This window comes from Paenibacillus sp. FSL R7-0313 (assembly GCF_037969885.1).
GTDB lineage: Bacteria > Bacillota > Bacilli > Paenibacillales > Paenibacillaceae > Paenibacillus.
Genome location: NZ_CP150219.1, coordinates 1 through 57,671, shown reverse-complemented (window position 1 = coordinate 57,671; position 57,671 = coordinate 1). Strand labels below are relative to the sequence as shown.

At 47.6% G+C, this 57,671-nt stretch carries 41 protein-coding genes (1 of these 41 running past the window's edge); 30 read left to right on the top strand and 11 right to left on the bottom strand.

Annotation, left to right across the window (positions count from 1 at the left end):
- Positions 1-458: the 5' portion of a GNAT family protein gene (locus tag NSQ38_RS00205; protein WP_339786059.1), read on the bottom strand. The gene continues 118 nt to the left of window position 1, outside the view; 458 of the gene's 576 nt are visible here — the first part of the coding sequence; it begins with the start codon at positions 456-458; its stop codon lies off the left edge, out of view.
- Positions 459-713: 255 nt separating this feature from the next.
- Between NSQ38_RS00205 and NSQ38_RS00200 the strand changes: the two genes are divergently transcribed.
- From NSQ38_RS00200 to NSQ38_RS00185, 4 genes are all read left to right on the top strand, one after another.
- Positions 714-1,169, top strand: a complete 456-nt coding sequence (locus NSQ38_RS00200; RefSeq protein WP_338591164.1) for a GNAT family N-acetyltransferase — start codon at positions 714-716, stop codon at positions 1,167-1,169.
- A 166-nt stretch (positions 1,170-1,335) separates the two neighbouring features.
- Positions 1,336-1,617 carry a hypothetical protein gene (locus NSQ38_RS00195; RefSeq protein WP_339786056.1) on the top strand — a complete coding sequence of 94 codons (282 nt, stop codon included), beginning with the start codon at positions 1,336-1,338 and terminating at the stop codon, positions 1,615-1,617.
- Between the two features lie 137 nt (positions 1,618-1,754).
- The gene (locus tag NSQ38_RS00190) at positions 1,755-3,107 is read left to right on the top strand and encodes an amino acid permease (protein WP_339786054.1); all 1,353 of its coding nucleotides are present in this window, start codon (positions 1,755-1,757) and stop codon (positions 3,105-3,107) included.
- A 305-nt stretch (positions 3,108-3,412) separates the two neighbouring features.
- Entirely contained in the window at positions 3,413-5,167 is a 1,755-nt protein-coding gene (locus tag NSQ38_RS00185) for a HAMP domain-containing methyl-accepting chemotaxis protein (protein WP_339786051.1), read from the top strand.
- A gap of 114 nt (positions 5,168-5,281) precedes the next feature.
- Here NSQ38_RS00185 and NSQ38_RS00180 read toward each other — a convergent pair whose 3' ends face one another.
- Positions 5,282-6,235 carry a LysR family transcriptional regulator gene (locus NSQ38_RS00180; protein ID WP_339786048.1) on the bottom strand — a complete coding sequence of 318 codons (954 nt, stop codon included), beginning with the start codon at positions 6,233-6,235 and terminating at the stop codon, positions 5,282-5,284.
- Positions 6,236-6,525: 290 nt separating this feature from the next.
- On the opposite strand from NSQ38_RS00180, the gene NSQ38_RS00175 reads away from it, so the two are divergent.
- Positions 6,526-7,569, top strand: coding sequence for a 2,3-butanediol dehydrogenase (locus NSQ38_RS00175; protein ID WP_310337782.1), 1,044 nt, complete (start codon positions 6,526-6,528; stop codon positions 7,567-7,569).
- A 135-nt stretch (positions 7,570-7,704) separates the two neighbouring features.
- On the opposite strand, the gene NSQ38_RS00170 is transcribed toward NSQ38_RS00175, so the two are convergent.
- Both NSQ38_RS00170 and NSQ38_RS00165 read right to left on the bottom strand, forming a co-directional pair.
- Positions 7,705-8,217 carry a GNAT family N-acetyltransferase gene (locus tag NSQ38_RS00170; protein ID WP_339786045.1) on the bottom strand — a complete coding sequence of 171 codons (513 nt, stop codon included), beginning with the start codon at positions 8,215-8,217 and terminating at the stop codon, positions 7,705-7,707.
- A gap of 129 nt (positions 8,218-8,346) precedes the next feature.
- Positions 8,347-9,111 carry an AraC family transcriptional regulator gene (locus tag NSQ38_RS00165; protein WP_339786042.1) on the bottom strand — a complete coding sequence of 255 codons (765 nt, stop codon included), beginning with the start codon at positions 9,109-9,111 and terminating at the stop codon, positions 8,347-8,349.
- A gap of 370 nt (positions 9,112-9,481) precedes the next feature.
- Between NSQ38_RS00165 and NSQ38_RS00160 the strand changes: the two genes are divergently transcribed.
- The 4 genes from NSQ38_RS00160 to NSQ38_RS00145 all read left to right on the top strand — a co-directional run bounded on the left by NSQ38_RS00160 (position 9,482) and on the right by NSQ38_RS00145 (position 16,330).
- Positions 9,482-11,803 carry a beta-L-arabinofuranosidase domain-containing protein gene (locus NSQ38_RS00160; protein WP_339786039.1) on the top strand — a complete coding sequence of 774 codons (2,322 nt, stop codon included), beginning with the start codon at positions 9,482-9,484 and terminating at the stop codon, positions 11,801-11,803.
- A gap of 756 nt (positions 11,804-12,559) precedes the next feature.
- Positions 12,560-13,291, top strand: a complete 732-nt coding sequence (locus NSQ38_RS00155; protein WP_339790795.1) for a hypothetical protein — start codon at positions 12,560-12,562, stop codon at positions 13,289-13,291.
- A gap of 12 nt (positions 13,292-13,303) precedes the next feature.
- Positions 13,304-14,992, top strand: coding sequence for a VWA domain-containing protein (locus tag NSQ38_RS00150; protein ID WP_339786036.1), 1,689 nt, complete (start codon positions 13,304-13,306; stop codon positions 14,990-14,992).
- Between the two features lie 198 nt (positions 14,993-15,190).
- Complete coding sequence (locus NSQ38_RS00145; RefSeq protein ID WP_339786033.1) at positions 15,191-16,330, top strand: toxic anion resistance protein; 1,140 nt, start codon at positions 15,191-15,193, stop codon at positions 16,328-16,330.
- 115 nt (positions 16,331-16,445) lie between these two features.
- Here the strand turns inward: NSQ38_RS00145 and NSQ38_RS00140 are convergent, their stop codons facing one another.
- Positions 16,446-16,997: a hypothetical protein gene (locus NSQ38_RS00140; protein ID WP_339786030.1), complete on the bottom strand. Its 552-nt coding sequence runs from the start codon at positions 16,995-16,997 to the stop codon at positions 16,446-16,448.
- 146 nt (positions 16,998-17,143) lie between these two features.
- Positions 17,144-17,737: a TetR/AcrR family transcriptional regulator gene (locus NSQ38_RS00135; RefSeq protein ID WP_339786027.1), complete on the bottom strand. Its 594-nt coding sequence runs from the start codon at positions 17,735-17,737 to the stop codon at positions 17,144-17,146.
- A 192-nt stretch (positions 17,738-17,929) separates the two neighbouring features.
- On the opposite strand from NSQ38_RS00135, the gene NSQ38_RS00130 reads away from it, so the two are divergent.
- Complete coding sequence (locus tag NSQ38_RS00130; RefSeq protein ID WP_076319363.1) at positions 17,930-18,688, top strand: SDR family oxidoreductase; 759 nt, start codon at positions 17,930-17,932, stop codon at positions 18,686-18,688.
- Between the two features lie 173 nt (positions 18,689-18,861).
- On the opposite strand, the gene NSQ38_RS00125 is transcribed toward NSQ38_RS00130, so the two are convergent.
- The gene (locus tag NSQ38_RS00125; RefSeq protein WP_133386502.1) at positions 18,862-19,896 is read right to left on the bottom strand and encodes a LacI family DNA-binding transcriptional regulator; all 1,035 of its coding nucleotides are present in this window, start codon (positions 19,894-19,896) and stop codon (positions 18,862-18,864) included.
- A 445-nt stretch (positions 19,897-20,341) separates the two neighbouring features.
- Here NSQ38_RS00125 and NSQ38_RS00120 point away from each other — a divergent pair, with 445 nt between their 5' ends.
- The 4 genes from NSQ38_RS00120 (at position 20,342) to NSQ38_RS00105 (ending at position 25,549) form a co-directional block, all read left to right on the top strand.
- Complete coding sequence (locus NSQ38_RS00120) at positions 20,342-21,628, top strand: maltose ABC transporter substrate-binding protein (RefSeq protein WP_339786024.1); 1,287 nt, start codon at positions 20,342-20,344, stop codon at positions 21,626-21,628.
- Between the two features lie 246 nt (positions 21,629-21,874).
- Complete coding sequence (locus NSQ38_RS00115; RefSeq protein ID WP_339786021.1) at positions 21,875-23,230, top strand: ABC transporter permease subunit; 1,356 nt, start codon at positions 21,875-21,877, stop codon at positions 23,228-23,230.
- Entirely contained in the window at positions 23,227-24,063 is an 837-nt protein-coding gene (locus NSQ38_RS00110) for a sugar ABC transporter permease (protein WP_339786019.1), read from the top strand. Before NSQ38_RS00115 ends, NSQ38_RS00110 begins: the two co-directional genes overlap by 4 nt.
- A gap of 199 nt (positions 24,064-24,262) precedes the next feature.
- On the top strand, positions 24,263-25,549 hold the full coding sequence (locus NSQ38_RS00105; protein WP_339786017.1) for an MFS transporter: 1,287 nt from the start codon (positions 24,263-24,265) through the stop codon (positions 25,547-25,549).
- A 157-nt stretch (positions 25,550-25,706) separates the two neighbouring features.
- Here NSQ38_RS00105 and NSQ38_RS00100 read toward each other — a convergent pair whose 3' ends face one another.
- Positions 25,707-27,863 (bottom strand): alpha-amylase family glycosyl hydrolase, encoded by a 2,157-nt coding sequence (locus tag NSQ38_RS00100; RefSeq protein ID WP_339786014.1) that lies wholly within the window; start codon positions 27,861-27,863, stop codon positions 25,707-25,709.
- A 452-nt stretch (positions 27,864-28,315) separates the two neighbouring features.
- Between NSQ38_RS00100 and NSQ38_RS00095 the strand changes: the two genes are divergently transcribed.
- Genes NSQ38_RS00095 through NSQ38_RS00085 form a run of 3 tightly spaced genes read left to right on the top strand, consistent with a single transcriptional unit; the run spans position 28,316 to position 32,483 of the window.
- Positions 28,316-29,695 carry an alpha/beta hydrolase-fold protein gene (locus NSQ38_RS00095; protein WP_339786011.1) on the top strand — a complete coding sequence of 460 codons (1,380 nt, stop codon included), beginning with the start codon at positions 28,316-28,318 and terminating at the stop codon, positions 29,693-29,695.
- Positions 29,692-31,110: a hypothetical protein gene (locus tag NSQ38_RS00090; RefSeq protein WP_339786008.1), complete on the top strand. Its 1,419-nt coding sequence runs from the start codon at positions 29,692-29,694 to the stop codon at positions 31,108-31,110. The genes NSQ38_RS00095 and NSQ38_RS00090 overlap by 4 nt, the downstream gene beginning before the upstream one ends.
- Positions 31,104-32,483, top strand: coding sequence for a fatty acid--CoA ligase family protein (locus tag NSQ38_RS00085; protein WP_339786005.1), 1,380 nt, complete (start codon positions 31,104-31,106; stop codon positions 32,481-32,483). Before NSQ38_RS00090 ends, NSQ38_RS00085 begins: the two co-directional genes overlap by 7 nt.
- A 437-nt stretch (positions 32,484-32,920) precedes the next feature.
- Here NSQ38_RS00085 and NSQ38_RS00080 read toward each other — a convergent pair whose 3' ends face one another.
- The gene (locus NSQ38_RS00080) at positions 32,921-34,693 is read right to left on the bottom strand and encodes an alpha-glycosidase (protein WP_339786003.1); all 1,773 of its coding nucleotides are present in this window, start codon (positions 34,691-34,693) and stop codon (positions 32,921-32,923) included.
- Positions 34,694-34,911: 218 nt separating this feature from the next.
- Complete coding sequence (locus NSQ38_RS00075) at positions 34,912-35,493, bottom strand: hypothetical protein (protein ID WP_289391255.1); 582 nt, start codon at positions 35,491-35,493, stop codon at positions 34,912-34,914.
- 425 nt (positions 35,494-35,918) lie between these two features.
- On the opposite strand from NSQ38_RS00075, the gene NSQ38_RS00070 reads away from it, so the two are divergent.
- The 13 genes from NSQ38_RS00070 (at position 35,919) to NSQ38_RS00010 (ending at position 55,993) form a co-directional block, all read left to right on the top strand.
- On the top strand, positions 35,919-36,932 hold the full coding sequence (locus NSQ38_RS00070; RefSeq protein ID WP_339786001.1) for an iron-siderophore ABC transporter substrate-binding protein: 1,014 nt from the start codon (positions 35,919-35,921) through the stop codon (positions 36,930-36,932).
- Positions 36,933-37,029: 97 nt separating this feature from the next.
- Positions 37,030-38,043, top strand: a complete 1,014-nt coding sequence (locus NSQ38_RS00065) for an iron ABC transporter permease (protein WP_339785998.1) — start codon at positions 37,030-37,032, stop codon at positions 38,041-38,043.
- On the top strand, positions 38,040-39,083 hold the full coding sequence (locus NSQ38_RS00060; protein ID WP_339785996.1) for an iron ABC transporter permease: 1,044 nt from the start codon (positions 38,040-38,042) through the stop codon (positions 39,081-39,083). Before NSQ38_RS00065 ends, NSQ38_RS00060 begins: the two co-directional genes overlap by 4 nt.
- Before the next feature lie 13 nt (positions 39,084-39,096).
- Positions 39,097-39,918 carry an ABC transporter ATP-binding protein gene (locus tag NSQ38_RS00055; protein ID WP_339785993.1) on the top strand — a complete coding sequence of 274 codons (822 nt, stop codon included), beginning with the start codon at positions 39,097-39,099 and terminating at the stop codon, positions 39,916-39,918.
- A 553-nt stretch (positions 39,919-40,471) separates the two neighbouring features.
- Entirely contained in the window at positions 40,472-41,494 is a 1,023-nt protein-coding gene (locus NSQ38_RS00050; protein ID WP_339785990.1) for a hypothetical protein, read from the top strand.
- Positions 41,495-41,661: 167 nt separating this feature from the next.
- Positions 41,662-43,017, top strand: coding sequence for a diaminobutyrate--2-oxoglutarate transaminase (locus tag NSQ38_RS00045; protein ID WP_339785987.1), 1,356 nt, complete (start codon positions 41,662-41,664; stop codon positions 43,015-43,017).
- A complete protein-coding gene (locus tag NSQ38_RS00040) occupies positions 43,011-44,444 on the top strand; it encodes an MFS transporter (RefSeq protein ID WP_339785984.1) in 1,434 nt (477 codons plus the stop codon). The genes NSQ38_RS00045 and NSQ38_RS00040 overlap by 7 nt, the downstream gene beginning before the upstream one ends.
- The gene (locus NSQ38_RS00035) at positions 44,422-46,209 is read left to right on the top strand and encodes an IucA/IucC family protein (protein ID WP_339785981.1); all 1,788 of its coding nucleotides are present in this window, start codon (positions 44,422-44,424) and stop codon (positions 46,207-46,209) included. The genes NSQ38_RS00040 and NSQ38_RS00035 overlap by 23 nt, the downstream gene beginning before the upstream one ends.
- Entirely contained in the window at positions 46,184-48,196 is a 2,013-nt protein-coding gene (locus tag NSQ38_RS00030; protein WP_339785979.1) for an IucA/IucC family protein, read from the top strand. Before NSQ38_RS00035 ends, NSQ38_RS00030 begins: the two co-directional genes overlap by 26 nt.
- Positions 48,193-48,969, top strand: a complete 777-nt coding sequence (locus tag NSQ38_RS00025; RefSeq protein WP_339785976.1) for an aldolase/citrate lyase family protein — start codon at positions 48,193-48,195, stop codon at positions 48,967-48,969. Before NSQ38_RS00030 ends, NSQ38_RS00025 begins: the two co-directional genes overlap by 4 nt.
- Positions 48,966-50,387 carry a type III PLP-dependent enzyme gene (locus tag NSQ38_RS00020; RefSeq protein WP_339785973.1) on the top strand — a complete coding sequence of 474 codons (1,422 nt, stop codon included), beginning with the start codon at positions 48,966-48,968 and terminating at the stop codon, positions 50,385-50,387. Before NSQ38_RS00025 ends, NSQ38_RS00020 begins: the two co-directional genes overlap by 4 nt.
- Positions 50,347-52,194 carry an IucA/IucC family protein gene (locus NSQ38_RS00015; RefSeq protein ID WP_339785970.1) on the top strand — a complete coding sequence of 616 codons (1,848 nt, stop codon included), beginning with the start codon at positions 50,347-50,349 and terminating at the stop codon, positions 52,192-52,194. Before NSQ38_RS00020 ends, NSQ38_RS00015 begins: the two co-directional genes overlap by 41 nt.
- 316 nt (positions 52,195-52,510) lie before the next feature.
- Positions 52,511-55,993 (top strand): glycoside hydrolase family 2 TIM barrel-domain containing protein, encoded by a 3,483-nt coding sequence (locus NSQ38_RS00010; protein WP_339785966.1) that lies wholly within the window; start codon positions 52,511-52,513, stop codon positions 55,991-55,993.
- A gap of 179 nt (positions 55,994-56,172) precedes the next feature.
- On the opposite strand, the gene NSQ38_RS00005 is transcribed toward NSQ38_RS00010, so the two are convergent.
- Complete coding sequence (locus NSQ38_RS00005) at positions 56,173-57,669, bottom strand: stalk domain-containing protein (RefSeq protein ID WP_339785964.1); 1,497 nt, start codon at positions 57,667-57,669, stop codon at positions 56,173-56,175.
- Between the last annotated feature and the right edge of the window lie 2 nt (positions 57,670-57,671).

The following is a 57,671-nucleotide window of genomic DNA, read 5'->3' as shown; positions in this document are numbered from 1 at the left end:
CCTTCCAATTGAAAACCAACCTTCTCATAGGAACGGATTGCTTTGGCATTGTAGGCGATGACATCGAGACCAACTCGGTCCAGATTCATCTCATGGAATGCATATCGTAAAATAAGATTCAACGCTTCCGTGCCATATCCCTTGTTGCGATGCTTGGCAAGTCCGATGCCAATGGCAAGCTGTCCGCAACGGTTGTTCCATTCAATGCCATGAATGACGACAAAACCAATCAGCATATCCTCTTCACGCGTGCGAAGTCTGAAGTAAACTTCTTTGTTCTTCGTTTCGCCCTCATCTTCCAACTGTTTCTCTGAATAGGGAATGGCCAGATCAGTATCCACATTCCGAAGGTACTCCGGGTCTTCGTTCCATTGCAGCATGGTCTGTACGTCTTCAGAGCGTGGTGGCGTCATCTTTAATCGTTTGCTATAAAACAGGTTGTCCGTTGTTAGTGTCATAGGGGTCTCCTTTAAATTAAGTTAAGCTTGCTTCACCTTAGTTCCACGTTTAACTCTATGTATATTTCGCAATAGACCTCGCCCCTTTGGCATCTGATAGCCTCATCATACTGGAAATTACAGGTGAATCACAATAGCGTATTTTAGTGGATAAAAGTAAACTCTTGTCATAAAACCTGACACGGTAGTAAGATGAAATGATTGATATACATTCAGTGATAGAACCAATAAAAATGTCGGCGGGAGTGGTACGTTTTGGAGATTAAAGTGGATGATTTGAGTGGAGTACAGGTTAAGGCATTAATCGCTGAGCACTTGCAAGGGATGGCAGCCGATTCGCCTCCAGAGAGTATTCATGCGTTGAATCTGGATGGACTCAAGAAGCCCGAAATTACATTCTGGTGTGCTTGGGAAGGAGACGACTTGCTCGGCTGCGGGGCCATCAAAGAACTTGATCCAGAGCATGCAGAGTTGAAATCGATGCGTACCGCTTCGGCTCATCTGAGAAAAGGCGTAGCGAGAAAAATTTTGGCTCATATTATGGACGTTGCAGTAGATCGTGGTTATAAGCGAATCAGTCTGGAGACGGGCTCGATGGATTCGTTTATCCCGGCACGGAAGCTGTACGAAGACTTCGGATTCGAATATTGCGAACCATTCGCAGATTATATATTGGACCCGAACAGCACGTTTATGACAAAAACAATCTAAGTGGAATAGAATGAGAAACCAGAATTCTGTTTTTTTACAGGATGCTGGTTTTTTTATTTTGAAACATATCGTACATTTTAAAAGTTGGAAAAAGAGTAGAATAAACTCAATAATACAGCATTAAAGCAACGTGGCCTTGTGACGAAGAATGTGGAGGGAGTCGTGCATGATATATTGGTGGTTCGATCATATGAATCCGCTGTTTGCTGTCTTGGTGTTATGTCCAATAATTGCTGTGGTGCTTGGAGTATGCAGTTATTTTGCCAATTGGTTTAGACTCTTGGGAGCGCTGGTTATATCTTTTATGCTGCCTTTGTTGTATATCGCGAGTGATCTTTCAACAATGGGTAGTAACATAGGGGCTTGGTTTATCTATGGGGCAATGTACAGTTTGCTAACCTGGATTGTACACAGATTGCTCCGTGCCATTGTGGGGTATAAAACATAGGTTATGTTCATAAATGTTTGGGATGAATTGGCCATAAGGAACTTCTGGGCTGATTGATGGACAATAGGGTATACTGGACATTATGTCTATGAAACAAGACAGCATTACAGACGTTTTTTACATCAGGAGGACTTGAATTGGCTCAGACAGAAGGAACACTACAGAAGAAGCTTAAACCAAGACACATCAGTTTTATGGCTATGGGTGGTGTCATTGGAACAGGAATTTTCAAAGGCAGTGCAGAGACGATTGGACTCGCAGGTCCGGGCGTTATTGTCACGTACATTTTTGCCGGATTATTGCTGCTGGTTGTTATGGCCGCGATGGCGGAGATGGCTACGGTGTACAAGAACAAAAATATGAAAGACTTCGTGCAGGAAGCATTTGGTAGCCGAGTATCCTTTGTTATGGGATGGATGTATTGCTTTCTATGGTTATCGGTATGTGTCATTGAGGTGATTGCTGCCGGGAGCTTTTTGCAGTATTGGTTCACAGAAGTACCGCTGTGGATGCTGAGTCTGGCTTGTGCGGCGTTCATTATACTGGTTAATCTGCTCAGTGTAGGTGTGTTCGGGGAATTTGAGTTTTGGCTGGCCGGGATCAAAATTGCCATGATCATTATTTTTATCTTCCTGGGTGCAGGGTTGATCTTTGGCATTATCCCAAGTGACAACACGCCATATCTGCAAAATTACACGCAAGCGGGAGGGTTCTTCCCGAACGGTTGGTCATCGATCTTCTCGGCACTGCTTGTGGTCATGTTCTCTTATGGGGGATCGGAGCTGATTGGTCTGACCCTGACCGAGACGGAAAATGCAGAAAAAGTGATGCCCAAAATCGTGGGCAATTTCATGCTCAGAATTATTCTGTTCTTCACCTTGCCGATTCTCATCATCTGTGGTCTTATCCCGTGGAATGAGATTGGGCCGGAAAGCAGTCCGTTTGTACAAGTGCTTGCCTCCACGGGACTGCCGGGAGCAGCACACATAATGAACTTTATTTTGGTGACGGCAGTTCTGTCTGCTGCGAATTCAGGGATCTATGGTGCATCCCGGATGATGCACTCCATGGCAGTGGGCGGGGAAGCTCCGAAGGCATTGTCAAAGACAAATCGCAGCGGTAGCCCGGTTAATACCTTGCTGGTATGCGCGGTTGTATTGCTCGGAGGTTCCATGCTTGGCCTGTTCGCACAGGATCAACTGTTCCGTGTATTGCTTGCCGTTCCGGGGTTTGTCGTAATCCTTGTGTGGATCTGTATTGCCTCATCACAGTTGAAATTGCGGAAGAGATATCCGGTTCAACCGACCTTCAAAGTTTGGGGATTCCCTTACATAACCGGAGTCGTGGTACTATGTCTCAGTGTGATTGCGGTGATGTTTGTGTTTGATGAAGGTAATCGGTTCAGTATTAGCATCTGTCTTGCCGTGCTTGCGTTGCTGATAATCTGGTCCCTGATTCGATTCAGGAAGACAAATGGACGAACCGTTTAGTATGGGTGGGTAGTATGCAAGTGTAGAACAAACAACATGACATCTCGGCGCTTGCGCCGGGGTGTTTTTTTGTATCATTTTTCGCTACAGGAAACTGAAACGATTTTTCCGAAATCAAGGCTGAATGTAGTTCCATCCAACAAAGCTACCACGGCCATGATAGCGTTTTTATGTAAACCCAATATTTTCTTGCCTAATTCGACATATTCGTTTACTATTTTCCCATACATAGTGCTTCAAGCATGTGTTTTTTGGGTAGCGCCTAGTCAAAAAGGCTTGGGTTCACGGGAGAGGAAGAGGAGCGGATGATTGGTTTTTTTAGAAAACGTTTGGTTGTGCGCATTGTTGCAGTAGTCACACTGGTCATTACGATTATAGCCGTTGGAAGCATGCTGTTACAGGTGGCCAATATGAAACTAGCTGCGCAGGAGGCCATTTCGAGTTACAACATCCAGATTGCTCAGAGTTATGTGAATCAGCTGGATACAGCATCTTATGCCGAGTTTGCCAAGGACCCCAAGGAGAATGACGAATTCTTGAAGATTCGTGATGAACTGGATGACTTTCGCGTAAGCATTGGTGCAATGTATGTGTATTTCGTCAAAATAGATGACAAAGGTACGCCACTTATTATGGTGGATGGTATGAAGGATGCAGATAAAGCCTCACCGATTAATGAAGTTACGGATGTCCCTCAGGAGGCTGTGCAGAAGCTGTTGCAGGGGCAAACAGCCAGTTCTTCGATTATTAACAATGAGGAGTACGGCGACTATATTTCCTCTTACGCTCCCATGCTGGATAGTAATGGCGCTGTAACAGGTGTAATTGGTATCGATACGGCGGTATCGGTCATCGGAAGCATTGAATCGGATATTATGAAATCGAGTATTCCCTTCTATGCCTTATTGCTACTAATTACACTTATAGGCATTGCTGTTGTCATGTGGTTTATCGTAAGAGGACTGCGACCACTTCAACCGCTGAAGGCGAGTGTGGAAAAAATGGCACAGGGTGAGCTTGCAGAAGCGAATCAAATTTTGACGTCATATCGTTTGCGGAGTGAAGATGAGATTGGAACCACATATCAAGCGATGATACATATGTCCGGTAACTTGAATAAGATTGTGAGTAACATGGTTGAAGGCGTAGCAGTAACCACAGATATTTTATCGGAATCAACGAAGGAATTTAATCGCAGTACCGAAGAGATGCTTGAGATGGGAAAGACGGTTGATCAATCTGTCGAACAGATTAGGCAGGGTGCACATACGCAGAAGCAGGGTGCAAGCGATAGCGCGCATGCGATGGAAGAGATTGCAAAAGGCATAACGGATATTTCCGAATCCTCGATGGTTGTATCGGATGCGGCAACAAGTGCGCTTTCTACGGCGGAGTCTGGTAAACAGAGTATGACACTGATGAAAACACAGATGGAGAGCATCTCAAATGTCTCAAGTGAAGTTGTAGCGATGGTCCAGGTGCTAAACAATTACTCCCAGGAAATTGGTGGTGCCCTGCACACAGTTCGTGATTTTGCGAGTCAGACCAAGCTGCTTGCGCTTAATGCATCCATAGAGGCAGCACATGCAGGAGAACACGGCAAAGGTTTTGCGGTTGTGGCGGATGAAGTTCGGAAGCTTGCTGAGGCCTCAAGCACATCCATGGAACGGATCTCCGACTTGTTGCTTCGTATTCAACAAGAATCACAGCAGATTGGCTCACAGATGGGGGTTACTGCAACCGAGATTGGACAAGGTGTTACAATTACCGCAGAAGCGGAGCAAGCTTTCGCTCATGTAGTTGATGCGTTCCAACTGGTGACCAGCCGCATTCAGGAAGTGTCCGCTGCGGCAGAGGAAATCTCGGCAGGATCGGAAGAGGCTGCAGCCTCCGTCAATACGATCTCGCAGATATCAGCTGGTGTGTCGGATCATTCGGATGAAATCTATCGCTTAATGCGTGAACAATCGGCCATGTTCAATAGGGTGGCGCAGACCTCCACAATGCTGGAGCAGCAGACGAACGAGATGAGTGAAGCCGTACGTAAAGTTAAAGTATAGTTTGAGTAAGGTGTAGTAATAGTAACGCAAGAGGTAGTTAGAAAAGTGTTCCGCTCTTGGAGAAGTTGGTGTTCATCCCAAACTTCCTTCAAAGGGTGGAGCACTTTTTTAGATTTAAACTTTTAAATGATCCAGCTCTATCGCCTGTCTGAAGCGTTGGGCGAATCGTTCCGCGGCTACGGCGCACTCCTTGGATTCTGTCTGCACGAAGCCAATTTGCATTTTCGGTTGATCAATTCCAGCGATCTCGACCATCTTCACCAGACCTTCTTTCCATAATTGATTTTGGTGAAAGGAAAAGTCGTGACCAATCGTGGCGGCAATATCGTTTCTTAATACCATGTTGATCGCTTCAGAGTTATTTGTTTTGAACAGAATGGACAGAGGTCCATGATCATAGGTGAATTCCTTGATGAAGTCTTCGATGAAACCATCTCGATAGAGTGCCAGCTTGTGTTCTTTTAATTGATCAGGTGAAACACGGGGGTGCTTGGCAAGTTCAGACAGGTTATGAGTACCAACTACCAGCTTGCCCGAGTACATGGGACTGAAGTGAAGTCCATCGAATTCCCGCAATTGTTTGGCATAGATCGCGATAAAGCCCAGATGGGTTTTGTTATTGCGAATATCCTCGATAATTTCCATGGACCCTTTCTCTTCAATGGAGATATTAAGTTGCGGGTGCTCACGCTTCATATCCGCAGCAGACTGGACAAGATAGGGCATGACACTTGGAAAAGTAGCCACATGAAGCTCTCCGCTTAGTGAGGAGGCTTCTGCGTTCAGGGATTTCAATTCATCAATCCGCTGTAAAATATCCAGTGCCTTGGCAATGAATTGTTTGCCTTCGGGAGTGGGGTGAGTTCCCTGCCGCGAGCGTTCGAACAGGATGATACCCAATTCTTTCTCCAGACGATGAACCGATTGGCTGATCGCCGATTGTGTGACATGTAGATGTTCCGAGGCGGCGGAGAATGACTGCGTTTTCGCAATTTCAACGACATATTCGAGCTGTTCCAGATTCATAATTTCATCTCCGTTCAGCATTAATACAACTAATGTTAACATTAGTATCTATAAATATGAATAATACATGAACAGCGATATAATATATAGACAAGCGTTATAGTTCTTTACTATATAAGTAGAACCTTTCTTTTACACCAGAAACGCAGAGTGCAGAACCAATCTGAAGAAGCAGAGCGTGCGCCTTTATCACCGGATTTTTCCCTTGGATCAAGGGAATGAAGAAAATCTGGGGATAAGAGCGATCGAAAGATGGTACTGCAATCAGCGTAATTAGGTGTAACATGTCTAGTTCAACTTATATAGACAATCATATAAAGGGGATGAACTTCATGAAAGCAGCAGTATGGTATGCTCATAAAGACGTGCGTGTGGAAGAGCGGGAGGTTCCGGTTGCTCAAGCGGGTCAGGTCAAAATCAAAGTGGAATATGCGGGGATCTGCGGCAGTGACTTGCATGCTTATCATCATGGTGTGGGGATTCAAGAAGGCGAGAATCATCCGCTCTCAGGACAGAAAGCGCCGCTCACATTGGGTCATGAATTTGCAGGAACCGTGAGTGAATTAGGGAGTAATGTAAGCGGTATCAGCGTAGGGGATCGAGTCGTGGTAGAGCCGCTGTACCATTGTGGAAAATGTGAGTACTGTATCCAGGGGCGCTATAACCAATGTACTCAATTTGGATTTGTTGGACTGAATGGTGATGGTGGTTTTGCGGAGTATGTTGTTGTTGAAGCATACATGGTTCATCCCATACCGGATAACGTATCTTTTGAAGAAGGTGCGCTCGTAGAGCCTACGGCAGTAGCCTTTCACGCGGTTCGTCACAGCAAGCTGAAAGTGGGGAACAAAGTAGCCGTATATGGAGCAGGTCCAATTGGATTATTGACCATTCTGTCTGCCAAAGCTGCAGGAGCCTCTGAGATCTATGCAGTTGATGTATTTGAGGAACGTTTGGACTTGGCAGCCAAGCTGGGAGCGATTCCGGTGAACAGTGCCAAAGTCAATGCAACAGAGGTGATCTTGCAACAATCGGGTGGCATTGATGTGGCTTATGAAGCAGCGGGTGTACAACCAACGATGGATAGCGCCATTGCGGTTGTCAAAAAAGGTGGAGAAGTTGTTGTCATCGCAGCCATTCCGAACCCGCTTCAAGTGAACTTCTTCGATCTTCTGGTCAAAGAAGCGAATCTAACGGCAACGCTGGCATATCGCCACATTTTCCCTGAAGTGATTTCATTGATTGCTGAAGGGTCGCTCGATGTGAAACAAGTCATCACCAAGAAAATCAAACTGGACGACATCGTTCAGGAAGGGCTTGAGCTGTTGATGAGCGACAAGAGTCATGCGAAGATTTTGGTGGAGATTGGCGGCTAAAAAAATCAATAGCGATGTATCATTTCAAATGCTGATTGATCATTTATAAACGTAAAACAGACCGTTCATGAAGATGATCGGTCTGTTTTACGTTTCATTCTCTGTTCGCAGATCCCGTGTTGTTGTTACCCTCCACTAGGAATCATAACGGTAGCAGATCGCCTTGCCCCCGCTACTCTCGGAGCTGAATTCCTCATCTTCTGTAAATCCGAAACGCTCATATAAACGGATGGCATTGACCATCTGACCGCCTGTATATAAATACACCGTATTTTTGCCCATTTCTTTGGCAGAATTTACGCATTGCTGGAGCAATACTCTGGCAATCCCGTGACCTCTCCATTTTGGATCAACACCCAGCAGCCGAATAAACGGATAATCGATTGGCAATTCAAAGTTTGGATAAGCCTTGCGTGCTGTTTCGAATAATTGGACTGTACCGACAATCTGATCATCAATCTTTGCGATCCATAATTGTGTCAGGTACGGATTAACCACAGACTCTCGAATATCTTTTAGGTAGGCCTCCCATCGTTCATTTTGCTGAAAAGTCTCCCGATACTCGGCATAACTTGCAACAAGGATATCTACAATCTCTGGATGGTCTGCTTCTGTGGCAGGATGAATCGTAACGGCAGCCGTTGTCATCTTATAATTCCCCTTCTCTTATGGGTTAAGTATGGAATGTAGTTTTCTTGCATTTTACCATAACGGATTCAATCCGATTCATTCAAATTTTCTATAGCTAACTCAGTCATTTCTATAGATCAAAGCATATCAGCGATTGAGCTGTGTGGAATACAGATGATTGCGATATTCGGTTGGCGTATTGCCTTCGTATTGCTTGAACATGCGCAGGAACAGCTTGTAGTCGGAGAAGCCGCACTGTCCGGCAATTTCTTTTACACTGGCATTGGTGTTGAGCAGCAATTGTTTTGCCCGGCGAATACGTTCTGTGAGGATATAGGTTTTGAGCCCGGTACCTTTCTCGCGTTTCACCATTTTGGAGATATAGTCTTTGTTAAAATTAAAATTTTCCGCAATCTGACTCACCGTGATGTTTGTATGCAGATGAATATCCACCCACTTGCAGATATGGTCCACAATTGCATTGTGCGGGCGATAATCCGCCTCTATATTCCGCTCGAGTTCTCTGAACAACAATAACAAAGCAGCGTTGGCTTCCTCCGGTGAGAAGGATGACACATGCAGCAATTGCTTGAATAACTGATTGGCCATGGAAGGTACCTGAATGGTGGCATGTGTCCTAAACCGGTTAAATTCTGCCGACATGGCATCATAGTGCACCCAGTAGAAGCTTGCGGGGGCGTCGCTGATCTGGTAGCCATAGTGGGTGCGGCCAGCGCGCAGAAACAACAGATCGTTGGCGCGAACTACATATTGTTCCTCTTCTTCCGCGATGTACATCTCACCTTCCAGCATCAAAATGATCTCATGCACAGGCATGCTGCGTCTCATGTGGCTCCAGTTGCCTTCGGATATGAACTTGCCGCACAGGTAGTGTTCCAGTGGCTTTTGCATAGGACGGATTTATCCACCTTTTCTTGGATTATGAGTCTGATGTAATTGTATTTTATTTGATAGTATGGGGATATTCAAGCTCTACAGTAGATTGATGAGTATTAGTCATATGGAACAGAACACGGATTTTACCCCTCAAGAATGAATCGATATCTATATAAGTTGAACTAATCATTTACATGATGACGGAGAGGACAGAAAAAACCTGAAAAAGCGAAGCGTTCGCCTTTATCCCTGGATTTTCCCTTGAGAAAGGGGATCAAAAAAATCTGGGGATAACAGTGATTGGAAGGTTGTTCTGTCATCGTAGTGTCAGTGTAAATAATCTTTAGTTCAACTTATACAGTACATCCGAGAAGGAGTGAGTGTAATGATTGAAACGAAAAAAGGATTTCTGGGACCGGAACATGTAGATCTGTTAAATGGTGTGTTCCAAACATCACAAGAGGTGGGGGAGCGCTACCTGTTATCGCTGGATATTGATCGATTCCTGGCTCCATGCTTCGAAGCTCATGGTTTACCTGCCCGAAAAGAGCGCTACGCGGGTTGGGAGGCACGTACCATCAGCGGACATTCCCTTGGACATTATCTGTCTGCCCTGGCTGTGACGTATCAGGCAACCGGGAATATCACGTTAAAAGAAAGACTGGATTATGCGGTTACCGAACTGGCGAGAATCCAGCAGACCACGGGGAGCGGGTATATCGGTGGTTTGTCCGAAGAACCTTTCCACATGGCTTTTCGAGCAGAGAATATCGGTGGGTTCAACATCGGTGAATACTGGGTTCCCTGGTACAGTGTGCACAAAATCTATCGCGGCCTGATTGATGCGTACAAACTCACTGGCAACGGACAGGCACTTGATGTCGTTACTCGATTTGCAGATTGGGCGGTAGAAGGTTTGCTCCCGATGACAGAAGAACAGATGCAGACGATGCTTCAAAGTGAACACGGGGGCATGAATGAAGTATTTGCACACTTGTATGGGATTACGGGCAAAGCCTTATATCTTGAGATCGCTAACAAGTTCACCCATCAATTGATCCTGAGACCCTTGGAGCACAAGCAGGACGATCTTCAAGGCAAACACGCCAATACGCAGATTCCCAAAGTAATCGGTGCAGCCGAAATCTACAATCAGGACCATACCCATGAGAGTTATCGGACAGCGGCAGAGTTTTTCTGGAACACCACGGTGCATCATCGTTCTTACGTATTTGGAGCGACGAGTATTTCGGAGCATTACGAAGCAAAGGGTATGGAGAGTCTTGGCATCAAAACAGGAGAGAGCTGTTGTACTCACAACATGTTACATCTAACGAAGCAACTCTTCGCCTGGAATCACGATAGTGCCTACATGGACTATTATGAGAACGCCATCTATAATCACATCCTCGGCACGCAGGACCCCGATACGGGGAACAAAACGTATTTTGCATCAACGCTGCAAGGCCACTACAAAATCTATGGTACTCACGATACCGCTTGGTGGTGCTGTACAGGATCAGGCATGGAGAACCCGGGCAAATATGCCGAGGCGATCTATTTTGAGGATGAACAGGACCTGTACGTCAACCTGTATATCGCTTCCCAATTGGATTGGGCGTCACAGGGATTATCCCTGAAGCTTGAAACCGACTTTCCTTATTCGGAAAAGGTAACCCTGACGATCACCGGAGGCAACGCCTCGGCTCATCTAAGATTACGTGTGCCCTCATGGCTGCAACAGCCAATGACGGCAACAGTTAACGGGGATACGGAACATCCGTATACACGGATGGAACCCGGTTATCTTTCCATCGAGCGCACATGGACAACGGGCGATGTCATCACCATCACACTGCCGATGTCACTCCGCCAGTACACTGCCAGGGATGATTCCCACAAGGTGGCATTCCTGTACGGCCCAATTGTACTCGCTGGTGCACTAGGAAACGAGGGTCTTCCCGAGGATACGATTGTGGACGAAACAGCGCTGAATCCCAAGACTGCACCGGTGCCTGTGATCTGGACGAAGCAAGAGGATGTACGAGAGTGGATCAAGGTTGTGGATGCAGACACGTTAACATTTGAACTTAGCAATGATGTCACTTCCACGGGCGAAGCCGTGAAACTCATTCCGTTCTATGATGTGCATCATGAATTTTATACGGTGTACTGGCCGTTTAACGATGAAGGAGATGCGCTGGAGAAAGAATTGAACGATATTACGATCGACAGGGTTCAGGCTGACGGTCAGCAGGATGAGATTGGACATCGACTGGATAGCAACTGCCGTGGTGAGCACCACAACGGTTCAACCACAGATGGCCGTAAGAAGTTGCATATGTGGCGAGAGGCTTTTGGCGTCAGTGGGGCTTACTTCAGTTACCAACTGGCAGTGAATCGTGAGGAAACCAATTATCTATGTGTGGCCTATTGGGGCGGAGATCATTCCACGTTTGGACGGGAAGGTACGTTATATGACAGACAATTCGTCATTACCGTGGATGGAACACTCATTGGTGAGCAGCGAATTCATATGAACAAAATTGGCGACGTGTTCTATGTGACCTACGATATTCCTGAGGCGGTTACATCAGGCAAAGATAGCGTTATAGTTATGTTCCAGGCGAAAGGCGACAATGGCTGTGCCGGGAAAGTTGTAGAGGTACGCACCACGCGAAGCAAACCGGAATCCATCTTTTCATAATAAGAGGCATGGTGTGAAAAGTCGCAAAACGCAATGTTATAATGAAAACAAAAATACGGATTAGGTCACATGGGATATGCATGGGAATTAAGCCTGTCTGCGACAGAGGGGCAATAAGGCGGTTGTTTTCTAATTTCTAACGAACTGCATACGTCTTATATGGGCAATATTGATGTGATGGAAAATGTAACGAATCTCAGCGATGCTATTTCATTCGAAATAGGCGATAAACAACGTTTTTACACCTAATACGCGAATATAAGGTGTCTCAGGTTCGTTACATTTTCAGATGAGCTGAAATGCACCGAATAGCGTCACTTCAGTTCGTTAGCTTTAGAATACGGCATCAAAATTTCAATAAGAACACCAAAAATGAAGAACCAATGCATAAGGGACGAAAGCGGATGATCTCCGATTTGTCCTTTTTGCATTGCTCCTTTTTCAGACAAGTCTTATATAAAAAATGACACGCATAGCTATTTTCCACGTATTACCTGATAACATTTCTTCTCCACAATCTGCTGTCTAGTAAAACTCACTTTTTATGGATTGACCACAAAATTTCCTGCCAAGTTCCACGTTGTCCCTGAAAATATGAAATGGGATAAGCCCAAACCACGTATATTATGAGTATCCAAATATCCAATCATATCCACCTGAGAGCGTTAACATCATGTACAATAAGAATAAGTTGAATAGGAAAATTACGACATGAAGCACCAATATATAACATGAAAGGAGGTCGGATGATTGAACATGATCAAGTACATAAAATTGTTGGGATTAATCCTCGGTATTGTGGCTGTGAATGTTCTCGCATTCTCACCCGGCTTTATCGGACTTAATTTCGGGGAGGGTGCATTCACAACTGCGCTATCCGTTACCCTGTTGTTCGGCAGTGCAATGGCACTCTTGTATGGGAGTTACACCTTGCTGTTCAGACAGCCGGTAGTCCTGCCCGTGAAGCATATCGAAACACATGAAGATTATGTGGAAGCCTTATCTTTTTATAGACGCATCAAAGTCCTCGAAGAAGATATTACGCTAGGGCTGTCCCAACTTAGCCGAATGAAAAAGAAGAAAGAAACACTCCTGAATGTGCTCCATCAACGATTTGATCCCGGGGAACTGAGCTACAAGAAATTTGCTTCGGTCACAATGGAAGTGGAGAAGCTGTTGTACCTGAACATCCGCAGTGTGCTGAACCGGTTGAATGTATTTGATGAAGCTGACTATGCCAACATGATGAAATCCAAATCCGAAAGCATTCCCCAGAAGCTTTTTCAGGAAAAAACCAAGGTATACAACGATTATCTGTCTTATGTGAAAAATGCATTACACACCAATGAGGAAGTTTTGCTCAAGCTCGATCAGTTGTTACTGGAGATTTCACGTCTCGACAGCTTTGAAGCCGGAGATATTGAACAGATGCCTTGTATGCAGGAGATTGATCAGTTAATCAAGCACACCAAATTATACAGACAGTGAGGGGTTGCTCGTATGGCGAAGAAAGGTAAGTTTTTTTTCATATCGATTGTAATGCTGGTGCTCGTATTTGGTCTGGTCTATGCAGGGATTACACTGACATCGAACTTTGGCAAGTCAACCACACAGGTGAGCACAGAGAATGCAGGTAAGGAACTGGGAAAACTGTACGCGGACATTGCGCCGGCGACGGCGGAACCGGTTAAAGGACAGATTGATCTCGATCCGGTCGACGTGGCAGAATCTCTGCCGGATATCTCGAAATTTCCGATCGCTGTAGAGAATACAACGAATGATTACGTCGAAATCTTCTCTTCCACAGAGAAGTCGGGCAGTGGGGTAGACGGCTGGTTAACCGAGGTGGGCGAGGAGTTCAACAAAGCAAACATTACCGTTGGAGGCCAACATGTATCGGTCAAAATCCGCAACATTGCCTCCGGTACGGCCACCGATTATATCAAGTCTGGTAAGTATATGCCGGATGCATTCACACCTTCCAATGAACTATGGGGCGAGATGGTTGAGGCCAGTGGAGTGAAGACAGAGATGGTATCCGAGCGACTGGTCGGGAATGTTCCTGGTATTGTCATCTCCAAAGCCAAATATGATGCACTGGTTGATACGTATGGCTCCGTTAATGTAAAAACCGTGACAGAAGCCATTGCGAACAATGAACTCGCGATGGGATATACCGATCCATTTGCCAGCTCCACAGGACTAAACTTCCTGGTGACTGCACTGAATACGTATGATAGCGCCAATCCGCTGGGAGAGAAGGCTATTGAGGGATTTGAGAAATTCCAGACGAATGTACCGTTTACGGCCTCAACAACCATTCAGATGCGGGAAGCTGCCAAGTCTGGCAGACTGGATGCCTTTGTACTCGAATATCAGACGTATGTGAATACCGCTGATCTGAAGAGCGGGTACGTCTTTACACCATTTGGCGTGAGACATGACAGTCCGTTGTATGCATTGGGACAATTGCCGCAGAACAAACAGGAAATCATCCAGAAGTTTGCGGAATTCGTAACCCAGGCGAAGTACCAACAATCGGCGGAGGAGTTTGGTTTCAACGGGTTGCAGGATTACAAATCCGAACTGGCCACTGTGGATGGCGGCACGTTGTTGTCTGCTCAGAAAGTCTGGAAAGAGAAGAAAAATGGCAGTAAACCTATTGCCGCCGTGTTCGTGACAGACGTGTCTGGAAGCATGGACGGCGAACCACTTAACCGACTGAAGGAGTCCCTGCGCAAAGGGCAGAAGTACCTGGGTACAGAGAACAGTATTGGCTTGGTCTCTTACTCCAGCGGGGTAACTGTGAATCTGCCGATTGCCAAGTATGATACGAACCAACAGTCCATGTTTGTTGGTACAGTTGATAGTCTGCAAGCTGGCGGCGGTACGGCGACCTTTGATGGAATCGTGGTGGCAATGAAGATGCTGGAAGATTATATGGCTGCCAATCCGAATGTGAAACCGCTGATCTTTGTCCTGAGTGATGGCGAGACCAACGAAGGTCATACCCTGAAGGATATTCGTGATCTGGTCGAAACGTACAAAGTGCCAATCTATACGATTGGGTACAACGCGGACATCAAGGCTTTGGAGAGCATCTCCAGCATTAACGAAGCCGCAAGCATCAATGCCGATACCGACGATGTCGTGTACAAGATTGGTAACCTGTTTAACGTACAGATGTAAATTTATAACACGAAGACGTAGAGTGCAGAACCGATCTGAAGAAGCGGAGTGGTCGCCTTTATCACCAGATTTCAACCGATTAATGAGGAAAATGAAGAAATCTGGGGATAACAGCGATCGGAGGATGGTACTGCAATCTGAGTCACTCGCGTGGAATATCAATCATTTTACTGCACGTATCTAAAGGGGGAACTGTAGATGTCATTTTCAATGGAAATACCGAGCCAGAAGGAAATTCAGAAGGTGATTGAAGAAGAAGTGAAACCCGTGCCCGCCGAGGTCGCGGAGCTTCAACAAGTGGCAAATGCCAACGTAGAGATGATCATGACACTGGATCTCGAGTCCCTGGAGAAACGCAAAGAGATTCTGCAATCCATTGATGGCTTTGGCATGAACACGATGAGATCCTCTTCTGAGAAAAACGCTTTGCTTCAAGTCTCCGTTGGACATCTGTCCAAGACGGGAGACGAGGGCGGTCAGGTCGCCAAAGGTTTGACCGAGCTGCATATGCAACTGAAGGATCTAGACCCGAGCGTGGTCGACTTTGCCAAGACCGGTTTCCTCGGGAAATTGTTCAATCCGCTTCGCGCCTATTTCCTGAAATATCAGAAGGCTGACGCGGTCATTGCTGACATCGTAACCTCTTTGGATAAAGGCAGATCCACACTCCGGAACGATAATACAACCCTGGAGATTGAACAACAGAATCTGCGAGAACTCACCAAACGATTACAAAAGGAAATCCAGCTTGGTGTGCTCATGGATGATTCCATCGACGCGCAGATTGAAGCGGCCAAGGTTCGCAATGAGGACCCTGAGAAAGTCCGCTTTATTACGGAAGAAGTATTATTCCCGCTTCGTCAACGGGTGATGGATCTACAGCAGATGTTAGTGGTAAATCAGCAGGGCATCATGGCGATTGAAGTGGTCATTCGCAACAACAAGGAACTGATTCGAGGGGTGGACCGGGCGAAGAATGTAACGATCTCGGCATTGAAAATTGCCGTTACTGTCGCAAGTGCTTTGTATAACCAGAAAATTGTATTGCAGAAAATTGAGTTGCTGAACCAGACGACCAATGATCTGATCGCCGGAACATCCAAGATGCTCAAGGATCAGGGGATTGCCATTCAGAAGCAGGCATATGAAGCAAGCATTTCCGTGGATACGATGAAACAGGCGTTCACCGATGTGTTGTCTGCGCTCGATTCGATCAGTCTTTATAAGCAGGAAGCCCTCCCAAGAATGCGCGAGACGATTAACCAGTTCCGTGAACTTGCGGATACCGGGGAGCAGCAAATTCAGCGGTTGGAGAAAGGGCAGAAGCTAGGGTTGTAATTCAAATAGAGAAATAAAACGTATTAGATTGTCCTCTTTATTTATAATTAGAAGAAGCGACCATTCCTCATTAAGTATGGGGAATGGTCACTTTTTGGGTTTCTATGAATAGGTACTAACTGTCATACCCCAAACTTCTTGCATAAGCGTATAACTGTTGTTCGCATTGATCCATTAGAACGCTAGCGGTGTTTACTTTGGCATTACCCTGTTTTAGTAACGTGTAATTCACTTTGTTCTTGGATACTGCCTTTTGGTACAACAGGTACCCTTCGAGCTGAGTGTAACTTGCCTTAACAAATGTGGCGTGGATTTTCTTGATTTGCGGGTTGGTAGGCTTGATTTGTTTTGCCTTGGATACCAATTTAATATAATTGGGGATCACCGTATTCGAAAGTTTAAGGTACATGGACTTGCGGTTGGTTGAAGTTACCTGGGTGTCGATGCTTTCCAAAGCTGTGAAGGCTTTGGCCTCATAAGTTTCAAGAGCAAATAACTGATTAGTGTACTCTTTAAATTCTGCATAACTCTGATCTAAATCTGAATATGTAGAGGTTGCTACTTTGGCTGCATCAGCAGAAGTGGCTGGAGAGAGAAACACTCCGCCAAGCAAAACAAAACTGGTAATCAATGATATAATCCACGACTTCTTCAAATGTAATGTCATCCTCCTTTTGTTTGTATTCCATTGGATAACCTAACATATAAATACCAGAAATTACAGGAATACATTTACATAATTTTGGTGGTAAAGCTTTCTTGAAATTCCTCTCAATCTCACCCTACTAGATGCTAGTATGGCGATCTGGATTTTCAGTCTTTTAATACGACATTGTCAGGCTTGTAATGGATGATCTTGAACAATTCCTCGGCCATGTAGGCGGGGCTGTGCTTGAAATCTTGTCTGATCCACTCCATGATCATGCCAAATATCGCATGAGATTGGTAGCTTGCCAATATTTCATGGTTGATGTGCGGAGGGAAGATGTGGTTCAGATCCTGTAAGGCCAGATCCCGAAGAACATCACAGATCATGCGCTGAAAGTTGGAGGAAGCCTCGGATTTCACAACCAGTGTATAGAATTGTGCATGATGATGCACATGCTCAAATATAGTGATCGCCGAAGAGGGCATTAGATTGACTTCGAACTTTTCCTCATCCTGATAAGGTTTACGAAAAGAAGTTACCAGATCCTGAATCACATCATCGATAATCTCGTTGAACAGATCTTCTTTGTACTGATAATGCCTGTAGAAAGTTCCCCGATTCAGGTCGGCTCGCTGCACAATATCCGTAATCGATATTTCTTTAAAGGGATGTTTCTGCATCAGATGGATGAGTGCATCCTTCAGTGCAGCTTTTGATTTTTTAATTCTTCGGTCCATCGAATTCATAGTTTCAGACATCTATTTTCCTCCTCGCGAGTTCACTTTATTAATTAAAGTACATTCGGGCTTAGTAGTGTTGTTTAACGTACAACTGGACACGCTTTTACTGATTGAAGTGAAACGCTATGACTTATTATACTAAGGATAAGAGTTAATGAACATTTGTTTGTTAACTTAGTGTAAACGAATACATGAAGGAGGATACAAAGAATGAAACTTCAAGATAAAGTTGCAGTTGTTACAGGTGCTGGTTCAGGTATGGGGAAAGCAATTGCCACGTTGTACGCCCAAGAAGGCGCGAAAGTCGTGGTATCGGATATTAACGAAGAATCCGCACAAGCGGTAGTGAATGATATTAAGGCACAGGGTGGAGAAGCGATTGTCGTTCTGGCCAATGTAGCCAAGGAAGATGATGTGCAAAATCTGATCGATACAACGGTGAGCACATATGGTACAGTAGATATTCTGATTAACAATGCGGGAATTATGGATGGCATGGAGCCGGCAGCAGATATAACGGATGAGAAGTGGGAGAGATTGTTCGCTGTGAACACAACCAGTGTGATGCGGACAACGCGTAAAGTATTGCCGATCTTCCTGGAAAAACAAAAAGGTGTTATCGTGAACATTGCTTCAGCAGGTGGATTGCACGGCGGACGTGCAGGCGCAGCCTATACAGCTTCCAAACATGCGGTCGTAGGCTTCACTAAAAATACAGGGTACATGTATGCTGAGCAAGGCATCCGCTGTAACGCGATTGCTCCAGGAGCTGTGGCAACCAACATCAGCACATCCATGGCAGGTATTAGCCATTTCGGTGCAGGGCGGCAGCAGCTTGGGATGGCAATCAACCCACGCATCGGGACGAGCGAAGAGATCGCCAAAGTGGCCCTGTTCCTCGGATCTGACGAGTCCAGCTTCGTGAACGGAACTGTCGTTACAGCAGATGCTGGCTGGAGCTCTTACTAATCCACTCATGTGCAGTCGAGCATGGAGTACGGAAATATTGTGTGAATTAAGGAAGCCGCATCAGTATATGCGGCTTCTTTTTTTGCACCTATGCACCTTACGTACGGTGGATATCAGCATCATATTCCGGATAGGACAAACGTTTGCATTACTACACGAATACCCGAAATGAATCAATCTGAGGGTGGCTTTGGCTTGGAAAAGAGTGAGGATTCACGCACGATTAGACGATGGGGGATAATGACCGGATTATGAAGCTGTGGTTCCCCACTAAGAATTTTTAACAATACCTGAACGGCTGTATAACCAAGCTGATAAGTCCCGATGTCGATAGAGCTTAGGGGTGGAGAAGCCAGTTCCGATAATGCAATATTGTTAAAACTGACCACACTGATATCTTCAGGTACCAGATAATGAAGCTCGGCAAGAGCTCTCAATACCCCAAAGGCCACATTGTCATCGATGACAACAATTGCGGTGGGTCTGTCCGGCAAGGACATGAACAGCGACATCGCTCTGAATCCACTTTCCTGCAGAAATTCGCCTTCCACAATCCAATCACTATCCGCATCCAGCCCGGCTTGGGCAAGCGCTTTTTGGTATCCTAACATACGATCATGCGATAACGTAATGTCCGGAGGACCGCTGACAAATCCGATTCGCGTATGTCCCTGAGCGATTAGATGATGAGTAGCATCATAAGCGGTCTGCACATTATCGTTATCCACCATGGGGGCATCTGGATGAGCTTCACTGCGACCGATTAACACAAAAGGAAACTTTTCCGCTTCCAAAAATGAAATGATGGGATCGTCTCGTTTGGACCCAAGCAGCAGAATGCCATCCACTCTACGGCCATGCACAAGGCGGGATATCGCATGCAGTTCATTGTCTGATGATGTTTCAGTTGTTAGCAGCAATTCATAATTCATACGGGTGGCATGTGTAATAATACCTCGCAGCAGTTCCCCGAAAAAGTAATTCTGAAACAACTCTTCTGCAGGACGCGGAAGCATAATCCCAAGGGTATGTGTTGTTTTGGAAACCAGGCTCTTCGCGATGATGTTGGGATGGTAGTTCAATTCTTTCATGATTTGCTTCACTTTGAGAGATGTCTTGGTGCTGATTCTGGGATGGTTGGAAATCACCCGTGACACTGTAGAAGGGGAAACACCCGCCAATTTGGCAATATCCTTGATCGTAATCATGTAAAAAATCCCTTCTGAACAATCGTATAAATATTCTCCTATGGTAATCCAAAGGATACGAGAAATCAATTGCTAACTGTCGAGTAAGGGATACACGTGAAGTAAATTTAAGGAAGAAAGAGTCAGAACAAGGAAACAGGAAATTACTGTAGGTAGATGAGAGGAAATGGTTAAAATTGAGCGAATATGGCTTGTGCAAACGTTTGTGCAAAGAAAGTACATTATTGTATGATGTGATTGTTATTGTAGCGCTTACATCGTTGGATTTACATACTTCTTGACTTGTTTACCCCTAAATATTGAACGGATAGGTCATCTTGTCTTCCGTTTGAGCAAACGTTTGTACAAATGGGAATATGGGATGCAAAACCTGACAACATACGCAGACAAAAGGGTGAAAAGCGCGAACTTTGTTGGACCAAGCAGAGGGAAGGGGACATTTTACATGAGAAAATGGCAAGGGGCAACATTGTCCGTCATGATGGCTTTTACACTGGCTGCGTGCGGGGCTGGGGGCGGAAGTCCATCTCCAACTACGGCAGGTGAGAATCCGGAGGAAGTTGTAGAGCTGACATCCGAGAACCTTCAACCGGAAGAAGGGGCGACCCTGGTGATCTGGGAGGATAAAAATCAAAGCAGCTTTATTGAGCAAAGGGTCAAAAAATTCGAAGAGAAGTATGGGGTAACGGTCAAAATGGAGGAATTACCTCCAACCGATCAGGTAACCAAGCTGACGACGGATGGCCCAGCGGGTCTGGCGGCAGATGTGGTTGTTTTCCCACATGATAAGATTGGTAGCGCTTCAGAGGCGGGACTTATTCTGCCCAATGACATATTCGAAGCAGAGACCGTAGAGAATACCAGCGACAACGCGCTGAAGGCAGTGACGTTCAAGGATATCCTGTACGGCTATCCGTACAGCGTGGAGACCTACGCCCTTTTCTATAACAAAGCACTCTATCCAGAAGCTCCGAAAAACTTTGATGAGATTATCAGTTTTGCCAAGACGTTCAATAATGTGAAGTCCAATCAGTATGCGCTGATGTGGGAATTGCAGCAATTTTACTATAACTATGCATTCCTGGCTTCACAGGGTGGTTATATTTTTGGGGACAACGGGATGGATAGCGCGGATCTTGGTCTGAATAACGAAGGAGCCCAGAAGGGTGGACAGTTCTTGCAGACGCTAAAGTCGGAAGTGCTGCCGCTCAAGATGGGTGACGTGAACTATGATATCAAAAAAGGATTATTCTCCAGCGGCAAACTGGCTATGGACATTAACGGTCCGTGGACCATTGCCGATTATCGCAATGCAGGTATTGATTTTGGCGTTGCTCCGCTTCCGGCAATCGATGGCAAACCGATGACCTCCTTCTCAGGCGTTAAAGCTTATTATGTGAATGCATTTACGCAATACCCGAATGCGTCGAAGCTCTTGGCAGCTTTCCTTTCCAATGAAGAAGCTCAGATGGAGAACTTTGACCTGAACGGTACACTTCCTGCGAACAAAAACGTAGCTGCTGATCCGAAGTTGCAGGAGGACCCGATCAATAAGGCCTTTCTTGAACAGTTCAACAACTCTACGCCAATGCCTTCGCTTCCTGCCATGGACAGCGTATGGGGACCCATCACGTCGGCCATTACGGATATATGGGATACCGATAAGGACGTGAAGGCGTCACTGGACAATGCCGTGAAACAGATCCAGGAAAGCCTTGCCACCGTCCAATAAGGACGAACGACGAATGCGAAGATATGCATAAGAACTGCATAAATTGAACTTCATATTTACACAAAACGGAGAGGACAGAAGGAAGCTGAAGAAGTGAAACTAAAAGCTTTCTGAAAGAAAGCTACTTCGGAAGCATAGGCTCGCCTTTATCAGCGATCGGAAGCTATTCTGTCATCGGAGTGGTCAGTGTAAGTACAATTTTGTTCAATGTATGCAGGTTAGCAATAGGCGGGGAGGAGAGAGCGAATGCAACAGCAGCATGTCCCGGTGCCCGTTGGACCGAACAGGGAAAGGCAGCACCGGATGACAGCGGCCATATGTTCCATCATACTGCAAGGTCTTGGACAGCTGTACAATCGACAGTGGATTAAGGGAATTTGTCTACTGTTACTGGAGGGAGCAGGGCTTGCGTACCTGCTTCCTCGCCTGTCACAAGCCGTATGGGGCATATGGACACTGGGGGAAAATACACAGCGTTTTGTCAAAGTGAATGGGTCCACCGTACTTCAAAGGGGAGACCATTCCATCTTTTTGCTGCTTGATGGCATTATCGTACTGCTGGTGTTTTTTGTGTTTATTCTGATCTACATCCTGAATATTCGGGATGCGTACGTCACGGGACTCGCGAGGGAGGAAGGCAAGCAGACCCTGGGCGCAGCGGCTTCGCTTCGGAACATGATGGACAAAAACTTTCCGTATCTGTTTCTGTCCATCCCGGCACTAGGCATACTTTTCTTCACCGTTATGCCCATTCTGTTTACGATCACGATTGCATTTACCAACTATTCGGCCCCGGATCATATTCCGCCAGCCAAACTCGTGGACTGGGTGGGTTTAAAGACGTTCAGTGATCTGATTCAGCTCAAATCCTGGAGCCAGACATTCTATGGCGTGCTCACTTGGACGGTCATCTGGGCCATCCTGGCGACAGTCACCACCTATTTTGGCGGCGTACTTGTGGCACTGTTGATTGAACAGCGGGGCATACGCTTCAAGAAGCTGTGGCGGACGATTTTTATTCTGCCTTATGCCATCCCGCAGATTATTTCCTTGCTGCTCATGCGTAATCTGTTCAATGGTCAATTTGGTCCAATCAATACCTACATGAGAGCATTTGGGCTGGAGGGATTGCCCTGGCTTACAGATCCATTCTGGGCCAAAGTCACCGTCATTGTTGTCAACATGTGGATTGGTATTCCAGTCAGTATGGTGCTGATTCTGGGTGTATTGACAGCCATCCCTCGTGATCTCTACGAGGCTGCTGAAGTGGACGGAGCATCCGCATTTCAGAAATTCCGGATTATTACGATGCCGTTCATTCTTTTTGCCACGACCCCGGTACTCATCATGCAATTTGCCGGAAACTTCAACAACTTCAATGTCATCTTCCTGCTGACCAACGGAAATCCATTGCGGGGAGACTACCAGTACGCAGGGGCAACGGATCTGCTGGTAACCTGGCTCTACAAGCTCACACTCGACAATAACAAATTCAACATGGCTTCAGCGGTAGGTATTATCATCTTCCTCATTATCGCTTCATTCTCTATCTGGAACTTCCGCCGCTCCAAATCATTCAAGGAGGAGGACATGATTCAATGAAGACACGTAATAATCCGCTGCGTTTGGCCCTGAGTTATGTACTGTTGCTGGTCATCGCCGTTGTCTCCATCTACCCGGTACTCTGGATCTTTCTCTCTTCCCTGAGACCTGGTGCGGCATTGTTCAGTGAACGGTTGTGGCCGGAAGCTTTCACGCTGACCCATTACGGGGAGCTGTTCAATAACCCGTCCTTTATGTACGGCAGATGGTATATGAATACGCTGAAAATTGCCTTTTTCACGATGATCTTCTCCACATTGATGGTGACGCTTGGGATGTATGCCTTGTCCCGCTTCCGCTTCCGTGGACGTAAAACCATTCTCTCCACCATGCTGATCCTTGGCATGTTCCCAAGCTTCATGAGCATGATTGCAATCTATATCATCTTGCTGCAAATTAAATTGCTCGACACCCACGCTGCGCTCATTCTGGTCTATTCATCAGGAGCGGTACTGGGCGGATTTATCGTCAAAGGTTTTTTTGACACCATCCCGCGCAGCCTGGACGAAGCGGCGCGTATGGATGGTGCGAGTCACCTGCGGGTATTCACCAGCATCATCCTGCCGTTATCCAAGCCGATGCTGACTTATGTGGCTTTAACCAGCTTCACGGGTGCGTGGATGGACTTTATCTTCGCCCGGCTGGTGCTGCGGACGAAAGAGAACTGGACGCTTGCGGTGGGTATGTGGGATCTGGTCAACCGGTATCAGGACAGTAACTTTACGATGTTTGCTGCGGGGGCGGTACTGATTGCTATCCCAATTACCCTGCTGTTTGTTTTCCTGCAACGATTCCTTGTTCAAGGGCTGACGGCAGGAGCTTCGAAAGGGTAAACGCAGACTCCAGGAAGAAACATTATAGGACTAGGGACAATATCATCAGCTAAGCTAACGACCGCATGATTAGCCTCGCTAGCGTAACACTCACTTAACTCAGGCACTTCCGTAATGTCATGTCTTTGTCGACTGACAGAGCTGCGGAAGTGCCTGATTCTGTATGGGCTCGAATCATGATTAGGGAGGAACGTGATGTATGGGCATGAACCCGTCCAGTGAGCCTGAGATTACGGGGTACCAAGATGGACAAGCTGCATTGCAGAGTGCCAAGGCTCCGCCAACACTTTGGCGTAATGTTACCTTTCGCAGGATATTATACGGCTACGGCATCTCGGTCTTCGGGGATTGCTTCAATGGGATTGCGATTAGCCTGTGGGTGTTACAGACCACAGGCAGTGCAAAGAGCATGGCGGCCGTACAGATCTGCAATATGGCTGTCAGCTTTTTGTTTGGATCGGTGGCGGGTACGGTTGCAGACCGATTGGATCGCAGGAAGCTGATGCTGGCCTCGGATGTATTTCGCGGTGTAATGGCTATACTGATTGCGATTAGCTTATTCGGTTGGTATGCACCGTTCCCGGTGGTGCTCTTATTACTCTCGCTCTCTATGTTTTCAAGTCTGTTTCAGGCCCCTGCATTCCACGCCTCTGTAGCAAGTATGGTTGGAAGAGAGCATATTCAACAAGCGACCGGAACCATTCATATGGTGGATAACCTTGCCCGAATCAGCGGACTAGCGGCGGCGGGAGTGGCTGTTGCTGCTTTTGGCGGATTCGTCGCCATATTAATTACAGGGGCAACCTTTCTGTTGTCCGCAGTCTGTGTGCTGATGGCGGGCCGCTTTCCAGAGGTACAGCGATCCGATAGTCAGCAGACCACGTTTGCTCAGGAGTGGCGCAGTTCGTTTGGCTACATCTATCGGAATCCTTTGATCCGATCCATTGTATTGCTCAATCCGGTGTTGATCTTATTTTTCATGTCGGCGATGATGCTGGTTCAAGTGATGGCGGTCAAGGTGTGGGAGGCTAATCCGGTGCAGTTTGGATTAATTGAGACCTGTATTCCACTCGGATATATGATTGGTTCTGCGCTTCTGATTGCTTCGGGGAAACGATTGAAGCGAAGAGGGAGCTGGGTATTTATCGGTCTGATTGTATTAGGACCACTCTACATTCTTTTGGCGAATGTAACCTCGCCAATCATGGCGTTGCCGTTAATCGTGGGCGGAGGTGCGATGTTTGCCTGCTGTACAATGCTCACTCAGATTATGCTGAGGACAGCCGTTCCGGACGAGCTGCAAGGAAGAGTCTATGGTGTGGTTGGAACAATCACCAGTACAGCGCCTATTATGGGATTGACGGTTATCTCTGTATTGGCTGATCAGTGGGGGGCAGCTTCTGTGCTGCAAGGCGTGGGCATATTGTTGCTGGCGACAGGTATTCTAGCCGCTACAACATTGAAGTCGATCCGAACCTACCAATGACATGTTATGATACATCAAAATGAAATGAGTTGAACCCACATGTATACATTCAACAGAGAGAGGATAGAAGCAATCAAAGTAACCTCGCTAGGTACAGCAAAACCCGGAGCAAACGCTGCGTTAGCGTAACTCCGGGTTAGCTTGTGGACTGAATATTTTATTGCCAGTTTACATTGACAGTCGCTGTACCGCTGGTTGGTGTGGTGAACGTGTGGTTGGAACCACCTTCCCACGTAATGGTTGCACCATTTTTCTTGAAGAATTTGAACTCCAGTTGTTTCCCGGCTGGCACGCTCACATCATAGTACCAAGTTGGGTAGGCGTGGATAACTTGATTGAATGCAGGTCCAATAGCTGTTGTACCCGTACTCCAGTTGCCCAGTTCTGCCACGTTACCTGTCAGATAGATGTTCTGACCCAGTGTGGTGGACGCATTATTAATGACAAATCGTACAGTGACCTGATCACCCGTAAGGATGGTAAAGTTGTTATACGCATTGCTGTTAACGCCGTTCGCAGCTACTTTCACAGCATAATTGCCTGCGGCAACAGCTGGAATGGTAACTTTGATCTGCGTATCTTCCCAAGATGTGATCGCAGCACCGGTAACGGCAGTTGTACCGAAGTATACGGTACCTTTGGTGGAGCCAAATCCACGTCCGCTAATGGTAACGACATTACCCGGTTTGCCCATCACCGGACCTACATGTCCGATCGTTGGTGTTGTTTCGCTTGTTGTATACTGCCAGACCGCGGTTGCTCCGGCTGCCAGGGTGAATGAAGAGACGGTACCATTGGTGGAAGTGATGTTATTACCGTTCAGTGTGCCGCCCAGTACATCGGTGTAGTTGCCTGTTGGCAGTGAAGTGCTTAGATTTGCAATGCTTGCTGGTGTGGAGAGATTACGGTTCACCGCAACAACGGCTACACTTTTACCGAATTTGCGTTCATAGATATACACATCATTATTGATCCAGCGCTGCTGCGTGGAGCCATAGGCAATTGCCGGATTGGATTTGCGCAGAGGGGCCAGCTTGCTGATTACGTTAAAAGCCGTTGTTGTTTTGGAGAAAGAAGGCATTTTGGCCCGATTATCAGGGTCTCCGTTTCCAGTCAGATATTGCTCGGTACCATAATAGATGGCAGGTACGCCGCGTGAAGTCAGCGTGAAGGCAAGCGCCTGTTCCAGACGACGATTGTTCACGGCACTTGTTTTGAACCGATCCATATCATGGTTGTCGATGAACGTAACTTGATCATTCACCTGATTGTAATCTGCTGCTGTACCTGTGATCATCGAATCGAGGGCATACATGTTGGATGTGTTATCCCGGAAGACGTTACGTACGGCAGAGTTAAAGCGGAAATCAAGCAGGCTCATTCCGGATTCATTGGCAAATTCCGTGTTATCCGCATCGGGTGCAGCAGATCCCAGGAACCATTCACCAAAGGTGAATACAGGTTTATGTGCATAGATGGAGGACATCCAACTCTTTTGCCAGCCGAGAGGCATATGTTTCACCGCATCAACGCGAATGCCATCCACGCCCATGTCGAGCCATAGCTTGATCGCGTCTTTGAAATATTGATCAATGGTGCTGTTATTGTGGTTCAGGTCAGCGAGGTCATAGAGGTTTTTGTAGATACCATTCTCCAGGGAGGAAAAATCGGAGCCGCCGTTGTGATGGAAATATCCATTTGTATCATTCGTGTATCCGCCAACAAGATTACCGTTATCGTACAACTTGCCATTCTCAGCAAAGGACGTATCGGTTTCCATGGCAGGAGACGTATGGTTCGGTGCAAAGTCAATGACGATCTTGATACCTTTGGCATGAGCGGTGGAAATTAGATTTTGAAAGTCGGCCATTGTTCCGAAATACGGATTGGTCTTCTTGAAATCCCGTGCCCAATAGCCATGATACGCCGTGTTGATCACGCCGCCGTAGTTGATCGTGGCAAAGATGTTTTCGACCGGCTGGGAGATCCAAAGTGCCGTAACGCCGAGATCGCTAAAATAGTTATCGTTGATTTTGTTGATCAAACCCTGCCAGTCGCCGCCACAATACAGCTTCAGGTTGCTACATGTGGCATCGTAGGCAGCTCCGGTGGGATTGTTGGAAGGATTGCCGTCCAGGAAGCGGTCCGTAAAGATCTGATAGATGACGTCTGTACTGAAGTTCTGCTTGTTGGTAACTGCGGTATCCGCATCGGCATAGATCGCGGAAGCAGGCAGATAGGGAAGTGCGCCCCCTGCAAGTAAACTGAGTGTCAGTGTTGTGCTGAGGAGTACGCGTTTGGCCATTTGAAACATAGTAATCCACCCTTCTCGTGAATGTAGTAGTTTAGATAAACAACCAACCTGGCTCTTGAATAATAGCGCTTTCAATACAGCGGAGTATTACGCAGTGGATTGAAGACTTCCCTCCTTTTGACACGCCAACAACCCCGGCATCTCCTTCGGGAGTTACCGGGGTTGTCCTAAACCGCTCTGGTTTAAAAGCATGGCCCTCGAGTTATGATCACAACGTTATCGTAAGAAATATTGGATCTTATGTCAATAACTTTTTTGGGAGCATTTATTTTCTATTTTTATGTTTACAAAAGCACATCCGGGGATTTAAACTATTCGCAGATTCACAATATAAGGGCTATGTATCCCGGGACACTTACGTGTGTTCTGGGACAACCCCGTCTCTTCTGAGGCGGGGTTATTTGTTTGTATTATGCAGTCGAATCGGGAGAAGAAAGGCGGTTGATGATCAGTTGAGTAGCCATTCTGTTATCGAATGTTTGGAAGGTGTTCATGCGTCGCGGCTCGGCAATATCCGCAATATCCATGTGTATCTTCCGCCCGGTTACCATGAGCAGGCAGATCGGCATTATCCTGTGCTGTACGTTCATGCAGGACAACGGGCTTTTGGTCCATCTGGGCCAGGCAATGAAACATGGAATATGGACCAGGCAGCAGACGGTCTTATTTCCTCCGGGCAGATTGAATCCCTGATTATTGTCGGCATTACGCATGTCCGTCCAGTCACACACAACGAATTCTATCACTTCATCGCTCCGGAGAGAGAGGCCGTGAGTGTGGGTTGCTCAGGCATCGCCTATGAGCATTTCATCATTCATGAACTCAAGCCGATCATTGATCATCGTTATCGGACGCTGCCGGACAAGTCAAATACCGGGCTGTTGGGTTCATCTGCCGCAGCGCTTTGTACATTGCATATGGGGATGCGAAATCCGGATGTTTTCGGAAAACTGATCATGATGTCGCCATTCTATGTGGATGTGCAGCTGGACGAAACATCGGAAAGTGGACTGTTGGAAGAAAAAATGTATCGCTTGCCAGAAGAGGTACCCGACGTTCGAATGTGGATGGATATTGGAGATACAGAAGGTCTGTTTCTACCTTCTCAGGTCAGAAGGGTAGCTCATCAATTACTTGAACGCGGAGTAGGATCGGATGAGGAATTGGCATTTCTGGAACAGCAGGATGCCTGTCATCAGGAAGGTGACTGGGGAGCACGCGTTCATCTCCCGTTACTATACATGTTCGGCCACGTGGGTAAGCCCTCTTCGCTCAAACTGCTTGGAAGGGATGCCATCGGACTACAGGGTGGAATGACCGTGTGTATCAATGCGCAAATACACTACGAGAGCGGATTGGTTCAGAGTCTGCTGCATGGCAATTATACTTCAAGTGACCCGGGTGTCATCCAGGTTCGTTCGAGTGGAGAGCTGGTGCCTGTTGGTATTGGGAGTGCATCCATCACGCTAACTTTGGGGGAACTGTCTACTACACGCATCTACACGGTTGTTCCTGAATTGTCCACTCATGTGGAGGTCTGCATTCATGCGGAGGTAACCTCAGAGGAAGAGCCGGAGGAAACGATATATGGTGGGATGGGCATGAAGCTTGTCCGTTCCGGTAAAGGTCGATATCAGGGTTGTTACCAAGTCCCGCGTGATAGTGGGTTCTCCTTCCGATTTACTCGCGGTTTCCGTCGTTTCGAGACCGATGTGGATGGCAAGCCTATTGCCAATCGGGTATTTCGAGCGACAGATGATATGTCTGTGCATTACCTAATCCAATCCTGGGGCAGTACGTCAGCCAAAACGGGAACAGGAGGCCCAAAATGATCATTCCTTCATTCGCTCCAGTGCTGGACATTCCCTATTATTATCCCTGCAATTTTCCTCTGATTCATGAAGTGCTCCATCGACAAGGATCCATCACAAGTCTTGCACTGCTGGCGGCAAGTCGGTTGTACAGCCTTCCTTCGTGCGGGGATAACGGACTGGTGAAGCCTTATTTTCACAAACTGGATTATGTAGAGCCGATCTGGGAGATGTATGGTCAGCGGCAGCTGGACAGCTTCGAGGAAGGCAAGGCGGAGATCAGGCAGCATATCAGCGAAGGTGGGCTTTTTTTGGCTACAGGAACCAGTTATCATCTGCCTTACTGTGAGGATTATCAGAATCCCGAGTACATTCGCAAACACGTGAAGCAAGGCTCCCGACTGCATCTGGTAGATCATTGGATTGCCGTATATGGCTTGGAAGATGAGCATGTTCACGTCTACGATCCCGTGCCCTCCAAGTATAAGGGAAAGGTTACTCAAGCAGCCTTTCATGATTTCTGGAAAGGGAACCAGAGCATACCCGAGCTTGCTCAGGCCAAGCGCAAAGAAGAACTCCGAACGTATGGAACCATGGACATTCGGGCGACTGTAAAGCTTGACTCTGCCGGGTACCGAGAGATGTTGATCCAGGCGTTAACAACGCAGATTGAAGAGTTTCTGACAGGCCGGACGATTACACAAGGAGAGCGGAATTTTCATTTTGGACATGCGGTGTCTCTGCGGCTCTTAGATGCATTGCATGGGGCGAATGATGAGGATCAAGCCAATGAAATGTTGATATCTGGCCTGCTGTTTGATATGCGATGGAGTCGGTATTTTCTTCGAGATCTTCTTCAGGAGTCTGCCTTATGGCTCGGTTCTCCACTTGATCAATATGCAAGAGAATTCAGCGACATCATTGCACGGTGGGAGAAGGCATACAATATGTTGCAGGTAAGCCGGATGAAGAACCGTGAGCACTGGAAAGTACAGCTAACAGGTGTCATTAAAATGTTGGTCACGGATGAATGGCACTGGTATGAATCACTTCGACAGTCCATACCTCGGGCAGATTGCTTTCAACGTCAGACCGTGCCAAGGATTGGACAACGACACAGGGAGGCTTTGCTTCGTATCGTGCTGGATAGTTGCCGGGAGTTAAATGCATACCATAATACATCGATTCCGCTTGGTGAGGGTGGTAACGCTCCGCTATATGGACGAAATGGGCAACTGGATTCGCTGGAACTCGTGTCCTTGCTTGCAGTGGTAGAGCAGGGAATCGAAGATCGATGGGGGACGGGGATGGGAGCCGCACTGGCGGAGATGGCTGCTGCTTCTATGCCGGAAAGCCCGTATCAGACCGTGGGTTCACTTGTTGATTATCTCGCACAGCAATGGGCGCCTGCCGGTGAGGAGGATGCAAGATGTTGAACCAATTCTTGCTTGAACGATTCGCGGAACAGGGACAGCAACCTGCACTGATCTGGAAGGATCGGGAGTACAGCTACAGTTGGCTGCTGGAACAGGTTGACATCATGAGTGAGTGGATTACAGCAGAAGGGCTGACTGGGCAACTTGTAACGCTGGAGGAAGACTATTCCCCATATGCGGCGGCAGCATTGGTTGCTTTGCTCGGACAAGGGTGTATCGTGCTTCCCATGGATCGGTACCTGGTCGAAGCCAAACGACAGGAATACATCGAACTGGCACAGGTGAAATGGCGTTTGGGCGTTGAAGAAGGCAAGTTGTGCATTCGGCAAACATGTGAATTATCTGGAGAGGTTCCCGTGTTGTTATCCTCGCTGGCACAGGAGGGCGTAGGGGGCCTAGTACTCTTTTCATCCGGATCAACCGGAGTGAGTAAAGCGACTGTGCATCGTGCAGATCGGCTGTTACATCGTTTTCGGCGGCAGGTTCGGCCCTTGCGAACGATTCCATTTATGATGTTTGATCATATCGGCGGTGTGAATACAATGCTGCAATCCCTGTCCAGTGGGGGCTGTCTTTGTATCATTGCGGATCGATCTCCCGAAGAAGTGTGCCGAACGATTGAGAAGTTTCGTGTGCAGGCTCTTCCGGTCTCTCCAACATTCATGAATCTGTTGCTGCTGGGCAGAAATGATGAGGGGTATGATCTGTCGAGTCTCGAAGTTGTGTCATACGGATCGGAAGTGATGCCTGAATCCGTACTGGCAGCCTGGAACCGGAGATTTCCACAGATCCGGACGATACAAGCCTATGGCATGTCTGAACTTGGTATTCTTCCAACCCGCTCCAAAGAGCCAGGTTCTCTGCTGTTCTCCATTCAAGATGAAGAGGTCAATTATCGGGTGGTGGAAGGAGAATTGCAGATTCATACAGCAACAGCGATGATCGGATATCTGAATGCACCATCACCTTTTACAGAGGACGGGTGGCTGCGTACAGGGGATGAAGCCGTGCTGGAGCAGGGGTACATTCGTATTCTGGGACGTCGTTCCGAGATCATTAATGTAGGAGGACGGAAAGTGTATCCTGCCGAGGTCGAGGGTGTTCTGGAAGAGATGGAATGTATTGAAGCAGCCGTAGTTTCGGGAGAACAGAGTGGTATCACGGGTCAGAGGGTGAAGGTGACTATCCGGCTGGCTACAGAATGTACTCTCACCGATCTGCGGCGATCCATCTGGGAATATTGTCAGGACAAGCTGCCTTCATACAAGATTCCGCAGAAAATCGTAATTACACAGGGAGCGCTCGTAAGTTCAAGAATGAAAAAAATACGAAAACCGATGACTTCGGCACCCTTCGCCTCGGCTGGGAAATAGGTCGCTGCCATCAATGAGTATCAGGCGGGAGAGTAGAGTAGTGAACTTTAACCTATCTGGAAACACAAAAGGGAACAGAAAAGGTGCTGCCTCGAAGAGTTTCACCTTGCTTGAATCGGTATCGCTAACGAACCTCAAACATCGTATTGAGTGGATAATCAAGAAAAGTAAAACCTAACGAATCTCAGTAACGTTATTGCTTCAAAAATACGGATTCTGGTCTCGAAAATAGACCTATTGGACGAAATAAGATCTCTCTGATTCGTTAGACATTTAGCCCGCGTATAATAAAGCAAATAACGTGTGCTGGGTTCGTTAGGGTATGAAGTATAAGATGCACAAGACGTACAAGATACAGAAGAGGCTGTTCCCGGGTCGTCAATATGACCTGGAGGACAGCCTCTTTGAAGTTATTTTCCTTGTTAGCTGTATTTACCTCAAGCCTCAGCTGGTTGTTTCACCTCAAGTTGCATCAGGGAGAATCCGTATGCTTCCAGATCAAGGGTCAGTTTATTTTGCCGAGCTTCCACGGTGTTTGATGTAAACAGATTTCGCCAGACGTTACGATCTGCCAAAGGAAGTTCAAGGGTACACGGCTCATCACCCGCATTAAGAACAAGAAGCATACGCTCACCCGTATGCGAATCCAATCGTTCGATGGCAAGACAAGGGTCTCCGGCTTTTGCATATACGATCTTCAGTTCTGTGCTGCGCAGGGCAGGGTGCTGTTTGCGAAGGGCAATCGTACGGGTGAAGAATTCCAGAAGCTCGCGATTCTGCTTGGTCTCATCCCACTCCATACACTTGCGGCAACCCGGATCATATCCTCCATCAAGTCCCACTTCGTCTCCATAATAGATACATGGCACACCTGGATACGCAAGCAACAACGTAACGGCAAGTTTCATCTTGCGCTCGTCTCCATCACATAAAGTCAGCAGTCTGGGTGTATCATGACTTCCAAGCAGATTGAAGGCCGCTTCTGTTACAGGCTGTGAATAGGCTGCGAGCAGTTTACCGATCTCATTGGCAAATGCTAGGCCGTCGAGCTTGCCGTGCACCGTATAGTCCAATACCGAGTTGGTAAACGGATAATTCATCACGGCATCGAACTGGTCTCCCTGAAGCCACATGAGCGAATCATGCCAGATCTCACCAAGCAAATAGGCGTCAGGCTTGATGGCTTTTACCGTCTGACGGAATTCGCGCCAGAACTGATGATCCACCTCATTTGCCACATCGAGCCGCCATCCGTCAATGTCCATCTCCTCAATCCAGAAACGTCCTACCTCCAGCAAATATGCCTTCACTTCAGGGTGTTCCGTATTCAGCTTTGGCATAAGCGGTTCAAAGGCAAAGGTGTCATAAGTTGGTATACCATCCTCCACACGTGGCGGCCAGTCTTTGATATAGAACCAGTCTGCGTAGGGGGAAGCGGCTCCATTCTTCATGACATCGACAAAAGGAGGAAACTCTCTGCCGGAATGATTGAATACCGCATCCAGAACAACGCGTATGCCGCGCTGATGACAGGCATCCACAAACGCTTTGAACTGTTCATTGGTTCCAAAGTGAGGATCAACTTTCATATAATCGCCTGTATTGTATTTGTGATTCGTCGTGGCCTCAAACAGCGGACAGAAGTAGATGGCATTGATGCCAAGCTGGCTTATATGATCCAGATGATCAAGCACACCTTGGAGATCCCCACCGAAGAAGTTCACCGGTGTAGGTTCCCCTCCCCAGGGTTCAGCATTGTTGGGACTGATGGAGGGATCACCATTGGCATAACGTTCAGGGAAAATCTGATAAAACACAGCGTCCTTAACCCAGGCAGGCGGCTCAAAAATGTCGACCGGATTCATAAATGGAAAATCAAAGAATTCAAGTGGATGGTCAGGCAGCGCCTGCTCGAATCCGCGCTCTGTCATCCAGACCGATTCCTCTCCCTGAATCAGTTGGAAACCATACCGTAATCTGCGATAGGGAGGTGAAGTCTCGGCTTCCCAATAATCGAACATTTCATCCCGGGCAAAGATGTGCATGGGAATGTGTGTGATCGTCCGATCCCAAGCATATTTGTCTCCGGTAATCGCAATCACCGCATCCAGGTCTCCACGTTTGGACCGAAGTCGCAGGTGCATGGTCGAGCGGTCATACGCATAGGACCAATTGAGTTTGGGGCGATGGTAAATGGCTTCAAGAATCATGTGAATCACTCCTCGTCAGATGATGAAATTCAATAAAAGTGGCCATTAAACGCAAAAAAGGCACAACCTCAATTGTTCACGAGGTTGTACCTTTCGGCAGCATAGCCTTTTGATTATAGTGTTATTATACGAACTAACGCAGCAAAAGAAAACACTTTTTTTCCTTAAATTTCAAATTGTTTTATTCGAAATGTAGGACGCATCTCTACAATTGTTTTTTATAAATCAAATCCAAGTTTATTGGCATATGCAGAGAATTCTTTGTGAAACTTCTCGATATTTTTCTTGCCGGAATCAATTTTGGCATTGGCCTGTTTCAGGACAGCGCTGTTTACCGTTGTTTTGGAGACCGCTTTTTTAGCGAGTTGGAATCCTTCCAGCTGTGTATAGCTACCTTTAATCAGGTTGGCATGGATTTTTTGCAATTCTGTATTTTGCGGTTTAATCAGCTTCAGCTTGGAAACATATTTGGTGTAGTTAGGAATCGCTGTGTTGGTCAGTTTCAGGAAAACGGACTTGCGATTGGACGATGTAATGTAGAATCCACCTCCCAAAGCATTGAAGGCTTTCTCCTCATATACCGATGCCTTATCCAACTGATCAAGGTAGCTCAGGAAATCTTCTTCTTCGACTGTAGGGATCGGTTCTTGTTCTGACGTGTCAACTTCTTCATAGTATTCGTCTTCCGAATATGTAGTGGTTGAGTCATCCGCAGCAGAGGCATAGGACCCTGCAGGTGCGAATACCCCTCCGAGCAAAACAAAACTCATAATGATTGATAGTACCCATGATTTCTTCACGTGTTAGTATCCCCTATCTATAGATGTGATTTTATTCCAATGGATAATCTAACATAGTACGACAAGAAATTACAGGAATTGTTTTACAGTAAATATCTTGGTTGAATGCATATGAATGAATAATGATCCACCAGCATAAAGGACATGTATTAGATGAAGCTAAAAGTAAGAAGAGAGATTTGCATATTTAGCAGGTAAGAAAAAAATTACATATATGGTTTATGTGGAGGTGTATTGTATCGATATATATTGTATTGGTTTAGTTAATATATCTTTATTTGATGTTGTTTTATGAAGTTATAGAGTTCGACAGGGAGTGAGAAGTTTTTCCAAATAAAATGCTTGTATAATGATTTCATCTCCATTACAATACAATTGATAATGAGATTCAATATCATTTAGATAAAAAAGGGGAGACGGATTTCATGTATAAAGTAAAGAAAAAGCTATACATTTATGCAGCACTTATTCTGATGATTTCACTACTTGCTGGTTGTGCTTCGGGTGGAAGTGCCGAGACAACGAATACGTCCAGCCAAGCTGCAAGCAGCAATGAGAGCAATAATGAAAGTGATACAACTGCAAGTGCAACTGAAGATCAGACCCGAGTGATCAAACATGCTATGGGCGAAACCACAATCAAGGGAACTCCGCAAAAGATTGTTACACTGTTCCAAGGTGCTAATGATGTTGTCGTTGCACTGGGCGTGAAACCGACAGGTGTGGTTGAATCATGGGTTCAGCAGCCAGTCTATGAATATCTGAGAGCAGATCTGGACGGAGTTCCACAAGTAGGGCAGGAATCGCAGCCCAATCTGGAAGAGATCAACAAGTTGAAACCCGACTTGATTATTGCTACGAAGATCAGACATGAAGAGATCTATGAGCAATTGTCCCAGATCGCACCAACGGTAGTGACGGAGACCCTGTTTGACTGGAAAGAAACGGTGAAAACTGTTGGGGAAGCGATGAATATGGTTGAGCAATCGGATAAACTGTTGTCTGATTGGGATGGCCGTGTAGCAGATTTCAAAGAGAAAATGGGCGATCGTCTGCCAATTGAAGCAACCATCACGAACTTTAGAGCCGATCAGGTTCGTATTTTCTACATGGGATACGCAGGTAAGATTCTGAATGAACTTGGGTTCACCAGACCTGCCGGACATGACGCAGACACATGGGGAGTTGAATTGACTTCCAAAGAGAACATTCCGGACATGAATGCAGACATGATCTTTAACTTTAACTCAGGCACAGAAACAGATGCCATTCAGAAAAATTATGATGATTGGACCAGCAGTCCACTGTGGAAAAATCTTGATGCAGTCAAGAACAACCAACTGGTTCAGGTCGATGAAGTGGCCTGGAACATGGCAGGTGGATACACATCGGCCAACATGATGCTGGACGATCTATATAAGCAGTTCAACCTGAACTAACTAACAGGAGCAGGACCTGCCATGCACCAGGACATTCGTTAACGAAGTGTATGGGCAGGCAGGTCTTTTATCATTTTACAGATGAAAGAGTGAGAATATGTTTCCCCTTTTTACGAAGGCAAGTGCCAAAGTCTATGGACTGGCTGGTTTATTCATATTACTTCTACTTGTTTGCCTAGCCAGCATGATTCTGGGACGCACGCATATCACGTTTCAGATGGCATGGGAGGCGCTGCAATTCTATGATGAGAGCTCGGTAGAACATGTGGTTCTGTTGACGGAACGGTTGCCACGCACGGTTATTGCTGCTGTCGTTGGTGCAAGTTTGGCCGTGGCGGGTGGACTGATGCAGGCATTAACACGTAATCCGCTTGCATCACCGAGTGTGTTTGGAATCAATGCAGGTGCGATCTTTTTTATTGTCATTGCCATCGTTGTATTGTCCGTATCCTCGCTCACCACCATGATGTGGTTTGGCTTTGCCGGAGCTGCGGTTGCCGCGGCGATTGTATATGCGCTGGGTTCCCTCGGTCGTGATGGCCTGACACCGATCAAAATTGTACTGGCGGGGACGGCCATCTCAGCATTGTTTGCCTCGTTCACACAGGCCATTCTGGTGCTGGATGGTACCGGATTGCAGGATGTACTGTTCTGGCTTGCCGGTTCAGTAAGTGGTCGGACGTTGGATATGTTATATCCTGTGTTGCCGTACATGACAGGTGCAGCTATTGTCTCTCTGTTCATGGGCAGAGCCATCAATCTACTCTTGACGGGTGACGATATCGCCAAAGGCATGGGACAGAATGTACTACTGGTCAAAGTACTCATGGGAATTGTTACTGTGTTGCTGGCGGGTGGTTCAGTTGCCGTAGCCGGCTCAATCGGTCTTGTTGGTCTGGTTGTCCCGCATATCATGCGTGCACTGGTGGGCAATGATTACCGCTGGCTCGTTCCTTACTCTATTGTAGGGGGAGCAATTCTGCTGCTGTCCGCGGATGTGGTTGCACGGCTGGTGATCATGCCGCAGGAAGTTCCACTTGGTGTCATGACTGCACTGATTGGCGGACCCTTCTTCGTCTATATTGCCCGCAAGGGGGTGACGAAGATATGAGGAAGATGTTGACTTTCCGCAACAAAAAAGACACCGTTTCGGTGCAAATGGAACGAAAATCATTGGTTGTCATCAGTGTATGTATCCTCTTGTTCCTGATGGCAGGAGTGGTTGGTACCAGTGTAGGCAGTGACTTTATTTCTCCGCTGGATGTGCTTCGAACGATATTTGGTCTGAATGAAGGGGAGCATGACTTCGTCGTGCTGACCTTAAGACTGCCACGGGTGTTATTATCTCTGCTCGTAGGAGCAGCCCTCGGCATGTCAGGTGCGCTCTTGCAAGGTATTATCCGTAACCCGCTGGCCTCACCGGATGTCATCGGTATTACTGGCGGTGCGGCCGTTGCAGCTGTAGGTTTTGTTACATTGCTGGGTGGAACGGTGAGCATCAAGTTGTTGCCATTGTTCGCCATCGCTGGCGCAATTGTGACGGCATTGATCATCTACGTGCTTGCTTGGAAAAAAGGAGTCAGTCCGATCCGTCTGGTGCTGATCGGGATTGGAGTGTCAGCCATTACGGGAGCTGGAACAACCTTTATGCTGATCCTGAGTCCATTCTACACGGCAGGTCAAGCCTATATCTGGCTGACAGGAAGTATATATGGAGCATCGTGGACCGATGTCCGAACCATTCTTCCGGTTATCATTATTGTTGTTCCTCTGGCGATCTGGTTCGCCCGTAGCCTGAATGCACAGGAGTTTGGAGATGATCTAGCGACAGGGCTGGGTGTAACGGTACAGTGGCATCGTTCTGCATTGCTGTTATGCAGTGTACTGCTGGCAGGAATCGCCGTGGCGGTTGCCGGAACCATTGGTTTTGTTGGCCTGATCGCTCCACATATTGCCCGGAAGCTCGTTGGTAGGATGTTTGGCAGTATGCTGATCGTGTCTGGACTGGTTGGTGCTCTGCTTGTATTTGCCGCAGATCTCATAGCCCGTACGGCCTTTCTACCGCTTGACGTTCCCGCAGGGGTATTCACTGCAGGTGTAGGTGCACCATTTTTCTTATATTTGTTGTTCAAGAATCGAAATCAGTTTTGAGGAGGAGAGGGCTGTGAGTATTCTGGAAGCCAAGGAGCTTACGATCTCCTATGGAGCAGATCCCATTATTGAAAATTTGAACCTGACCATTCCCAAAGGACAGATTACCGTCCTGATTGGCAGCAACGGCTGTGGCAAATCTACGCTGCTGCGTACGATGGCCCGGTTGCTGAAATCCAGCTCCGGTTCGGTGCTGCTGGATGGCGAAGAGATTGCAAAGCTGCCAACCAAGGAAATTTCAAGACGCATGTCCATCCTGCCACAGGGCCCGACCGCTCCGGAAGGCTTGACGGTGAATCAACTGGTTAAGCAAGGACGTTATCCACATCAAACGTGGCTGAAGCAATGGTCCCGAGAGGATGAGCGTATGGTCAAGCTGGCACTGGAGTCCACACATCTGACAGAACTCGCCGATCGGCCTGTGGATGCCTTATCCGGTGGACAGCGTCAGCGTGCCTGGATTGCGATGACACTTGCGCAGGGTACCGAAACGCTACTATTGGATGAACCTACAACCTATCTGGATATGACACATCAGATTGATATCCTCGATCTGTTGTTTGAGCTGAATGAACGAGAAGGACGCACGATTGTTATGGTACTTCATGATCTGAATCTGGCATGTCGGTATGCGCATCACATTGTGGCCGTTCACAACAGGTCCATCTACGCAGAAGGTAAACCGGAGGATATCGTTACACAGGAGATGGTCCGGAAGGTTTTCCAGATGGAGTGTGAGATTGCGGTCGATCCACTGTTCGGCACACCAACCTGTATTCCACATGGAAGGGGAAGGCAGTTGAATGGAAAACAGCGTTACACCCAGCTGGCTTGAGGATCAAAAAGTCCGTTTTTGATTCGTTCAATAGTTATTCAAAACTCCAAATCAACTCCATTGTATGATCATACAAATGACAAATTAGGCAAGCCGTTGGTAAAACCATGTCCCAGGCTTGCCCGGTTTGTTGTGCCTATTATTCGATAAAAACATACCTGCATCGACTCAAACCTACACTAAATTCAATCTTATTTTTCCTTAAAAGTTTATTATTGACAATATAGCTCGAATTGCCATAAAATAGACTTTATATGATATTGATAATCATTATCAATATCGGTATCAGCATATAATTAAAATAAAAACTGATGAACGTATGAGCAATATAAGTTGAATTAATCATTTACATGCAACGTAGAGGACAGAAAAAACCTGAAAAAGCGAAGCGTTCGCCTTTATCCCCGGATTTTTCCCTTGAGAAAAGGGAATCAAAAAATCTGGGGATAACAGCGATTGGAAGGTTGTTCTGTCATTGTAGTGTCAGCGTAAATAATCTTTAATTCAACTTATATAGGAGCGAGTACTTTCATTCGATCGAGGAGGATTTTCAGTGTTTCCGAAAGGGATTCATAATCTGCAAAACCGACTCATTATAAGCAAAGCGAGAGAAATGGGTATCACCTGTGAGCCACTTCTTAAGGGATGCGAAGATTTTCTGAAGCTGTCTGTAGGGGACCAAGAGATCATCATTAACAAAACTAGATCTCATCGTCTGCCGTTAATCGCTGGACTGCTCGCGAAGAACAAGCAGGCATGTAATATGTTGCTGCATGAACAGGGAATGCCTGTACCATCATTTATCGTGATCCTAGGAATGGGAAGCGAAGCAGTAGCTTTTCTGAATAGATACGGCTCTATTGTAGTGAAACCGCTGGATGCGAGCAGCAGCATGGGTGTGACGCTGGATGTGCGTACCCCAGATGAACTGGAGGCAGCCATTCAACTTGCGAGTGTCCACGGCAGCAGCATTATGTTACAGCAATATGTGACCGGGATCGATTACAGAGTGCTGATCATTAACGGTGAAGTGGCGGCTGTGAATGAGTATCGGCCTGTGTATGTCGAGGGAGACGGAACTTCAACCGTTCGGGCGTTAATTGAGCAGTTGAATCAGGAACGAATCGAGATGACACCCATTGGCGAGTATGAAGCGTTTCCCGAGGTTAATGCAGAAACGGAACGACTGCTGGAGGTATTGCGTGCACAAGGGACAACTCTGGATAAAGTTCCTGCCGCCGGAAAAGAAATCGAGTTATATGATCTCCGTAACTCAGCCGCCGGAAAAATCAGTGAATTCTACAAGGATTGTACCGAAATCATTCATCCCGATAATGCGCGAATGATCATTCAAGCGGCCAAAACTCTTCAGATTGATGTAGCAGGGGTCGATGTTCGTTGTCGTGATATCCGCACGCCAATCTCCAGAGAACAAGGGGGCATTCTGGAAGTGAACGCCTTGCCAGATATGACACACCACGTCTTTCCCCATGGTGGAACAACTCGTGATGTGGTTCGGTTATACCTGGAATACCTGTGTCAGGAGCAACTTGGATATAAGATAAATAACGTATAACAACGTATAGATGACATATATAACGGATAACAGATGACGGATACCATCATTTATAGTTCGGACCTTATCAATATTTTGAACCAGTACCATGTCATATACAAAATGAAGAACAAGAATCAGAGGCAGCAGGTTCAGCCTGAATCGATTATAAGGAGCGTTAGAGGGCTATGTCAGTAGAGGTGCAGACGGAATATTTGAAGATGCAAAATGAGAAGGAATCCAATGCAAGATCGTACCCCAGACATTTCCCGCTTGTCATTAGCAAGGCACATGGGGTGAAGATTACTGATACGGAAGGCCGTATATTTTACGACTGCCTGGCGGGTGCAGGAACCTTGGCGCTGGGGCATAACCATGACACGGTGGTCAACGCCATTCGCGATGTCCTGGATCAGCAGATTCCGCTTCATACACTGGATCTGGCAACACCGCTGAAGCTTGCATATATGCAAGAACTGTTTTCCATTCTCCCGGCCGAGATGCAAGACAAAGCCAAAATCCAGTTCTGTGGTCCAACGGGGGCCGATGCAGTTGAAGCAGCCATTAAGCTGGTCAAACATGCAACAGGTGGCAAGTCTATTCTTGCCTTTCAGGGAGGTTATCACGGTTCAACACAAGCGACGATGTCGATGAGTGGCAACCTGAGCAAGAAACAACATCTGCAAAGCCTGCTGCCGGATGTTCATTTCCTGCCTTTTCCTTATGAGTACCGCTGCCCATTTGGCGTTGGTGAAGGAATGACGGCCCGGTTAAGCGCACAGTATATCGAGAACTTGCTCGATGATTGCGAGAGCGGTATTGCGGCACCGTGTGGGGTCATTGTGGAGACGGTGCAGGGTGAAGGTGGAGCCATTCCGGCAGATATCGAATGGCTGAGGGAGCTGCGCAGAATTACGGCAGAGCGAAGCATTCCGCTTATTATCGACGAAGTGCAGACAGGCATTGGACGGACAGGACGAATGTTTTCGTTTGAACATGCCGGAATTGTACCCGATGTAATCATCTGCTCCAAAGCAGTTGGCGGAAGTTTGCCGATGTCTGTTGTCATCTACCGGGAAGAGCTGGACCAGTGGCAGCCTGGTGCACACACAGGTACGTTCCGTGGCAATCAGCTGGCCATGGCAGCGGGACTTGCGACACTTCGTTATATTCGGGAACAGGATGTTCTACACAACGTACATCTGCGCAGTGAGCAGTTCATGAATCAACTGAATGCATTGAAAGAGCAGTATGCAGAGATTGGTGATGTGCGTGGCAGAGGGTTGATGATTGGTGTTGAGGTGGTTAATCCGGCAGGAAGCAAGGATCGTCTGGGACATTATCTGCCTAATGGTGCGCTGGCTGAGTCTATTCAGCATGAATGTTTCAAGAATGGATTGATTGTGGAACTGGGCGGGCGTCATTCAGCGGTTGTTCGTTTTCTGCCGCCGCTGAATATTACGGAGCAAGAATCGGGTGCAATCCTTGCGATCTTTGAGAAATCGGTAGCTGAAGCGATTGCCTTAGCAACAGCCGCATGCTGAAGCTGTCCCTGATGAAAAGGCATGCAGTATTACTCGCGATTCTGATCGGTGCCTTTTCGCTGGTGTTGACCAACAGTGCATTTAACCTGCTGCTGCCTTATTTTGTGCAATATTATCAGATCTCTACGACAGCAGGCGGATGGATTATCGCGCTGTACATGCTCGCTATGACGTTAACAATGCCTCTGGCTTCCCTGATCGTGGACCGACTGGGCCGTAAGCAGACGTATATGCTGGGGATCGCCATCTATGGAGTGTTCTCGGTGGCAGGTGCGTTGTTTTATCAGTCTATTGAGGTACTGTTACTGGTCCGTTTCATGCATGGGGTTGCTGCGGGGCTGATGATTCCGTTATCACTTGTGCTGTTGTTTGATGTCTACGGACCGGAGGTAAGGGGACGAATTACAGGAGCGTGGGGCTTGCTGCTTATGCTGGCTCCGGCTGCCGGACCAACGCTGGGCGGTTTCATCATACAGTATGGACGGCTTGAAATGTTGTTCTGGCTGAATGTGCCGCTGGCTATATTCTCGTTCATCGGGTGCGGTCGAGTCATTCAGACTTATATTCCCGCCCGTAGGAAACGATGGCATCCCACCAGTGTCATACTGCTGATCTGTTCGGTAGGTGCCCTGAGTCTGGGCGTACAGTTGTATGCGAGTCCTGTCGTAGCGGTATGGGTACCTTGGCTGCTGATTGCGCTCGGTGTGGTGTTACTTATTCGTTTTGTCCAGACCGAGAACGGTCGCAAGGAACCACTGATACGTTACCAGTTGCTGCGGCGTAATGCCGTCTTTCCACTGACCGTGCTGATCTCGACCATTCAGGATTGTGTCATGTTTGGTGTGATCTTTGCATTGCCATTATTGTTCCAGGATGTCTTCCACCTGTCGCCGGCCTTGTCCGGTGCGTTGTTCATACCCTTGTCGATCTGTACAAGTCTTTTCATGTGGATCGGAGGCAGTCTGCTGGATCGCGGTCGGTCCATCCATTTTATCGCATGGGGCACGTTGCTGGTGTCGATATCGATCTTGTCGTTTGCCGTTCTGCCCATGGGAGCATCGATCTGGATCATCGGTATGCTCATGGCGTGCCGTGGAATTGGCGTTGGCCTGTCAGGCATGAGTATCTCTGCGATTGGTCTGCAAGCATTACCGGACGAAGACATGCACGAAGGGTCGGTGTTATCGACCACGATTGAGCGGCTGGCTTCTTCGTTTGCGGTGATGGGTATGACCCTGTATTACGATATGCGCTGGCAATGGCTTGCCGGGGCAGGAACGTCTATGGAGATGGCAAAATGGGGAGCGCTCAAAGAGATCTGTATCGGCCTTGGCTGCGCCATACTGCTTACACTTCCCCTGGTCTTACTTATAACCCGAAAGAAGGTTGGCATCATTGTTCGAGATGGAAAACAAGCTCCGGTCTGAAGCTGAGCAGCAGGCCCATGAACATTCGTGCAAGCTTCTGCTGAACTGTTACATCCGTGAGCTTGCGTTAGAGAAGGCAGACGGTATTCGAATCAATCCGAATACGCTAACGTACGCCGTTGCTTTTCAAGCCAGCGGGGTGACGGTGACAGGACAACTATCCTATTACTCTGCGATGGGGGAGCATGAATACCTTAGCATGGAATCTGGCGGGGAAGCAGTGCATTATCGCGACCTGGTTCGCTGGATCACATCTGAGCTAATTGGAGAGGGGGAACAGGGAGCGAGTTCGGATCAACATGGAATGTTGAAGAGTGCGGTGGAAATGAACAGCTCGGTTAAGGTGGATATTGTACAGCCATTGGGTGAGAGTACGAATCGTGTCGAAGTGGCGTATGCCAGAGATTTTGCACAAAAGGTAGATAACAGTGTGGGTAACCTTACGTTGTATATCGAACAAGCAGCCGGTCTCGACATCCGTGACTATCGGACATCGGAACAGTCACTGTTGGTTGGTCATCCGTTTCACCCTTTTCCGAAGAACTCCAAAGGCTTCAGCGAGCAGGATGTACAGAAGTACAGTCCGGAACTGCGGACATCGTTTCAACTCTGTTATATCGCCGTGAGGCAGGATGTCTATATGCAAGAATGGGTGGATGACGAGGCAATGATGGATTTGCATGAACTCTTGCGGAGCCATGTGCAGCCGATTTTAAAAGAAAAGAGTGAAATGTATGGGCTGCTGCCCGTCCATCCATGGCAATACGCATACATATCACGGTTGACCGAGATACAGCACTATTTTCGAGATGAAAAATTAATTCTGCTTGGCAGTGCGGGGCCAACCGTCTATCCAACGTCTTCGGTTCGTACGGTCTATGTTCCGGCATGGAACTGCAATATCAAGTTGTCACTGAACATGCAGATTACCAACATGATTCGCACCAATAGTGCTGAGCAGATGCGCAGAACATTGGATGCCTCCAGATACGTCCGGCAGCATGATTGCTTCGGTGCTGAACCGAATACCCATATTGCGTATGAGACAGGTGTAGCGACTTGTGTTTTTGAAGATGAAGAGTTAACGAGTCTGTTTACGATAGCTTATCGACCCATTGAGTTCGACCCTGCCAATACGTATGTACTATCCAGTCTGGTTGAGGCAGCGCTTCCCGGGATGCGTTCCAGGTTGATGACGATGCTGGGTGGTGGACGTGACATTGCCGAGCATTGGCTGGATCATTATCTGCAATGTTCTCTACTGCCGATTGTACGGGCGGCGGGAGAGAAAGGCATTCACTTTGAAGCCCATTTGCAGAATACCCTTGTGACCTTAAAGGATGGCATGCCTGTGGGTTTTATCGTCCGCGACCTGGAAGGGGTCAGTGTGGATGAGGAACTTATCCGTGAGCAGGATCGTGCTGCGTCCGATTTATTATTTTATTCGCGAGAGAACGCCTGGGCGCGGACATCGTACTACTTTATCGTCAATCATCTGGGGTCTCTTATTCATGTCCTGGCGCGAGATGTGAACGTCCCGGAGGAGCATTTCTGGAAGCAGGTACGTGATGCACTTGTGGAGGAACTGGAACAAACGGGCAATGAATATGTGCAACATCTGCTAACGACGGAAGCATTCCTGGCCAAACAAAATCTGGTGAGTTGTCTAAGAGGGATCAGCCAGACTCCGGCCTACGTGCCGGTGAGCAATCCAATGAAACGAATAGGGAGTGAAGTGCGTGGGAGTTGTGGGATACAGGGCTGAAGCAGGCGGCAGGACAGAAGCGATATACGTGAATGTACAGGAACGGATCATGCGTCAGACGTTGGAGGCAATGTGGTTCGAAGGCATTTTGGACAGTCAAGTAAGCGGGAGCGAATGGCGAACCAGCGGCCTTACATCTTCTGGCGATTCTGTAGTGTACACGTGTGAAGCGGAGCGGAAGTTTTCATTTGGCCGGGTGAAGGTGAAGAAGGGTTCGATTCAAAGGGAAGGCGTACTCTGCACCGATCTGGATCTGTTTTTGGAGGAAATTGTGCTGAATTCTTTGAAGGGTGCGAATGTGACGGCTTTTATCAAGGAACTGCTCGAAACGATGGCCAAGGACAGCCAGTGCCGGGCGATATTGCCCTTGAACATTCCGAGTGAAGATCGTCATTATGATGCGCTCGAAAGTCACATGACCGACGGTCATCTGTATCACCCGAGTTATAAGTCGAGGTTGGGGTTTTCTCTGAAAGACAATCTGGCCTATGGCCCTGAGTTTAACTCTGAAGTTGCATTAATCTGGGTGGCTGTGAAAAAAGAACTTGCTCAGACCGCTGTATCCGCGGGCTATAGTTCGGAAGAATTGGTAAGGCAGCATCTGACAGCGGAGGATATGCAGCGATTTCAACAGATCCTGCAACAACAAGGTCGAACGGGCATAGGTGAGACGGTCAACTTATATGTGGCGGGTACAGATCAGTTGGGAAGCAGTACCGAAGTTCGTGAGGGCGTTGGAGAGACAAGCCTAGCGAAGCTTCATGGCGCAGTTCGTGAAAAAGGTGAAACAGTCCGTAGCCCGGGCAGAGAAGGTAGCAAAGCTGATGGGGAAATAGGTCCTGACGTGGATGATCGATATGTGTTCATTCCGGTTCATCCATGGCAATGGGAGCACCAGTTGGAATCGGTATATGCCCGTCAGTTGATGGATGGAGATATTGTATATCTCGGGCCATCGTCTTCGCCCTATCGTGCACAGCAGTCAATCCGTTCGCTGTCGAACCGGGTGAACTCGGAAGCTCCTTACATTAAGCTGGCTCTCAGTATTACCAACACGTCGAGCACACGTATTCTGGCACAGCATACGACCCAGAACGCACCGTTGATCAGCGATTGGCTGGATAATCTCGTTCGTGAAGATGAGCTGTTGCAGCGGGCGCAGTTTGGCATTTTAAAAGAAATCATGGGACTGTCGTTCCGTTATGAGCAGTTACCTGCAACGCAGTATGGACGGGCCTACGGCACACTCGGAGCCATCTGGCGGGAGAATGTATCGGTACACCTGAAGCAAGGTGAGACGGCGTGGCCGCTGAATGCGCTGATGTTGGTACAACCGGATGGTGTTCCATTTATCCAGAATGCTGTCGAACGACATGGTGTGGAAAAGTGGAGCGAGGCCCTTGTTCGCACAGTTACACTGCCGATTATCCATCTGCTCTATGCACACGGGATTGCACTGGAATCTCATGCTCAGAATATCATTTTGGTACTGGAAGACGATCTGCCGAAACGAATCATGATCAAGGATCTGCATGATGGTGTTCGCTATGTACCAGATCAACTGTTGCACCCGGAACGGGCACCGAAGTTGAACCCCGAGCCGGAAACTCATCGCAAGTTCAATCGGTATTCCTTCATCTATGCGGGAGATGTGTCGGAAGTCCGGGACTATACGTATGACGCATTCTTCTTTATCTGCATGACGGATATTGCACTTGCTTTGGAGCAGTTCGGGTTGTCCGAGGAAGCCTTCTGGCAGCTGTGCGCAGGTGTAATTGTAGATTATCAGAAGCAGCACCCGGAATACGCAGAACGGTTTGTGGCATTTGACCTTTTTGCCGAAGATGCACTGATCGAAGAGATGACCAAGCGCCGTCTGTATGGGGATGGGGAGTTGTATTTCCGTAAGGCGAGCAATCCGCTCAAGGTATCGAAGGATGCACTGGAATCACAGGGAACGCTCGAATTAAAGGGAATCGTCGAATGAGAGTTAACACGCTGAAGGAAAAGATTGCACGCAAACAGCCAGTGTATGGCCTTTTTGTATCCATCCCGCATCCGGTCATCATTGAGATGATCGGGCATGCGGAATATGATTTTGTCATTATTGATCTGGAACATGCGGCAACATCGATGGATTCGGTAGAGGAATTGATCCGAGCGGCGGAACTGGTAGGTCTGACTCCGTTGGTACGTATCTCGAAGGTAGAGCGAGCGGAAATTCTTAAGGTGCTGGACTGTGGCGCACAGGGCATCGTCATTCCGCATGTCGAGCAACTGGAGCAGGTGGAAGAGGCGGTTCGTCACGCTTACTATCATCCGGTTGGCATGCGCAGCTTGAATAGTGGTCGTCCCGGTGTATTTGGGAAATATCCGCTCACTGAATACATTGGGGAAGCGAACGAACAAGTGATGGTTGTACCCATGATCGAAAGTGTGGAGGGCGTTCGGCAAAGTGCACAGATCCTTTCTCATCCTCAGGTGAGTTTTGTATTGGAAGGTGCGGCTGATCTGTCGCAATCTCTCGGTGTGCCATGGCAGACAGAGCACCCGGATGTGAGACGTGTGCTGGATGAATTGCATGCTACTGCGCAACAGTGCGAAGTATCTTATGCAACGGTCATCAGAGGCGTGGAAGACATGTCGCTCTGGGCTGAGCGGGGAGTACATATATACGTGCTTGGTGATGATCGGAATACGGCTTTTCGGGCATATGCTCAGAAACGGAATGACTACAGGAATGCGGGTGGGCAGATATGAAACCTAGTGTATGGCAGGTGATCGATGAACTTCAACGGAGGAATGAAGACCCGGTATGTGCGTATGTCTACGATCTGGCCGGCATTCAGGAACAGGTACGTCAGATGCTGGGCAGCATGCCCGGCAACACACAGTTGTTCTACGCTATCAAGGCGAATCCTGATCCGCGAATCATTGAGGCGTTGCTTCCATTGGTGAAGGGTTTTGAGGTGGCTTCAATTGGAGAGTTGCTTAAGGTAAGGGATGTGAGCCGAGAGGTTCCGATTCTGTTTGGTGGTCCGGGTAAAAAGGAGAGCGAACTGAGGCTGGCGATCGAGCAGGGCGTGAGCTACATCCATGTGGAGAGTCTGTTGGAACTTCGGCGCATCATTGCGATTGCGGAAGAGAGGGCGATGGAGCAGGAGCAGGTGCAGGAGAGCAGGCAGAAGCAAGAATGGGAGCAGAACCCGGAGCAGAGATATACGCAAGCATACGGCGAGGAACTGATGCAAGAGCAGAAGCAGGATCAAGGACAGAAACGGGGACATGAGCCGAAACAAAAACAACAACAGAAGCAAGCGCAGGAAGTGCGCATTCTTCTCCGGATCAATCTGCGAGGCAGTACGTTACCCCGGACGAAGATTGTCATGGGCGGTGGGCCGAGTCCTTTTGGAATCGATGAAGAGGCGGTGGAAGAAGCCATTGAACTCATTCGTGTGGAAGGCGCGGGTGTGGTACGGTTAAGCGGGTTCCATTTTCACTCCTTGTCCAACAATATGGATGCAAGGCTGCACGCCGAGATGATCGAGTTGTATTTGCAAAAGGTGGAACAGTGGCAGCAGCAGTATGATCTTCCTGTGGAAGTGGTGAATGCAGGAGGTGGGTTCGGTGTTACGTATGATGGCAGCCCCGGATTCGACTGGCCCGTGTTCACTTCCCTGCTGGAGCAAAGTGAAGCCAGACAACGTCTTGCCTCATATGGAGGTCAGCTGTATTTTGAATCGGGTCGGCTGCTGGTGGCAGACCACGGATATTACGCAGCAGAGGTTACGGATATCAAAACCTCTCATGATCAGTATTTTGCCGTGTTAAGAGGAGGTACGCACCACAATCGTCTGCCTGCTTCATGGGGGCACAACCATCCGTTTCAGATTATGGAGACGGACCGTTGGAAGCATTCATTTGCCCGGCCAGAGGTAAGAGGTCGTCGAGTCCATATCGTAGGTGAGCTATGTACACCCAAGGATCGCATGCATTCCGATGCGGAGGTAGCACTGCTGCGCGTGGGAGATATTGTTCTGTTTGAAAAGTCTGGGGCTTATTGCTGGACCATCTCGCATCATGATTTTCTGGGGCATCCGCACCCGGCATTCCATTATCTAACGGAGGACAATAATCATGTCAACACTGATGAAGCGTTCCAGTCTGCAAACCGCTGAACGCCGGATTATGGCGGATCTGATGAATTCATTTTTGGCGGAGCAATTACTCCCACTGGAGGATAACCCATTCATTGATTTTGCCGTAGCACCTGCACCGTTCCGTCGATTGTACAAGGAATATGACAGCGAAGAGACCAATCATAATGTAGCGTCTCGCTATAGATTGCACACTCAAGGGGTACTGTGTCTGGTTGAAACTGGAGTAAGACAGGGGACTCAGTGGGTTCAGGGTTCACCGATCTACGAGGAGAAAACTGATGGAAGCTGGGTTCTCCTTGATACTCCGGCAGAAGTTGGACGTGCGGTGTTACAGAGGGCTTTGTCGGATAAGGCCTATGCGCTGCCTGGAGTGGCAGAGTTTCTTGCTAGTCTGGACATTGCTGTAGAGCAGTATGCTCTGGGCTGGGAACAAGTTCAGTATCTGTCGGCCAACGTTCCGGCATCTGCTTATGAATGGTTTATCAAAGGTGAACGTGTTGCTGCATTGCGGGATCGTCCATTTCACCCATCATCCAAAGCCAAAGTGGGATTTAATGCAGAAGATGTCACACGGTATGCAGCGGAATTCGGGAAGGCGATTTCGCTACGCTGGGTGGCTATACGGCTGGATGCCGTGCAGCAAGGTTTCGAAGATGGACTGTCCATTTTGGACATGTTAGACGATGTTCAGCGCGGAGTGGTGGAAGCCGAGTTTGCCCGAAAAGGGATCACGTTGGACGAATATCTGCCCATGCCTGTTCATCCGTGGCAATTGGAACATGTGATACTGCCTCGCTTCACGGGGGAGATCGAAGAGGGCAGCATTGTCGTATTGGACATAGAAGTGGGCGACGTACAGGCCACATCCTCTCTGCGCTCGATGGCTCCGTCAACTGAATCCACCCTAATGCTCAAGCTACCGGTTAGTGTGCTGTCTCTTGGGGCTGCTCGTTATCTTCCGGTAGTCAAACTGTTGAATGGTCTTGCCGGAGAACGGATGTTAAGACAGGCCGTTGCCTGTGACGAGACGTTGAAGGACAAGGTGTATATGTGCGAAGAGCAGAACTGGTGGGGCTTGATGCCAGAATCCATGGGACTGTTCGATGATCATCCCCGGCATCTGGCTGCACAGATTCGTGTATATCCCGCTGAATTGCTTAATGAAGCCTACAAAGTAATCCCAATGGCCGCACTGGGTGTGAATCTGGAAGGGCATCATCTATTAACCGAGATTCTGGGGGGTAACCTGAGCAGCGCGGATGTCCTAGGCTTTTATACGAGTATAGCTACTACGTTTTATGATATCGTGATGCGTCTGTTCAAGGTGGGCGTTGTACCCGAGATTCATGGTCAGAACTGCTGTCTGGTGTTGAAGGATAATGAGGTAAAAGGTCTCTTGTTCCGCGATCATGATTCCGTGCGTTTGCATCAGCCTTATCTGGACAAACATGGTATTGCAGACCCCGCCTATCATATTCGACCTGGCTACTCGAACAGCCTGTATAACGAGACGATTCAGAAGCTGATTTTCTATGTGCAGTCTTTGGGGACGCAGGTGAATCTGGCTGCGATCATGGAGGCACTGAGCGAGGTGTATCACATCCCGGAAACGAAGTTATGGGAGATCACGGAGCAGGCTTGGAAGGAAGCGCTACAACATGTGCAGCTTCCCGAATCCGACCGGGCCGCGCTTACTCATGCGATATTCGAAAGCGAGGAGTGGCCCGTGAAGTTAGTTGTCCGTCCGCTGCTTGAAGCGGATGGGGTGCCTGGTGCGATGCCATCGGGCAAAGGAATAGGGTGGAACCCTTTTTACAAGGGATAGAGGTTTAGGTGTTGTTGGTATAGGAGTATATAGAGAAGAAGTGGCGTGCTAAAGGAGAGAACAGAGAAGGTGACCCGTTTGACGGGTTGCCTTTTTGGTTTGTTGTCATCGAAAGGTACAATGCTTGGAGGGAATAAAACATTCATCATTATGGCTAAAAAATCTTATGAAAAGGAGTTACAGGAAAGAGACTGATGGTATAATCGGGTTATGTGTTATAGTCATACTTGTGTATTACCGAAAAGGTTTTCGGAAAAAGTGATATCTGTTGTTGTAACCGCAATCATAATTTACTTCAAGAAAGTGAGAATCTACCATGAATCAGAAGAGACTTTTTAATGATGGATGGCAATTTGCGAAAAGTAAGCTGGATGTTACGGAACCTGCGGGTCTGGTGTATGAACCTGTGGAGCTTCCCCATGATTGGCTGATATATAATACGCTTGAACTGTATGAAGACAGCATTGGATGGTACCGCAAGACGTTCCATTATACGAAGGATGAGCAGCAGCTTTTGCTTTGTTTTGATGGCGTATACATGGATTCTTCGGTGTATGTGAACGGGCAGCTGGTTGGAGAGTGGAAGTATGGCTATTCTGCTTTTGAACATGAGATCACGAATGCACTGGTGGAAGGCGACAATGAAATTGTGGTCAAAGTGGTACATCAGAGTCCGAACAGCAGATGGTATTCCGGGGCCGGAATCTATCGCCATGTGTGGCTGAAGACGAGAGACCGCAACCATATTGTTACGGATGGGACTTATGTATCCATCAAGCAACAGACGGATGGCTGGCAGGTGGAAGTGGATACGGAGCTGAACCTGGATCAGAATCAGCAAGCAGAGTTGGTGCATACGATCTTGTATGAAGGTCAGGTGGTGGCATCCAGCCAAGCGAATGTTACGACTTCGGTGGGTGAGAATGCGGTGGCATTGGCAGATAGCCAACAGATTATTGTGGAGAGTCCAAACCTGTGGAGCCCGGATGCACCGCATCTGTATGAACTGGTCACCGAACTGAGACTGATCTCGGATGATCAGAGTGAGGAGATCATTGAAACTGTAACCCAACGTATTGGATTTAAGGACGTTAAGCTGGATCCTAGTGAAGGTTTCTATCTGAATGGAGTCCACACGAAGCTGAACGGCGTGTGCGAACACCACGATCTCGGGGCGCTGGGAGCGGCATTTAACCTGACGGCATTGCGTAGAAGATTCGTTTTGCTCAAAGAAATGGGTGTTAACGCCATCCGTACCGCGCATAATATGCCTGCCAAAGAGTTCATGGAACTCGCGGATGAGATGGGTATGCTGGTTGTGTCTGAAGCCTTCGATATGTGGGAACGTGCCAAAACGCCATATGACTATGCGAGATTTTTCCCGGAGTGGGTGCACACCGATGTGAAGAGTTGGGTGAAGCGTGACCGTAACCATGCCAGTCTGATCATGTGGAGTATCGGGAACGAAATTTACGATACCCATGCGGATGAGCGTGGACAGGAAGTCACTCGGATGCTGATGGATTATGTGCTGGAATTTGATCCAAAAGGTAATGCTGGCGTGACGATTGGTTCGAACTACATGCCATGGGAAAATGCACAAAAATGCGCGGATATCGTGAAGCTGGCAGGTTACAACTACGCGGAAAAATACTACGACAAACATCATGAAGAACATCCAGACTGGATCATCTATGGTAGTGAGACGTCTTCGGTGGTGCAGAGTCGTGGCATCTATCACTTCCCGTTCGAACAGCCAATTCTGGCAGATGATGACGAGCAGTGCTCGGCTTTGGGTAATAGTACGACGAGCTGGGGCGCGAAGTCGGCAGAATACTGCATTCTGGCAGAGCGGGATACACCTTATTCGCTGGGTCAATTCCTATGGACTGGATTCGATTATATTGGAGAACCGACACCGTATCATACGAAGAATTCGTATTTTGGACAGCTGGATACCGCAACGTTCCCGAAAGACTCTTATTACATTTACCAAGCGGCTTGGACGGATTATAAGAAAAGTCCGATGGTTCACCTGTTCCCTTATTGGGATTTCAGCCCGGGTCAGATTATTGATGTACGCGTGTGCAGCAACGCGCCGAAGATTGAACTGCAACTCAACGGCAAAACCATTGGCACGTACGATATCGATCACGCCAATGGAACACAGTTGTCAGGCTGGTGGAAAGTGCCGTACGAAGAGGGTGAGCTGAAAGCGATCGCTTACGATGAGAACGGTCAGATCATTGCAACCGATGTGCAAAGATCCTATACCGATGCGAAGAAAATCCGTCTGCAAGCGGATCGGGAACAGTTGCAAGCGAATGGCACAGACCTGATTTTTGTAGAAATTGATGTGGAAGATGAAGCGGGTAATCCGGTGCACAATGCGAACAACCGCGTGCAAGTTCAGGTGACTGGTGCAGGTCGATTGCTGGGTCTGGATAACGGAGATAGCACGGACTATGATCCATACAAAGGATTGAGCAGAAGACTATTCAGCGGCAAACTGATGGCGATCATCGGAGCAACAAATGAAGCTGGAACAATACGGATTGAAGTTTCTTCTGTAGGGTTGGAAGGGGCTGTAGCTGAGTTTGAATCGCGTATTGTGGATGCGGAACTGGTTGATGAGAAACAAGTACAACCTGTCTTCATGAACAATGAAGAACGTCCGGTGCTTACTGGGAACGCTCAGGAGATTCCTTTGCGCAAAATCGAGATCATCAGTACTGCAGGACAGTTGCTCGATCCGTCCAACCCGGAGTTGGTTGTAACTGCCAAGCTATATCCGGAGAACACCTCCTACCGGGACATCGAATGGGCTGTTGTGAATGATGCGGGGATTGAGTCCAACATAGCCAAAGTAGAAGCAGTTCAAGCGGAAACGGGCGACAACGGCGAGCATCAACATGCGGTGAAGGTATCGGCTATAGGTGACGGGGAGTTCCGACTTCGCGCAACCAGTACCAACGGTACGGATAAAACGAAACTCATCTCCCAGCTGGAATTCAAGGCGGACGGTCTCGGAACAGCTTACAAAGATCCATACGGCTTCATCACGGGCGGACTGTACGATTACACCAAAGGTGAGGTTGGTAACGGCAACGAACGTGGGGTAGCGACAAGTCGCGACGGAGAGACGCATGTAGGCTTCCGTAATATTGACTTCGGACCATACGGCTCCGATACGATTACCATTCCGATCTTTACGTTGTCCACTGAGGAGTACTTCATTCAGATCTGGGAAGGTATGCCGGATGAAGAGGGAAGTACGATGATCGCAGATGTGGTGTATGACAAAGAGTCCATTTGGAATGTGTATCAGGAAGAGACATACCAATTGTCCAAACGCCTTAGCGGGATCACGTCGATCTGTTTTGTACTGAAACAGAAGATTCATATTAAAGGGTTCTCCTTCGAGCGCCAAAGTCGGGCCTTTGAACAGAATGCGGCTACATCCTGTGACCATCTCTATGGAGATACGTTCAAAATTGAAGCTGATCGAGTAGAAGGTATCGGGAATAATGTATCGCTGGAGTTTGAAAACATGGACTTTACAGCAGAAGGCACATCAAAGCTCGTAATCTATGGCCATTCACCGATTGATAAGAATACGATTCATATTCGCTTTGCAGGTGCGGACGGACAGAGCAACCAGCTGGTTGAATTCACCCAGTCAGGTGGATATGAGGAGCGGGTGTTTGAGCTTGAGCAAGTGACAGGTGAGCAGAAAGTAAGCTTTATCTTCCTGCCTGGCAGTCAGTTTGACTTTGGCTGGTTCCGATTCGAGAAATAAGACGATACTTGGAATAAAATAATATCCTCCATCGCTCCGTTGAGCGGTGTGTTGTTAAACAGATTAATCCTCTTCAAATAAACGATGTTCGTTACGAACAAGCCGTTTACTTGAAGAGGATTTTTTATATGTTAAGGGGATTCAGATGTTGTAAAAGCGTTCGTTTAGAGCCCTGACTTTTACTTGTCCACATCATCAATGGATAGCCTGGCTTTCTCTGGATCCCAGGACACGTTCAAACCCAAACTACGCAATACTTCAAAAGGTACAGTGGTTGCTCCTGAGTAGTTATTGATGGGTTCAGATAGCTCTATGAGTTGCTCACTAGACGAATCTATGGAAGTTATTTGATAATGTGCTTCGTTAGGGGTGATCGTAATTGTTCGATTGTTATATTTCAACATATAGTAACTCAGGCTATCTTCCCCCTTATGCACCTCAAATTCTGCTCCGATTGCTGCGGCGATTGCTTTGATTGGCAACTGTAGGGTCTTGGGCGTTTCCACTGCGGGATACATGGACTGTAACAGCTCACCATTCAGATAAACATCTGTGCCGAGCTTGGCCTGAACCGGTTTGTAGACCATGCCTCCAGAAGATGTTGCAGGTCCTCCCGCTTCCTGATATTTATCACTTCCCCAGCCCCAGACAGTCCCTTCGGAGGATAATGCAAGACTATGGTGATATCCCGCTGAAACATCGGTAATGCCAGACAAATGGTTTACTTTTCCTTCTTTGCCGGTCACTGTCCTTCCATAGCTATACACCTGACCAGAAGTAGTAAGTAACAACGTATAACTTGAATTGGCATCCATCTTCTTCACTTTGAGCTCGTGATGAAAGGGGGTGACTTTGCCCTCCAGGTCTAGCTGCCAAGCCTTTCCCTTCTTATCCAATGCAAGTAGAGATGCATCTGCACCGGTGATCGAAGATATCTTGTCCACCCCCGTTAACTTGGTTGGTTTGGAAGGAGCTTTACCGGGTTCGTTTGGCTCGTTCCATGTCCATACGGAGCCATCTTTTTTCAGAGCATAGCCGTGCAGGCCAGCGGATTCAACTTGAATGATATCTTTTAGTCCACTGATCGTCTGTAGCTTACGTGTCTGTTCCAGGGCTACGGCTTGAGGCGGGTTTTGCCAAGACCGAACGGTTCCATCCTGGAGAAGGGCGATGGTTGAGAAAGCCCCTATGCTAACATTCGTGGCAGAGGTAATATTAGGCACTTGACGTGGCATGTTGCCGTTACCCCACTCCCAGATGGTTCCATCTGCTTGAATGGCTGCGTTGTTCCCACCACCGGAGGATGAAATAACTGTTACATTGGATAGTTTGGGAATACGAATCGGACTAAATGTATGACGATATCGAACGTTGTCGCTCACACCAAGTTCTCCCCAGAGATTACGGCCCCAGGCCCATACAGAACCGTCACTTCTCAATGCGACTGTGTAATAATAAGCACCCTGTACAGCGGTATAGTAAAGTTTCTTCTCTACACTGCTTGATGAAGTCGGTTGAACAGAGGTGTTACTAGTGGAGGGGGACATGTTAGTGGCTGCATGAGTCGTTGGCACAGCAGCTAGCTCCATCATCAGGCTTGACGCAACTAATGTTGTAGCTATTGCAATGGTGAATCGACGGGTCTTTTTACCGTTACTCTTGGATCGATTATTCAAGC

What these genes read in the sequence shown, in the direction of transcription:
- NSQ38_RS00165 (WP_339786042.1), bottom strand. Translation starts at nt 9,111, where the DNA reads ATGCAAAAGCCACTGGAACACTACCTGTGCGGCAAGTTCATATCCGAA.
- NSQ38_RS00150 (WP_339786036.1), top strand. Translation starts at nt 13,304, where the DNA reads ATGGCGAAGAAAGGTAAGTTTTTTTTCATATCGATTGTAATGCTGGTG.
- NSQ38_RS00135 (WP_339786027.1), bottom strand. Translation starts at nt 17,737, where the DNA reads ATGTCTGAAACTATGAATTCGATGGACCGAAGAATTAAAAAATCAAAA.
- NSQ38_RS00170 (WP_339786045.1), bottom strand. Translation starts at nt 8,217, where the DNA reads ATGACAACGGCTGCCGTTACGATTCATCCTGCCACAGAAGCAGACCAT.
- NSQ38_RS00185 (WP_339786051.1), top strand. Translation starts at nt 3,413, where the DNA reads ATGATTGGTTTTTTTAGAAAACGTTTGGTTGTGCGCATTGTTGCAGTA.
- NSQ38_RS00130 (WP_076319363.1), top strand. Translation starts at nt 17,930, where the DNA reads ATGAAACTTCAAGATAAAGTTGCAGTTGTTACAGGTGCTGGTTCAGGT.
- NSQ38_RS00035 (WP_339785981.1), top strand. Translation starts at nt 44,422, where the DNA reads ATGGAAAACAAGCTCCGGTCTGAAGCTGAGCAGCAGGCCCATGAACAT.
- NSQ38_RS00120 (WP_339786024.1), top strand. Translation starts at nt 20,342, where the DNA reads ATGAGAAAATGGCAAGGGGCAACATTGTCCGTCATGATGGCTTTTACA.
- NSQ38_RS00145 (WP_339786033.1), top strand. Translation starts at nt 15,191, where the DNA reads ATGTCATTTTCAATGGAAATACCGAGCCAGAAGGAAATTCAGAAGGTG.
- NSQ38_RS00140 (WP_339786030.1), bottom strand. Translation starts at nt 16,997, where the DNA reads ATGACATTACATTTGAAGAAGTCGTGGATTATATCATTGATTACCAGT.
- NSQ38_RS00090 (WP_339786008.1), top strand. Translation starts at nt 29,692, where the DNA reads ATGATCATTCCTTCATTCGCTCCAGTGCTGGACATTCCCTATTATTAT.
- NSQ38_RS00025 (WP_339785976.1), top strand. Translation starts at nt 48,193, where the DNA reads ATGAGAGTTAACACGCTGAAGGAAAAGATTGCACGCAAACAGCCAGTG.
- NSQ38_RS00065 (WP_339785998.1), top strand. Translation starts at nt 37,030, where the DNA reads ATGTTTCCCCTTTTTACGAAGGCAAGTGCCAAAGTCTATGGACTGGCT.
- NSQ38_RS00015 (WP_339785970.1), top strand. Translation starts at nt 50,347, where the DNA reads ATGTCAACACTGATGAAGCGTTCCAGTCTGCAAACCGCTGAACGCCGG.
- NSQ38_RS00105 (WP_339786017.1), top strand. Translation starts at nt 24,263, where the DNA reads ATGGGCATGAACCCGTCCAGTGAGCCTGAGATTACGGGGTACCAAGAT.
- NSQ38_RS00085 (WP_339786005.1), top strand. Translation starts at nt 31,104, where the DNA reads ATGTTGAACCAATTCTTGCTTGAACGATTCGCGGAACAGGGACAGCAA.
- NSQ38_RS00155 (WP_339790795.1), top strand. Translation starts at nt 12,560, where the DNA reads ATGATCAAGTACATAAAATTGTTGGGATTAATCCTCGGTATTGTGGCT.
- NSQ38_RS00045 (WP_339785987.1), top strand. Translation starts at nt 41,662, where the DNA reads ATGTCAGTAGAGGTGCAGACGGAATATTTGAAGATGCAAAATGAGAAG.
- NSQ38_RS00100 (WP_339786014.1), bottom strand. Translation starts at nt 27,863, where the DNA reads ATGTTTCAAATGGCCAAACGCGTACTCCTCAGCACAACACTGACACTC.
- NSQ38_RS00110 (WP_339786019.1), top strand. Translation starts at nt 23,227, where the DNA reads ATGAAGACACGTAATAATCCGCTGCGTTTGGCCCTGAGTTATGTACTG.
- NSQ38_RS00020 (WP_339785973.1), top strand. Translation starts at nt 48,966, where the DNA reads ATGAAACCTAGTGTATGGCAGGTGATCGATGAACTTCAACGGAGGAAT.
- NSQ38_RS00195 (WP_339786056.1), top strand. Translation starts at nt 1,336, where the DNA reads ATGATATATTGGTGGTTCGATCATATGAATCCGCTGTTTGCTGTCTTG.
- NSQ38_RS00060 (WP_339785996.1), top strand. Translation starts at nt 38,040, where the DNA reads ATGAGGAAGATGTTGACTTTCCGCAACAAAAAAGACACCGTTTCGGTG.
- NSQ38_RS00080 (WP_339786003.1), bottom strand. Translation starts at nt 34,693, where the DNA reads ATGATTCTTGAAGCCATTTACCATCGCCCCAAACTCAATTGGTCCTAT.
- NSQ38_RS00070 (WP_339786001.1), top strand. Translation starts at nt 35,919, where the DNA reads ATGTATAAAGTAAAGAAAAAGCTATACATTTATGCAGCACTTATTCTG.
- NSQ38_RS00125 (WP_133386502.1), bottom strand. Translation starts at nt 19,896, where the DNA reads ATGATTACGATCAAGGATATTGCCAAATTGGCGGGTGTTTCCCCTTCT.
- NSQ38_RS00160 (WP_339786039.1), top strand. Translation starts at nt 9,482, where the DNA reads ATGATTGAAACGAAAAAAGGATTTCTGGGACCGGAACATGTAGATCTG.
- NSQ38_RS00115 (WP_339786021.1), top strand. Translation starts at nt 21,875, where the DNA reads ATGCAACAGCAGCATGTCCCGGTGCCCGTTGGACCGAACAGGGAAAGG.
- NSQ38_RS00180 (WP_339786048.1), bottom strand. Translation starts at nt 6,235, where the DNA reads ATGTTAACATTAGTTGTATTAATGCTGAACGGAGATGAAATTATGAAT.
- NSQ38_RS00010 (WP_339785966.1), top strand. Translation starts at nt 52,511, where the DNA reads ATGAATCAGAAGAGACTTTTTAATGATGGATGGCAATTTGCGAAAAGT.
- NSQ38_RS00175 (WP_310337782.1), top strand. Translation starts at nt 6,526, where the DNA reads ATGAAAGCAGCAGTATGGTATGCTCATAAAGACGTGCGTGTGGAAGAG.
- NSQ38_RS00040 (WP_339785984.1), top strand. Translation starts at nt 43,011, where the DNA reads ATGCTGAAGCTGTCCCTGATGAAAAGGCATGCAGTATTACTCGCGATT.